General features: G+C 64.8%; 47 protein-coding genes and 4 pseudogenes. 17 read left to right on the plus strand and 34 right to left on the minus strand.

Going from position 1 to position 50709, the window contains the following annotated elements; genetic code table 11:
- Positions 1–282: 282 nt before the first annotated feature.
- Positions 283–672 (plus strand): annotated as a pseudogene (locus JSE7799_RS01065) (transposase); the annotation flags it as partial.
- 75 nt (positions 673–747) lie between these two features.
- Positions 748–1443, plus strand: coding sequence for a hypothetical protein (locus JSE7799_RS01070; protein WP_055661943.1), 696 nt, complete (start codon positions 748–750; stop codon positions 1441–1443).
- A gap of 6 nt (positions 1444–1449) precedes the next feature.
- On the opposite strand, the pseudogene JSE7799_RS01075 reads toward JSE7799_RS01070, so the two are convergent.
- The 4 genes and pseudogenes from JSE7799_RS01075 to dacB form a co-directional block, all read right to left on the minus strand.
- Positions 1450–1912 (minus strand): annotated as a pseudogene (locus tag JSE7799_RS01075) (DUF427 domain-containing protein).
- Positions 1909–2190 carry a DUF5665 domain-containing protein gene (locus JSE7799_RS01080; protein ID WP_055661944.1) on the minus strand — a complete coding sequence of 94 codons (282 nt, stop codon included), beginning with the start codon at positions 2188–2190 and terminating at the stop codon, positions 1909–1911. Before JSE7799_RS01080 ends, JSE7799_RS01075 begins: the two are co-directional and overlap by 4 nt.
- A gap of 29 nt (positions 2191–2219) precedes the next feature.
- Positions 2220–2681, minus strand: coding sequence for a tRNA (cytidine(34)-2'-O)-methyltransferase (locus JSE7799_RS01085; protein ID WP_055661945.1), 462 nt, complete (start codon positions 2679–2681; stop codon positions 2220–2222).
- On the minus strand, positions 2678–4126 hold the full coding sequence (gene dacB, locus JSE7799_RS01090) for a D-alanyl-D-alanine carboxypeptidase/D-alanyl-D-alanine endopeptidase (RefSeq protein WP_055661946.1): 1449 nt from the start codon (positions 4124–4126) through the stop codon (positions 2678–2680). The genes JSE7799_RS01085 and dacB overlap by 4 nt, the downstream gene beginning before the upstream one ends.
- 104 nt (positions 4127–4230) lie before the next feature.
- On the opposite strand from dacB, the gene JSE7799_RS01095 reads away from it, so the two are divergent.
- Complete coding sequence (locus JSE7799_RS01095; protein WP_245624742.1) at positions 4231–5076, plus strand: DMT family transporter; 846 nt, start codon at positions 4231–4233, stop codon at positions 5074–5076.
- Positions 5077–5119: 43 nt separating this feature from the next.
- Here the strand turns inward: JSE7799_RS01095 and JSE7799_RS01100 are convergent, their stop codons facing one another.
- The 10 genes from JSE7799_RS01100 to fnrL all read right to left on the minus strand — a co-directional run bounded on the left by JSE7799_RS01100 (position 5120) and on the right by fnrL (position 14477).
- Positions 5120–5329: a DUF202 domain-containing protein gene (locus JSE7799_RS01100; protein ID WP_055661947.1), complete on the minus strand. Its 210-nt coding sequence runs from the start codon at positions 5327–5329 to the stop codon at positions 5120–5122.
- A 4-nt stretch (positions 5330–5333) separates the two neighbouring features.
- Entirely contained in the window at positions 5334–5537 is a 204-nt protein-coding gene (gene ccoS / locus JSE7799_RS01105) for a cbb3-type cytochrome oxidase assembly protein CcoS (protein WP_055661948.1), read from the minus strand.
- On the minus strand, positions 5534–7645 hold the full coding sequence (locus JSE7799_RS01110; protein ID WP_055661949.1) for a heavy metal translocating P-type ATPase: 2112 nt from the start codon (positions 7643–7645) through the stop codon (positions 5534–5536). The genes ccoS and JSE7799_RS01110 overlap by 4 nt, the downstream gene beginning before the upstream one ends.
- Positions 7642–8118, minus strand: coding sequence for a FixH family protein (locus tag JSE7799_RS01115; RefSeq protein WP_083480128.1), 477 nt, complete (start codon positions 8116–8118; stop codon positions 7642–7644). Before JSE7799_RS01115 ends, JSE7799_RS01110 begins: the two co-directional genes overlap by 4 nt.
- Positions 8093–9820, minus strand: a complete 1728-nt coding sequence (gene ccoG, locus JSE7799_RS21490; RefSeq protein WP_055661951.1) for a cytochrome c oxidase accessory protein CcoG — start codon at positions 9818–9820, stop codon at positions 8093–8095. Before ccoG ends, JSE7799_RS01115 begins: the two co-directional genes overlap by 26 nt.
- 144 nt (positions 9821–9964) lie before the next feature.
- On the minus strand, positions 9965–10954 hold the full coding sequence (gene ccoP, locus JSE7799_RS01125) for a cytochrome-c oxidase, cbb3-type subunit III (RefSeq protein ID WP_083480129.1): 990 nt from the start codon (positions 10952–10954) through the stop codon (positions 9965–9967).
- Positions 10947–11198: a CcoQ/FixQ family Cbb3-type cytochrome c oxidase assembly chaperone gene (locus JSE7799_RS01130; RefSeq protein ID WP_055661952.1), complete on the minus strand. Its 252-nt coding sequence runs from the start codon at positions 11196–11198 to the stop codon at positions 10947–10949. The genes ccoP and JSE7799_RS01130 overlap by 8 nt, the downstream gene beginning before the upstream one ends.
- A gap of 10 nt (positions 11199–11208) precedes the next feature.
- Positions 11209–12039 carry a cytochrome-c oxidase, cbb3-type subunit II gene (ccoO, locus tag JSE7799_RS01135; RefSeq protein WP_083480130.1) on the minus strand — a complete coding sequence of 277 codons (831 nt, stop codon included), beginning with the start codon at positions 12037–12039 and terminating at the stop codon, positions 11209–11211.
- A gap of 5 nt (positions 12040–12044) precedes the next feature.
- Positions 12045–13658 carry a cytochrome-c oxidase, cbb3-type subunit I gene (ccoN, locus tag JSE7799_RS01140; RefSeq protein ID WP_055661953.1) on the minus strand — a complete coding sequence of 538 codons (1614 nt, stop codon included), beginning with the start codon at positions 13656–13658 and terminating at the stop codon, positions 12045–12047.
- Positions 13659–13739: 81 nt separating this feature from the next.
- Positions 13740–14477: a transcriptional regulator FnrL gene (fnrL, locus tag JSE7799_RS01145; protein ID WP_055661954.1), complete on the minus strand. Its 738-nt coding sequence runs from the start codon at positions 14475–14477 to the stop codon at positions 13740–13742.
- A gap of 70 nt (positions 14478–14547) precedes the next feature.
- On the opposite strand from fnrL, the gene hemN reads away from it, so the two are divergent.
- Positions 14548–15897: an oxygen-independent coproporphyrinogen III oxidase gene (hemN, locus tag JSE7799_RS01150; RefSeq protein ID WP_055661955.1), complete on the plus strand. Its 1350-nt coding sequence runs from the start codon at positions 14548–14550 to the stop codon at positions 15895–15897.
- Between the two features lie 371 nt (positions 15898–16268).
- Positions 16269–17048 carry a MauE/DoxX family redox-associated membrane protein gene (locus JSE7799_RS01155; RefSeq protein WP_055661956.1) on the plus strand — a complete coding sequence of 260 codons (780 nt, stop codon included), beginning with the start codon at positions 16269–16271 and terminating at the stop codon, positions 17046–17048.
- Positions 17049–17078: 30 nt separating this feature from the next.
- Here JSE7799_RS01155 and JSE7799_RS01160 read toward each other — a convergent pair whose 3' ends face one another.
- The 5 genes from JSE7799_RS01160 to JSE7799_RS01180 form a co-directional block, all read right to left on the minus strand.
- Positions 17079–18491, minus strand: coding sequence for an alpha,alpha-trehalose-phosphate synthase (UDP-forming) (locus tag JSE7799_RS01160; protein ID WP_055661957.1), 1413 nt, complete (start codon positions 18489–18491; stop codon positions 17079–17081).
- A gap of 4 nt (positions 18492–18495) precedes the next feature.
- Positions 18496–19287, minus strand: a complete 792-nt coding sequence (gene otsB / locus JSE7799_RS01165) for a trehalose-phosphatase (RefSeq protein WP_083480131.1) — start codon at positions 19285–19287, stop codon at positions 18496–18498.
- Between the two features lie 163 nt (positions 19288–19450).
- Complete coding sequence (locus tag JSE7799_RS01170; RefSeq protein WP_055661958.1) at positions 19451–20905, minus strand: UdgX family uracil-DNA binding protein; 1455 nt, start codon at positions 20903–20905, stop codon at positions 19451–19453.
- A gap of 1 nt (position 20906) precedes the next feature.
- Positions 20907–22136: a putative DNA modification/repair radical SAM protein gene (locus JSE7799_RS01175; protein WP_055661959.1), complete on the minus strand. Its 1230-nt coding sequence runs from the start codon at positions 22134–22136 to the stop codon at positions 20907–20909.
- A 121-nt stretch (positions 22137–22257) separates the two neighbouring features.
- Positions 22258–22746 carry a DUF892 family protein gene (locus JSE7799_RS01180; protein ID WP_055661960.1) on the minus strand — a complete coding sequence of 163 codons (489 nt, stop codon included), beginning with the start codon at positions 22744–22746 and terminating at the stop codon, positions 22258–22260.
- Between the two features lie 149 nt (positions 22747–22895).
- Here JSE7799_RS01180 and JSE7799_RS01185 point away from each other — a divergent pair, with 149 nt between their 5' ends.
- The 4 genes from JSE7799_RS01185 (at position 22896) to JSE7799_RS21495 (ending at position 25737) form a co-directional block, all read left to right on the plus strand.
- On the plus strand, positions 22896–23987 hold the full coding sequence (locus JSE7799_RS01185) for an SDR family oxidoreductase (protein WP_083480132.1): 1092 nt from the start codon (positions 22896–22898) through the stop codon (positions 23985–23987).
- 4 nt (positions 23988–23991) lie between these two features.
- Positions 23992–24231: a hypothetical protein gene (locus JSE7799_RS01190; protein ID WP_055661961.1), complete on the plus strand. Its 240-nt coding sequence runs from the start codon at positions 23992–23994 to the stop codon at positions 24229–24231.
- A gap of 417 nt (positions 24232–24648) precedes the next feature.
- Complete coding sequence (locus tag JSE7799_RS01195; RefSeq protein WP_245624744.1) at positions 24649–25569, plus strand: IS4 family transposase; 921 nt, start codon at positions 24649–24651, stop codon at positions 25567–25569.
- Between the two features lie 3 nt (positions 25570–25572).
- Positions 25573–25737 (plus strand): hypothetical protein, encoded by a 165-nt coding sequence (locus tag JSE7799_RS21495; RefSeq protein WP_245624749.1) that lies wholly within the window; start codon positions 25573–25575, stop codon positions 25735–25737.
- 140 nt (positions 25738–25877) lie between these two features.
- Here JSE7799_RS21495 and JSE7799_RS01200 read toward each other — a convergent pair whose 3' ends face one another.
- The 13 genes from JSE7799_RS01200 to JSE7799_RS01255 form a co-directional block, all read right to left on the minus strand.
- The gene (locus JSE7799_RS01200; protein ID WP_055661962.1) at positions 25878–26636 is read right to left on the minus strand and encodes a TIGR04290 family methyltransferase; all 759 of its coding nucleotides are present in this window, start codon (positions 26634–26636) and stop codon (positions 25878–25880) included.
- Position 26637: 1 nt separating this feature from the next.
- A complete protein-coding gene (locus JSE7799_RS01205) occupies positions 26638–27642 on the minus strand; it encodes a UDP-glucuronic acid decarboxylase family protein (protein ID WP_055661963.1) in 1005 nt (334 codons plus the stop codon).
- Positions 27643–27706: 64 nt separating this feature from the next.
- The gene (locus tag JSE7799_RS01210; RefSeq protein ID WP_055661964.1) at positions 27707–28822 is read right to left on the minus strand and encodes a CgeB family protein; all 1116 of its coding nucleotides are present in this window, start codon (positions 28820–28822) and stop codon (positions 27707–27709) included.
- The gene (locus JSE7799_RS01215) at positions 28819–29913 is read right to left on the minus strand and encodes a CgeB family protein (protein ID WP_055661965.1); all 1095 of its coding nucleotides are present in this window, start codon (positions 29911–29913) and stop codon (positions 28819–28821) included. Before JSE7799_RS01215 ends, JSE7799_RS01210 begins: the two co-directional genes overlap by 4 nt.
- Positions 29910–31028 (minus strand): CgeB family protein, encoded by a 1119-nt coding sequence (locus JSE7799_RS01220; protein ID WP_055661966.1) that lies wholly within the window; start codon positions 31026–31028, stop codon positions 29910–29912. The genes JSE7799_RS01215 and JSE7799_RS01220 overlap by 4 nt, the downstream gene beginning before the upstream one ends.
- Positions 31025–32173 (minus strand): glycosyltransferase family 4 protein, encoded by a 1149-nt coding sequence (locus tag JSE7799_RS01225; protein ID WP_055661967.1) that lies wholly within the window; start codon positions 32171–32173, stop codon positions 31025–31027. The genes JSE7799_RS01220 and JSE7799_RS01225 overlap by 4 nt, the downstream gene beginning before the upstream one ends.
- Entirely contained in the window at positions 32170–32991 is an 822-nt protein-coding gene (locus JSE7799_RS20255) for a hypothetical protein (RefSeq protein WP_144431504.1), read from the minus strand. Before JSE7799_RS20255 ends, JSE7799_RS01225 begins: the two co-directional genes overlap by 4 nt.
- The gene (locus JSE7799_RS01230) at positions 32988–35021 is read right to left on the minus strand and encodes an NAD-dependent epimerase/dehydratase family protein (RefSeq protein WP_055661968.1); all 2034 of its coding nucleotides are present in this window, start codon (positions 35019–35021) and stop codon (positions 32988–32990) included. The genes JSE7799_RS20255 and JSE7799_RS01230 overlap by 4 nt, the downstream gene beginning before the upstream one ends.
- Positions 35022–35038: 17 nt before the next feature.
- Positions 35039–36145, minus strand: a complete 1107-nt coding sequence (locus tag JSE7799_RS01235; RefSeq protein WP_055661969.1) for an NAD-dependent epimerase/dehydratase family protein — start codon at positions 36143–36145, stop codon at positions 35039–35041.
- A gap of 613 nt (positions 36146–36758) precedes the next feature.
- On the minus strand, positions 36759–37910 hold the full coding sequence (gene argE, locus JSE7799_RS01240) for an acetylornithine deacetylase (RefSeq protein ID WP_055661970.1): 1152 nt from the start codon (positions 37908–37910) through the stop codon (positions 36759–36761).
- A gap of 388 nt (positions 37911–38298) precedes the next feature.
- The gene (locus JSE7799_RS01245) at positions 38299–39672 is read right to left on the minus strand and encodes an aspartate aminotransferase family protein (protein WP_055661983.1); all 1374 of its coding nucleotides are present in this window, start codon (positions 39670–39672) and stop codon (positions 38299–38301) included.
- 22 nt (positions 39673–39694) lie between these two features.
- Positions 39695–41179: an NAD-dependent succinate-semialdehyde dehydrogenase gene (locus JSE7799_RS01250; protein ID WP_055661971.1), complete on the minus strand. Its 1485-nt coding sequence runs from the start codon at positions 41177–41179 to the stop codon at positions 39695–39697.
- A 107-nt stretch (positions 41180–41286) separates the two neighbouring features.
- Positions 41287–41781: an Lrp/AsnC family transcriptional regulator gene (locus JSE7799_RS01255; protein WP_055661972.1), complete on the minus strand. Its 495-nt coding sequence runs from the start codon at positions 41779–41781 to the stop codon at positions 41287–41289.
- 381 nt (positions 41782–42162) lie between these two features.
- Here JSE7799_RS01255 and dctP point away from each other — a divergent pair, with 381 nt between their 5' ends.
- The 8 genes from dctP to doeA all read left to right on the plus strand — a co-directional run bounded on the left by dctP (position 42163) and on the right by doeA (position 49568).
- Complete coding sequence (gene dctP, locus JSE7799_RS01260; RefSeq protein WP_055661973.1) at positions 42163–43182, plus strand: TRAP transporter substrate-binding protein DctP; 1020 nt, start codon at positions 42163–42165, stop codon at positions 43180–43182.
- Between the two features lie 64 nt (positions 43183–43246).
- Entirely contained in the window at positions 43247–43873 is a 627-nt protein-coding gene (locus JSE7799_RS01265; protein WP_245624752.1) for a TRAP transporter small permease, read from the plus strand.
- 3 nt (positions 43874–43876) lie between these two features.
- A complete protein-coding gene (locus JSE7799_RS01270) occupies positions 43877–45163 on the plus strand; it encodes a TRAP transporter large permease (protein WP_055661974.1) in 1287 nt (428 codons plus the stop codon).
- Between the two features lie 4 nt (positions 45164–45167).
- Positions 45168–45611, plus strand: a complete 444-nt coding sequence (locus JSE7799_RS01275) for a universal stress protein (RefSeq protein ID WP_306455385.1) — start codon at positions 45168–45170, stop codon at positions 45609–45611.
- 2 nt (positions 45612–45613) lie between these two features.
- Positions 45614–46390: an aspartate racemase/maleate isomerase family protein gene (locus tag JSE7799_RS01280; protein ID WP_055661975.1), complete on the plus strand. Its 777-nt coding sequence runs from the start codon at positions 45614–45616 to the stop codon at positions 46388–46390.
- Positions 46387–47379, plus strand: a complete 993-nt coding sequence (gene eutB, locus JSE7799_RS01285; RefSeq protein WP_055661976.1) for a hydroxyectoine utilization dehydratase EutB — start codon at positions 46387–46389, stop codon at positions 47377–47379. The genes JSE7799_RS01280 and eutB overlap by 4 nt, the downstream gene beginning before the upstream one ends.
- 5 nt (positions 47380–47384) lie before the next feature.
- Complete coding sequence (gene eutC, locus JSE7799_RS01290; protein ID WP_055661977.1) at positions 47385–48377, plus strand: ectoine utilization protein EutC; 993 nt, start codon at positions 47385–47387, stop codon at positions 48375–48377.
- 3 nt (positions 48378–48380) lie between these two features.
- Complete coding sequence (gene doeA / locus JSE7799_RS01295) at positions 48381–49568, plus strand: ectoine hydrolase DoeA (RefSeq protein ID WP_055661978.1); 1188 nt, start codon at positions 48381–48383, stop codon at positions 49566–49568.
- Positions 49569–49736: 168 nt separating this feature from the next.
- Here doeA and JSE7799_RS01300 read toward each other — a convergent pair.
- Both JSE7799_RS01300 and JSE7799_RS01305 read right to left on the minus strand, forming a co-directional pair.
- Positions 49737–50201 (minus strand): annotated as a pseudogene (locus JSE7799_RS01300) (transposase); the annotation flags it as partial.
- Positions 50198–50709: pseudogene (locus JSE7799_RS01305) on the minus strand (transposase); the annotation flags it as partial. The pseudogenes JSE7799_RS01300 and JSE7799_RS01305, both read right to left, overlap by 4 nt.

Raw genomic sequence — 50709 nt, forward strand, 5'->3', positions numbered from 1 at the left:
CGGCATGAGCTTCATGTCTTAGTCACCCAGCGTCGGTGCCAAGGGGAGTGTGAGAAGCCGACGACCTGAATGGGCGCAACGATCGAACAGATCTGGAATGGGGAAACCAGTAGTTGGCTCAGAGCCAAGAGCTCGTTTTGGAGATTTGGCCCCGCTCCGCAGATCACCATATCGGCCCGCGGCTTCTGGAAGTGCCGCACATCGAGGCCTTAAAGAAGTTCGCACTCGATCACACGTCAAAAGGGTCAAAAGCTACTTGCATCACGGGCGGCAACCAAAGAAGCCGTCTGCCCGGCCCGCGCGACCGGCGCCGCGCTCGTCATGCCCTACGCCAACACAGGTGCGATGAGCGACCACCTCGCCGAGATCGCCCGGCACGTTTCGCCCGGCGCGCACGCCATCCTCGTCGTTGACGGCGCCGGCTGGCACAGCTCCAGGGAGCTCGTCGTGCCGGCGAACATCACCCTACTGACGCTTCCGCCCTACAGCCCCGAGCTGAACCCGGTCGAAAACATCTGGCAATTTCTCCGCCAGAACCACCTCGCGAACCGCGTCTTCGAGAGCTACGACGCCATCGTCGGCGCCTGCTGCGAGGCGTGGAACGCGCTCATCGCAATCCCGGAGCGGGTCGCCTCGGTAACCTCCCGAGATTGGGCGAAGGTCAGCGGATGATGCCGTTGGTATTAGATGCCATCGCGCCCCCGCCCGTTAATCGCCCCTTAACCATGGTTACGCATCACTTCTGCGATGCGTCGTCTCCTGATCATTCTCCTGTCTCTACTTGCGACGACCGCCGGGGCGGGGCCGTGGCCGCGCGAGACGGGGCAAATCTACGTCTATACCGGCCATCAGGGTGCCGACGACGGTTGGAGCGGGCTTTACGTCGAATATGGGCTGGAGCGGGATCTGACCTTCGGCCTTGATCTGGGGGGGCATATCGTGGGCCTGCCCGAACTGTACTATACCGGTCTGTCGGAACATCCCGTCGATGGGCGCGCCCGCGCTTTCATCCGCGCACCGATTCCCATCCCCGATGCGGCCCCGGCCTGGGTGGAACCCTGGCTGGCTTCGGTCGAGGCGGGGGTTGGGCGCGACTACCTCGACAACGGCGGTCAGATCAATCGCCTCGGTATCGGCGCAAGCATCGGGCGGGGGTTCGGCAGTCGCATCGGCGATGGCTGGTTCACCCTCGACATGCGCATGGCTTTCGCCGCCGAGGCGGAAACGCGCAGCAATCTTGGCGCCGTTGCCGGTATCAAGCCGCATTCGCGTGTCGCGATCGAGTTTGGCGCTTTTGTCGAGCATGAGGAAACATCCGACTGGCAAGCCGGTCCGACCTTGCAGGTCTCGGCCGGTCGGGCCGGCGACCTGCGGCTCGGTGTGGTTCACCTCTCCGGGGAAGAGCGCGTGGAGATCGTCGCCGGGTGGAGCCTGACCTTCTGATCCCAGCTACCAGCCCTGGGTTCCGGACCCGCCCTTGACCGTGCCGCGCAGGTTCGGCGTGGTCCAGCCTCCGTAGAAATCGCCCGGCTGCGGCACCACGATTTCTCCGCCGACGCGACATTCGTCCATTGCATGCGCATAGATGGCCAGATGATCCCGCAACGCCTCGAACTCGTGGGTCGGTTTCGGATAGCTCCAGGCGCAGCGCTTGGCCACGACGCCCCCGGCCGACAGGGTCCAAAAGCGCGCCGCGCCCTTCCATACGCAAAGGCTCGTCCCCGGTGCGGGGTCGATCCGTGCCGCGCGGGATGTAGTATGTCGGCGCGTGATGCGTCTCCGACACACGCAACGCATTGGTCGTCGACACGATCTCTGTCCCGCCAAGGAAGATTTGCACCCGCTGCAGAACGGGCTCCAGCGCCGGAGGGCGCGGGTAATCCTGACCGTTCTCGACGGGCAGGCCGCTCATTCGAGATCTTCGAAATTCGGCTGGATGATCCGGATCACCTGCGTGGCCCAGTCTCCGATGATCGGGATGAAGTTGATCTGGCTCAGAGACCAGATGAGCACCGACAGCACCACAGTCGCGCCGAGAACCGTGCCCAGACCGAAGGCGAGCCCGCGATAGAGTTGGAACAGGATCAGCTTGGGCATCGAATTGTGGACCTGCAGCCAGCGATGCCGGTTCAGCCGCGCAACCTCGCGGCGCAGGCCGGCGACTTCCTCCTGAAGAGCGTTCCGATCCATGCCGCGGACCTTAGCATCCCGAGCGTCCCTCACAAGGCACCGCGAAGCGCGAGATAGGCCGCGGCGGTCGCCGCATTGGCGAGGTTGAGCGACCGGATATGCGGAGAGCGCATCGGCAGCCGCACGATTCCGCCACTCCGACCCTCGAGGACCTCTGGACCCAAGCCCACGGTTTCGCGCCCGAAGACGAGATGGAAATCGGGGGGAAATGCGACGTCATAGGCGCTCTGGCTTCCGTATTCCTCGAACGGGAAAAGCGCCTCGGGCCGGGGTGCCCGGCGCGTCAGGAAATCTGCCCAATCGTCGTATTCATGAAGCCGGACGTGCTTCCAGTAATCCAGCCCCGCACGCCGCACGTTCCGGTCAGTGATCTCGAAGCCGTAGGGCCGGACGAGGCACAGATCGAGGTCAAGCGCGACGCAGGTTCGCCCGACGGAGCCCGTATTCCCCGCGATCTCCGGCTGAACAAGAACGATGGCGGGTCGGGTCACGTGTGGACCATCGACCACCGCTCGATCAGGTCGAACTGGAGCGATCGCGACCGCTGCGCCCAAGCCCGGCCGCCGCGCGGGCGTTCGCGCTCCGCCACGCCAAGCGCGTTGCGGCGCTCGGTGTCGGCGGTGAAGGTTGCGAAGGCCAGCGTGCGGCCGGAGGGTGCGTCGAAATACCCCGCCAGACCCGACACGAAGTTCAGCGTGCCTGTCTTTGCCTGAATGACCTGCGCCGGCGGCCCTTCGAGCGTCATGTCCCGAAGCAAGGGGCGCAGGCGTGGCATCGCGCCGGGCGTGGTCAGCAATCCGACCATGTCGGCCGCGCTGATCCTCGTGGAGCCGTTGAGCCCCGAATGATCATCGAAATCCGGCCTGCGCGCGCGCGTCTGATCTGCGATCCAGCGCGACATCGCGTCCGCGGACGCACCGAGGGAGCTTGGGCGGCCGAACCGCTTCGTCGTCGCTGTCAGCCCGATCACCTCAGCCACGAGGTTCGTCGAGTAACGCAACATCGACGCCACAATCCGGTCGAGCGGCGCGCTCTGCGACGTGGCGATCGTCGTGCCACGTCCCGTCCCCGGCCGCGCGGGCGTGACCGTGATCCCGTTGGAACGCAGCATGGTATGCAGGACGTCGCCGGCATAAAGGTCCGGGCGGCGTACCGGGAGCCACCGGGATCCGGCATTTCCCAGTTGCCCTCGCGCGACGGTCCAGCTGTCGACGTCGCCCTCGCGTTCGTAGGTATAGACCGGCAGGGACCGGTCGGCGACGCGGATCCGGGCGCTCGACACGCCGGGGCGGAACCGCTCGGTCCGGGCCTGCATCGTGGTCTGGTAGCCGCTGCCCGACCGCTGCCACCCGAAGTGGACGCGGTTGAAGTTGAGGTTCAAGGCGCCGATGGCAGGGTTATAGCCAACATGGTCGGGCTGCGTCCTGTCGATCCGCTCGATCACCGGCAGGGCAAGGGCGTCCACCAGAAGGCGGCCTTTCACCTCCCGCAGGCCAGCGGCCTTCGCCTGACCCGCGAGGTCATGAAGCCCATCCGTATCGAGCGCCGGGTCTCCGCCGCCGACAAGCACGAGATCGCCGTCGAGCCGTCCGTTCACGATCGGCCCCGTGGCGACGAGCCGCGTGACGAACCGGAACCCCGCGCCCAGCGTCTCCAACGCGTAAAGCGCCGTCACCGCCTTGGCCACGGACGCGGGCGGAAGGGGGAGGAGGGGATTGTGGGCTTCGAGGATCTGCCCCGTTTCCACGTCGGCGACGGCAAAGCCGACCCGCCCGCCAAGTCCGGCCCTGGCGATTATCCCGTCGGCTGCTGCCGCGCCACGGGACATCGCGTCGCCTGGTTTCAGGACCGGCCGCGCCGAGGTTTGCGGCGCATTGGCACAGGCGGGCAGAGCTGCCACGCCCGCCGCTCCGGCCAGGAACAGTCTTCGCTTCATCAACGTGCCTCCCTACCCCCGATCCTAGATGAAGCCTCGTTTCCAGGATGTGAAGCCCGCGCATCTCTCTGGGCCACGGCTGCGGGCGGTGTTACCGATCCGCCATGACACGCGAAATGCTCGGGTCCGTGACGCTGATGTTCGCCGCCATGTCGCTGATCCCGCTCGGGGACACGGCGGGAAAGCTGCTGACCGGGACGCATGGGCTGACACCCTTCTTCGTCGCCTTTAGCCGGTTTGCCGTGGGGGCGGTTCTGGTTGTGCTGATCCTGGGCGGCCGCGTCCTTTGGCCGCTGTTTCGCGACTGGCGGGTGTGGCTGCGGGCGGCGTTAATCGCGGCGGGTATTGCATCGATCATGACCGCCCTGCGCACGGAGGATATCGCGACCGTGTTCGGGGCCTTCTTCGTGGGCCCGCTGGTGAGCTACGTCCTCTCCATCAGGTTTCTCGGGGAGCGTGTGAGCCGTGGGCAATCCGTCCTGCTGGCGTTGGGTTTCTGCGGCGTGCTTCTGGTGGTGCGACCGGGCTTCGGCATGACGCCGGGTCTCGGGTTCGCATTACTCGCCGGCGTCTTCTACGGCGCGTTCCTGACGACGTCGCGCTGGCTGTCGGATATCGCGCCGCCACGGCAGTTGATGCTGACGCAGGTGGTTCTGGGAATGGTGCTGCTGGCGCCGATGGGGCTGATGGACGTGCCGGCCTTCGACGGTCCGATCACGGGACTTCTGCTACTGTCGGGCGGGGCGTCGGCACTCGGCAACCTGCTCCTGATTCTCGCCTATCGGCGGACGGGGGCGACGGTGCTGGCGCCCTTCGTCTATTTCCAACTGGTTTCGGCGACGTTGCTCGGCTGGACCGTCTTTGGCACGTTTCCCGATCCGCTCGCACTCGTCGGGCTGGCCCTTCTCGTGGGGGCGGGAATTGGGACGCTCGCCTTGCGCCGGGCCTGACGACGAGGCGAAACGCGATGTGGGGCCACGCGAAACCGACGGCTTAGGCCGGCGGCTTGCGATGCGTCCGGCGCCATCGGATCCAGCCGACGAACAGCAGGGCGGAACCGATCAGCGCCACGAAGTAGCCCACCGGCACCGTCCAGATCGGCAATCCCGTGGTGGTCGCGACGAATGTCAGCACAAGGCCTCCCACGACCATGGCGAGACTTATCCACGCCAGTCGGGATCGGGTCAGATAATTCGGGGCCATGACGTCATCCTTCGTTCTTGCTGGTGGTCTCGGGTTCTTCAGTGTCGCGGGAATCGTCCGGTGGCGCGTCGTCATCGGTCAAAAGGATGCGGACGGCGTCGCCCTCGAGATCCTCGTATTGATCGGCGCGCAGGGTCCAGATGCAGGCGACCAGCCCCACGAACCCGAGTAGAACCGATACCGGGATGAGCACCACGAGGACGTTCATCGCCGCACCGCATTCAGCACGACGCTCACCGACGAGGACGACATGGCCAGTGCCGCGACCAGCGGCGACGCCAACCCCGCCAGCGCCACGGGGATCGCCACGGCGTTGTATCCGCCCGCCACCCAGAGGTTCTGGCGAATGCGTCGCAACGCCCGCCGCGAGGCCGCCAGCGTGCGGGGAACGGCCCGCAGGTCGGAGGCAAGGATCACCGCGTCCGACGCGACGCGCGCCACGTCGAGCGCGGAGGCCGGAGCCATCGAGACGTGGGCCTGGCTCAGGGCGGCCGCGTCGTTGATCCCGTCGCCCACCATCAGGATCCGCCGCCCCTCGGCTGTCATCCGCGCAACCAGCTCCGCCTTGCCCTCGGGGCGAAGTCCTGAATGCACGTGCGCAATTCCCAACTCATCTGCGAGGCGCGTGGCGCGGTGGATATTGTCGCCCGTCACCATGTGCACGTCATAGCCGTCGCGGACTAGGTCCGCGACCATTCCGGCCGCACCGGGGCGCAGCCTTTCCGACAGAGGCAGGGCGATCACACGCTCCGCCACGTGCAGGACGGTTCCCTCCTCTCCCCGACCGAGGAAGACCGCCAAGCCTCTCCACCGCCCGTGGATGCCCTCTCCGGGCACTTCCCGGATGTCGGCGACATCCGCCGATGCATCTCCCGCCAGCGCGCCCGCGACCCCGCGCGCAACTGGGTGATCGGAGGCCAGCGCGAGCGCGCGCGCGATCCCGGCCGTCTGCGCATCCAGATCGGGCAGCGCCGCAACCCCCTCCGTCAGCGTGCCGGTCTTGTCGAGGAGGACGCAATCGACCTCCGCGAACCGCTCCAGCGCCGAGCCGGACTTGAGCAGCACGCCCTCGCGGAACAGCCGTCCCGTCACGCTCGCCGTCACTGCGGGCACGGCGAGGCCAAGCGCACAAGGGCAGGTGATGATGAGAACGGCAATCGCGATGCCGATCGCCAGGTGCAGGTTTCCGGTCGCCGCGAACCACCCCGCGAAGGCGAGTGCGGCCAAGCCGTGGACCAATGGCGCGTAGAGGCGTGCGACCCTCTCGGCGATGCCCGCGTAACGGTGCCGCCCGGTCTCCGCCACCTCGATCAGGGCGGCGATGCGGCGCAGGGTGCTGTCCTCGGCGCGGGCGGTCGCCCGGACGACGAGGGGGGCACCGATTACCGTTTCGCCGGCGCAAACCGCCGCACCCGGCTCGAGAGCGACCGGTTCTGCCTCGCCGGTCAGGGCCGAGCGGTCGATCATGGCTGCGCCCTCTGCGGTGCCGTCCACGGGGATGCGGGCGCCCGACGAAAGCGCCAAACGGTCGCCCGGCCGGATGTCGCCTACCGCGATCGTGCGCCGTTCGTCACCGTCGAGAATTGTCGCCCGCGGGATTTCCAGCGCGGTCAACTCCGCCGCGGCGGATCGCGCGGCGGCGCGGGCGCGGTGGTCGAGATACCGCCCCGCAAGCAGGAAGAAGGTCAGCGACAGCGCGGCTTCGAACCAGACATCCGCACCCGCGCCGAACATCGTCTCGTGCAGCGAGGCGGCGGAGGCCAGCACGATGGCGATCGCAATCGGCGTATCCATGTTCACCCGCCCGGCCCGCAGCGCGGCCCAGGCCGAGGCGAAGAACGGCACGGCGGCAAAGGCCAGCGCAGGCAGCGCGATCGCGGCGGACACCCAGTGGAACAGCGCCTCGGTCGCGGCGGACGCGCCCGACCAGACGGCAACCGACAGCGCCATGACGTTCATCATCGCAAAGCCCGCCACGGCCACGCGCGCCAGAAGCGTGCGCCCCGTCTCATCTGTCCCTGCGGCGATGGTGGTTTCGTCAAGTTCATGCGCCTCAAACCCGGCCGCCTGCAGCGCGGCACAGGCCGGAGCCGCGCCGAGGCCCGGTGCGGTCACCACACGCACCCGGCGGCGGCCCAGATTGACCCGTGCGGCCCGTACGCCCGGCAAGCGCGTCAGAACGCCCTCCACTCCCGCGATACAGCCCGCGCAGTGGATGCCCGGCAGGGACAGGTGCACGACCTCTCCCGCCGCGTCGCGCACGCCCGCGGCTTCCGGCGCTACGGCGCAGGCCGGACAGGCGGCGAGCGCCGTCACTGCGCGACCCTCAGGGGAATACGCCGGCGGAAGGTTGTGCCGTCATCGGCCAGGAGCTCGATGCGCAGGTTCCAGTTCCCGGGTGCGAGCGTGGCCGGCGCGGCGAAGGCCGTTCCGGTCCAGGCGAATGCCGGCTCGGAATCGGCGGCGACATGCGTGGCGCGGCCGAGCGTTGCCGCGACGATTTCGGGGCGGACGGGACGGTCATCCGCCCCCGTCACGGCAAGTTCCAAGCGGCCGTCCGTATGTCGCAGCGCCACGTCCCAGCCCAGCGCGTCCTGCGCGGCGCGATCCACATTGAAGCTCTGCGACGCGACGTAGGAACTTTCGGTCTCCAGCCCGGGAAAGGTCCGGACGGCGTTCACCGCGAGGATCAGGTTCACCGTGATGATCACGCCGAAGCCGCCGACGAACATCGCCAGCACGTGGCCTCCCTTCAGGGTGCGATCAGCCCGCATTTCCAGTCCGCTCATCGAAGCTCTCCCGTCCGTTGAAGATGGTATCGCGCCAGGCCCGCTCACCGGAAACCGTGTCCTCCACCCAGATACGGAACGGCGTACGCTCCGTCTGGGCCGCCGGATCTTCGGGAGGGGCGGTCACATAGACGCGCTGAAGCCAGGTGTTGTCGGGCGGGACGATCACACTCTGGTCGCCCTCTCCCTCAAGGTCGACGCGCAGGGCACCGGGCGCGGTCAACGACAGCTCAAACTCCCGCGCCTCGCCGTGCTTGTTGCGCAGCCGCACGTCGTAGGCGTTGCGGATCGAGCCGTCCGAGAGCGTCACGAAGGTCGGATTGCGGACCGGAGACACCGTCAGGTCGATTTCCGGCCGCACGAAAAGCGCGACGACAAGGGCGATGCCGATCGCTGCCCATGCGATCGTGTAGAGGATCGTGCGCGGCCGGAAGACGTGCTTCCAGATCGGCTTCGGCCGCCACTCCTCGCCGTGCTCGGTGATGAACGGCCTCGCGGCGGCCAGAGGCGCGGTCGCGGTCCGGCCTTCGACGCCGATGGCCCCATTGGTGGTGGCGTCGTCCACATCCGGGCGCGCGGCGGCCGTGGGGGCGGGCACACCCGTCTCGGCACCTTGCGTGGCGTCCGTGCCCATCGGGCGGACCGGCGCGTGTTCGCCCGGCAGCACGGGCGGGTTGTCGTCCAGAGCGAGGTAGTCGATCAGCCCGCGCGGCCGGCCCAGTTTCGCCATGACGTCGTCACAGGCGTCGATGCAGAGCGCGCAGGTGATGCACTCCATCTGCTGGCCCTCGCGGATGTCGATGCCCATCGGGCACACGTTCACGCAGGCCATGCAGTCGATGCAATCCCCGAGGGTCTCGCCGGTGCGCGACTGACGCGGCGCGGCGACGTCCTTGTCGACTCCCGCGCCGTAGCGGACGCGTGCATCCTGTGCGCCCGTCTCCTCGGCCACGGCCTTGCGCTTGGCGCTCCCCCTCCCGCGCGGTTCGCCCCGCCAGTCACGGTAGCCGACGGTCAGGGTACCGGGATCCATCATGGCACCCTGGATGCGCGGCCAAGGGCACATGTAGATGCAGACCTGCTCGCGCAGGAAGCCGCCCAGCACGAAGGTCGTGGCCGTCAGAATCCCGATGGTGGCATAGGCGACCATCGGCGCCTCGAAGGCCGCGAGTTGCCGCGCCAGCGTCGGCGCGTCGGCGAAGTAGAACACCCATGCCCCGCCCGTGGCGACCGAGATCAGCAGCCAGGCCGCCCATTTCGTCACACGCAGCCGCCATTTTCGCGCGTCCCACGGCGCCTTCCACAACCGGATGCGCGCGTTTCGGTCGCCTTCGATCCGGCGTTCCACGAGCAAGAAGAGGTCGGTCCAGACCGTCTGCGGACAGGTATAGCCGCACCAGACGCGGCCGAGTGCGGAGGTGAACAGAAACAGGCCTAGACCCGCCATGATCAGCAGGCCCGCGACGAAATAGAATTCGTGCGGCCAGATCTCGATCCAGAAAAAGTAGAACCGCCGGTTCGCCAGATCGACCAGAACCGCCTGATCGGGCAGGTTCGGGCCCCGGTCCCAGCGTATCCAGGGGGTCAGATAGTAGATTCCCAGCGTGATTCCCATGATCCACCATTTCAGACGGCGGAAAAACCCGCCCACCCGCTTGGGAAAGATCGGTTCGCGTGGGGCGAAAAGGGGGGTGTCGGTCATGGAATGACAGCCTGCCGGGGAGGTATTTGCCGCGTTCTCGCACAAACGCGGTGGTCGTCGCATTGACGTGGATCAACCGCCGCGCCCGGCCGTGGGGGCGCGGCGGAGGGACCGGTTTCCTCCCGCCCGGTCAGGTCCCCCGGATCACTCCGTGGGAACGGGGCGGACGGGCGGCTCACCCGCCTCCTTCGGGGTTTCCTCGGCACTCGCGGGATACGTCGCCTCCGGCACCTCGACCGGCGCGGCGTCCGCGGGATCGGCCACCGGCCGCTCACCGCCGCCGAGCCCGTGGACATAGGCAGAAACGGCGCGGATTTCGGCCTCGTCCAGACGCTCGCCCCAAGGCGGCATCACGCCGAAACGCGAGTAGCGGATCGTGTGCTCCACCTCCTCGGGCGTTCCGCCATAGAGCCAGATCGCATCCGTCAGGTTGGGGGCGCCGATCTCGCGGTTTCCGATGCCGTTGTCGCCGTGGCAGGCGGCGCAATTATCCGCGAACAGGGCCGCGCCCGCCGGATCCGGCTCCGCCTCAAGGCCTCCCATCCACCGCACCTGGTTCACCAGCGCGGTGATCTCCGCATCATCGAGCATGTCGTCGAAAGCCGGCATCTGCGACCAATGCGCGTCCGGGTCGGCCTCGTTGCGAATCCCGTGGCGCACGGTGAGGGCGATCTCCTCGATCTGTCCGCCCCAGAGCCAGTCGTCGTCGAGCAGGTTCGGGTAGCCCGCCGCCTGCACGCCCGCCGCACCCGCGCCGTGGCATTGCGAGCAGTTGTTGCGGAAGACCGATGCCCCGGCGGCGACGGCAAACCGGTGCAGCACCTCGTTCTCCTCCAGCACGGCGAGGTCGATACGCTCGAGGCTCTGGGTCAGTTCGGCATTCGAAAGGGCCACGCGGTCAATCTCGGCCGCGACCTCGCCACGGGTGGAATACCCGAAGATGCCGGGGGTCGCGCCCGATACGAGCGGCCAGGCCGGGTACAGGATCACATAGATCACGCCCCAGACGCAGGTGGCGTAGAAGGTCCAGAGCCACCAGCGCGGCAGGGGCGTGTTCAACTCCTCGATGCCGTCCCAGTTGTGGCCCGTGGTTTCGGTGCCCGTTTCGGCATCGATGCGCTTTTTATCAGCCATCGGCCTTTTCCCTTTCCTTGTCGGTCGCCGCGCCGGACTTGCCATCGCGGGTATCGGTGCCGTCAGTCGGGCGCGCCGCGTCGGGTTTCTTTTCGTCGTGGCGGAACGGCACCTCGGCCGCATCGTCGTGTACCCGTCGCGATCCCGGGCGGAAGGCCCAGAAGATCACCCCCAGAAAGATCAGCGTCAGGATCAGCAGGACCCAGCTGTCGGCGAGATGGCGCAGGAAGGTGTACGTCTCCATATCGCTCTCCTCAGCGGCTCGCGTCGGGGGTGAAGGTCGAGAAGTCGACGAGAGTTCCGAGCATTTGCAGATACGCGATCAGCGCATCCATCTCGGTAAGTTGAGGCTGCCCATCGAAGTTGCGGACCTGTGCACCGGGATAACGCTCCAGCAGGCCGTCGTAATCGCCCATCGGGTCGGTCTGGACCACGAAATCGGCGCGCGCCTCGGCGATCATCTCGTCGGTATAGGGCACGCCGACCATCTGATGGGCTTCCATTAGCTCGGTCACATACGTGCCGTCGATGCGGGCCTCGGCGAGGAAGGCGTATTTCGGCATGACGCTTTCGGGCACGACGCTCTGCGGGTCGCGGAAGTGATCGACATGCCATTCGTCCGAGTAACGCCCGCCCACGCGTGCAAGGTCCGGGCCGGTCCGTTTCGAGCCCCACTGGAAGGGGTGGTCGTACATGGACTCCGCCGCCAGCGAGTAGTGGCCATAACGCTCGACCTCGTCGCGCATCGGGCGGATCATCTGGCTGTGGCAGACATAGCACCCTTCGCGGACGTAGATCTCCCGCCCCGCCAGCTCCAGCGGCGAATAGGGCCGCATCCCCTCCACCTCCTCGATCGTGTTCTCGAGCCAGAAGAGCGGCGCGATCTCGACGATGCCCCCCACCGACACCACGAGAAAGCTCGCGATCAGCAGGAGCGTCGCGTTGCGCTCCAACCGCTGGTGGAAGGTGATCGTCTTTGTTTCCGGCGGCAACTCGTTGGGCAGGTCGTCGGGCATGTCCTTCCCCGTCGAAACCTTTGGGTCGTCGGCCGGATCGTAGTTCGGGTCCTGTGGGTCCTTGGTCATTTCTTTCACTCCGCAGGGGTGGCGGCGGTCATTTCGGCGGCTTTGCGGGGGGCACGGATGGTCATCCACATGTTCCAGACCATCACGAGCGACCCGGCGAGGAAGAGCACGCCGCCCAGTCCGCGCACCACGTACATCGGGAACTTGGCATCGACCGTGTCGGCGAAGGCGTTGACGAGGAAGCCGTTCTCATCCACCTCGCGCCACATCAGGCCCTCCATGATGCCCGACACCCACATCGACGCCGCGTAGAGGACGATCCCCACCGTCGCGAGCCAGAAGTGCAGGTTGATCGCGGGGACCGAGTACATCTCGCGCCGGTTCCACAGCTTCGGCGTCAGGAAGTAGAGCGCGCCGAAGGTGATCAGCCCGTTCCATCCGAGCGCGCCGGAATGGACGTGTCCGATGGTCCAGTCGGTGTAGTGCGACAGCGAGTTCACCGCCCGGATCGACATCATCGGGCCCTCGAAGGTCGACATGCCGTAGAAGGCCAGCGACGCCACAAACATCCGGATGATCGGATCGGTGCGGATCTTGTCCCACGCCCCTTGCAGGGTCATCAGGCCGTTGATCATGCCACCCCAGGACGGCATCCAGAGAATGATCGAGAACACCATCCCCAGCGTCGCCGCCCAGTCGGGCAGGGCGGTATAGTGCAGGTGGTGCGGTCCCGCCCAGATATACAGGAAGATCAGGGCCCAGAAGTGGATGATGCTGAGCTTGTAGGAATAGATCGGGCGGTTCGCCTGCTTGGGGACGAAGTAGTACATCATCCCCAGGAATCCGGCGGTCAGGAAGAAGCCCACGGCGTTGTGGCCGTACCACCACTGGACCATCGCATCCTGCACGCCCGCGAAGACCTGCACCGACTTGGAGCCGAGGATCGAAACCGGAACCGCCAGATTATTGACCACATGCAGCATCGCCACGGTCACGATGAAGGCGAGGAAGAACCAGTTGGCGACGTAGATGTGCCGTTCCTTGCGGTTCAGGATCGTTCCCATGAACACGGCGAGGTAGACGACCCAGACGATGGTCAGCCAGATGTCGATGTACCATTCCGGCTCGGCGTATTCCTTCGACTGCGTCGCGCCCAGCAGGTAGCCCGTCGCGGCCAGCACGATGAACAGGTTGTAGCCCCAGAACACGAACCACGCAGCCTTGCCGCCCCAGAGCCGCGCGCCGCAGGTCCGCTGCACGACATAGAAGGACGTGGCGATCAGAGCGTTGCCCCCGAAGGCGAAGATGACCGCCGACGTATGCAGCGGCCGCAGACGTCCGAAATTGGCGAAGGGTTGCGCCCATTCGATGTTGAGCACCGGAAAGGCGAGCTGAAAGGCGATGTAGGTTCCCACGAGGAATCCCGCGACGCCCCAGAACGCCGTGGCGATCACGCCGTAGCGGATCGGGCCGTCCATGTAGCCTTCGGCCGCCTGCATCGGGGCATCGGGCGCCGCCGGCCCTTCCATCCCGCGCAGCGTCCACAGGAACGCTCCGCCTGCGAGCACCATGATGAGGGCCGCATGAAACATATAGGCGGCGTCGCGCGCCCAATCCGCCGCAATCGCCGCGAGCAGGGCGATCAGCGCGAAGGCGATGAGTTTGAAATAATCGGACATCTGCCGTCCCTTGCCGGTCTTGTTCGCAAGGGGGATGGCAGGGCGGCACAGGCCGCGCCTTGATTCAGGTCAAGGAGCGGATCAGGCGATCGTTGCACCGTCGCTGTCTTCGCCCGCCGCGAGGGCCAGAGCCTCAAGGTCCGGTGCGCTCACCTTGCGCAGCCCCTCCAGCGTGATCACGCCGTCGGCGCGCAGGCGGGACATCTGCCGGCTGACCGTCTCGATGGTCAGACCCAGATAGGACGCCATCGCCTCGCGCGTGATCGGCAGGTCCGCACGCGCAACCCCCGAGATCGGCAGCGAGGATCGCCGCAGCACCAGAAGCAGCAGCGTTGCGACCTTTTCCCGCGCCGTCTTGCGGCCCAGAAGCACCATCCACTCACGCGCCGCGTCGAGTTCATCAAGTGACATCTCCAGCAGCCGGTCGCGGATATGCGGCACCTCGACGAGCAATTTCTCGAACGGGGCGCGGCGGAACATGCACAGGGTCAGATCCGTGGCCGCCGACACCTCGTAAGGCGCAGTACTGCGGCCCGGCCTGCCAAGAAAATCCGAGGGCATCAGCAGACCGACCATCTGCGACCTTCCGTCCTCAAGCCTGCGCGTCAACATTGCGCAGCCCGTCACGACGGAGCCGACGAAATCCATCGGATCGCCGTCGAACAGGATTGTCTCGCCGGCCTTCCAAGAGCGGTAGATCTTGATCTTCTCGAGCTGCGCCAACTCGTCGGCCTCGCAGCGTGCGCAGACCGCCCGGTGGCGGATCGGGCATGCGGCGCAATCCGGCCGCGCCATGAGGTTCGGTGAGAAAGCCGTCATCGTCCACCTATTGTATAAATCTTGACCTGTATCAAGGCCGGCTCCTTGGCGACATGCGACGCTGGAAACCATGGAACGCATCGACATTCTTGCCCGCCACGGGCTCTTCGACGCGCGGGCGCCGCGCTACACGAGCTATCCGGCCGCGCCGCATTTCGTGCCGTCGGTCGGGCCTGCGACCCATGCAGATTGGCTCGGCGCAATTCCCGAAGGCGGCGGCGTTTCGCTTTACGTCCACATTCCGTTCTGTCGTCGACTATGTTGGTTCTGCGCCTGCCGCACACAAGGCACGCGGACCGACGCGCCCCTGCAGCCCTATCTCGATGCGCTCAAAACCGAGATTGCGACGGTGGCTGCCCACATGCCGCAAGTCAGCGTCCGCAGGTTGCATCTCGGCGGGGGAACGCCGACGATCCTGTCTGCGGACATGCTGCGCGAACTCGGCGCGGCGCTGACCGATGAATTTACCTTCGCGCCCGATGCCGAGGTCGCGGTGGAGATCGATCCCACGATGATCGACGACGACCGGCTCGACGCGCTGGTCCAGCTCGGTCTGACGCGCGCCAGCATCGGAATCCAGGATTTTGCTCCCGGCGTGCAGGCCGCGATCGGACGCGAGCAGAGCTATGAGCAGACCCGGATCGCGGTGGAGGGGCTGCGTGCGCGCGACGTGACTGGTTTGAATCTCGACCTGCTCTACGGCCTGCCGTTCCAGACGATCTCGACGATCGAAAGGACCATCGATCAGGCGCTGTCGCTCGGTCCTGACCGGATCGCGCTCTTCGGCTATGCCCACGTGCCCTGGATGGCGCGGCGGCAGGTGATGATCCCGGCCGACGCTCTTCCGGATGCCCGCGCCCGCTTCGCCCTCGCCGAGAGCGCCACGTCGCGGCTTCGGGACGCCGGTCTGACCGCCATCGGGATCGACCATTTCGCGCGGCCCGAGGATCCACTCGCCCGCGCGCAGGCTGCGGGAAAGCTGCGGCGCAACTTCCAAGGCTATGTCGATGACGATACGGACGTTCTGATCGGGCTCGGTGCGTCGGCGATATCGCGCTTCCCGCAGGGCTATGCCCAGAATGATCCGGCCACCTCAACGTGGAAGGCGACGGCCCGTGACGGGCGACTCGCGACCATCCGTGGCCATGCGTTCGACGATGACGACCGGCTGCGCGGCACGATGATCGAGCGGCTGCTATGCGATTTCCGCATCGATCCGGCCGATATCGCGCACCGGGCCGGCGTGCCGGAGGCGCAGGTCCGTGTGTTGACCGACGATCTCGCCCTTCGGTGGCCGGAGGCGATCCGGCAGGGGTCGGCAGGAGAGATAGAGATCGCTCTCCCCGCGCTCGCCCGACTCGTGGCGCGCGACCTGGACGCCTACGCCGCGCCGCCGGAACGGCACAGCCTCGCCGTCTGAGGCCGCGCCGCACCTTCAGGCGCCGCCGTGATGCTGCCACTTCCCGAGCCTCGGGAAGAAAGGCCGGCACATTCACGCATGGGGTGCTCCCTCAACGCCTCATGTCCCTCCGGGTTGGGGGGCGGCGGGACTTGTAACCTCCCCCTCCGTCACCCAATTCGGGACCCAAGCGTCGGGTCGTGTGTTCTCGTTCCGGCGATACGAGGTATGATGCGGTTTGGGCCCTTCTTCCCGCTCCGGGATTGCCGCACATCGCGGCGGCGGCCACTTCCGGGTCGACGTGCCATATCGAAATACGCGAGACGTAGGAATCCGCTCCAAAGCGACGCGGACGCACCGGGTGTCAATCGCCGAACGACAGGAGGCATCTCATGCCCAAGGATACCAGAACCGATCCCGCTCAAGAGGCGGGTGGAAAGACGGCCATCCTCTACCGGATGGTTATGGAAAAACACCTCTGCCCCTATGGCCGCAAGTCGAAGTGGCTGCTGGAGCGGCAGGGTTACGATGTCGACGATCGCTGGCTGACCAGTCGCGACGAGGTCGATGCGTTGAAAGCCGAGCATGGGGTGAAGACCACGCCCCAGACATGGATCGAGGGGTCGCGGATCGGCGGCTACGAGGATCTTCAGATCCATTTCGGCCAGAAGGATCCGGACGATGACGGCACGTCCTACAAGCCGGTGATCGCGATCTTTGGAACCGGCCTCGGCCTCGCACTCGCCTTCGCGTGGTTCGCGGGTGTGCCGTTCATCTCGTGGCAGGTTCTGGGGTGGTTCATCTCGATCAACATGGTGCTGCTGGGCCTGCAGAAGCTGCGCGATCTCGAGGCCTTCTCGACCATGTTCCTGAACTACGATCTGCTCGCGCAGCGCTGGGTGCCTTACGGATACGTCTATGCGTTTGTCGAAACGGGCGCGGGATTGTTGATGACGGCGATGGCGCTGACTTGGCTCGCTGCGCCGGCCGCGCTGTTCATCTCGACGATCGGGGCGATCAGCGTGTTCAAGGCGGTCTACATCGACAAGCGCGAACTTAAATGCGCCTGCGTCGGCGGCAATTCGAACGTGCCGCTGGGTTTCGTGTCGCTGACCGAAAACCTTGCCATGTTGGGGATGAGCGTCGTGATGCTCGGGCTCCTGTTCACCTGACAGAAGCCGCAGAGCCATCCGTGACGCCCGTCAGTCCCGCGGCCGGTCTTCCTGATAGGCCGGAACGCGGGACAGACGGTTCAGATAGGTCCGCGTCCACCACGCGATGTCCTGCTTGAACACATTTTCGCGCAAGCTCGCATGCCGGTCCTGCCGTTCGGCCAGAGACATATGCAACGCTCGGTCGATGGCATGGGCAAAGTTGCCGTGGTCGAACGGATTGACCATCAGGGCGGCCTGCATCTGCTCCGCTGCGCCGGCGAAATGCGACAGGATCAGAACGCCGGGATCATCCGGATTCTGAGCGGCGACGAATTCCTTGGCGACGAGGTTCATGCCATCCGCCAGCGGCGTGACCAGTGCGACATTCGCCCGGCGGAACAGCGCGGCAAGCCGCTCGCGCGCGACATGGCGGCGGACATAGCGGATCGGCGTCCAGTCGAGATCCGCGTAAGCCCCGTTGATCGAGCCGGCGGCGCGCTCCAGTTCCTCCCGGATGTCCTGATAGGCGCTGACATCTTCGCGGCTGACGGGCGCGATCTGCAGGAATGTCGGGCGCGTCCCGTGCTGGGAGCGCTGTTCAAGGTAGGCGCCGAAGCCGCGGAACCGATGAACGAGCCCCTTCGAGTAATCCAGACGATCGACGCCAAGCAGAAGCGGCGCATCGGGAGAGAGCTGAAGCTCCGGAACCGGCGACTCTGCGGCCTTGCGGGCGAATTCCTCGGCATCGATCCCGATTGGAAAGCTCAGAACCGCGAATTCCCGCCCCCGGAACAGCCAGTTACCATTGCCCATGGCCTCGCAATCCGGATCGCGCCGCAACGTCTCGCGCGCGGCGGCGACATCGCGCTGCGTCTGCAGCCCGACAAGGTCATGCGCCGCCAGCCAGTTCGCAATCTGCGGCCCCTGCGGCAGCGCGAGGATATCGGAGGCGTTGGGAAAGGGAATGTGCAGGAACAGGCCAATCCGGTTCTTGAGGCCGAGATCCCGCATCTCCCGGGCAAGCATCAAGAAATGATAATCTTGGATCCAGATCATGTCATCTGGACGGGCGATTTCCGCGACGGCGCGGGCAACGCGTCGGTTCACCTCCCGATAGGCTTCGAAATCACGCTCATAGACAGAGAGAAGATCCGCCCGGTGGTGAAAGAGCGGCCACAGGACCGAATTCGAGTACCCGAGATAGTAGCGATCGTATTCCGTCCGGGACAGCGAGAACGTCGCCTTGTCGTAGGCCTCCGATTTGACTTCGGTCAGCCCCTCCTGCGCCTCGTCGCTGGGGGTGCCCGCACCGATCCATAAACCGCCGATATCGTTCAACGCCTCGTGGATTGCGTAGACGAGGCCGCCCGCCGGCACCTCGTCGGTGGGGATCCTGTTCGAGATGACGATCAGGCGTCCGGGCTTCTCTTGCGCTTCTGCGTCCGCTTCCGCTTGTCTCATTCTGTCAGCCGAGCCACGCAGTCAGGCGTTCGATCAGGGCCTTTGGTCCAGGCAGGCGGTGATCCGCCCGCGTCTCCGCCAAGCCGATCTTGATCGCGGTGCCGCCGCGCTTCTGCGCGAGATCCAGCGCAGGCTCGTCAGTCAGATCGTCGCCCGCATAGACGGGCGTCTTTCCAGCGAAGGGCGGTTCGGAAAGCAGCCGTTCCAGCGCGATGTCCTTGCCGACCGTCTCGGGCTTGATCTCGTAAGCCATGAGGGCAGATTGCAGGCGGAAGCCGTCGGCCGCATGCGCGAGACTGTCCATGAAGTTGAGGGCGAGCGCGCCGTAAACCTCGGCCTGACGGTAATGCAGGACGACGCCGGAAGGTTTGTGCTCCACCAGAAATTCCGGGCGCAGGACCGCGAAATCGTCGACGAGGCGGGTCAGGTGGGCGACCATGTCGTGGTCGAACTCGATCCGCTCGACCTCCGCACCCTTCGCACGCCGGAACTCCGCACCGTGGGTGCCGATCAGCGGCCCTTCGAAATCGGGCAGGAATTTTTCGAGGTCGGCGATCGTGCGGCCCGAGACGAGAGCGACGCGCCCGTCCAGCTTCTCATAGGCGCGGTGCAGGACATCGCGGCAGGCATCCGTCACCTCGATGGCATCGGGCCGCTCGGCGATCTCGACCAATGTTCCGTCGAAATCCAGCAGCAGGGCCACCTCGTCATGCGGCGGCAGGACAAGACCATCGCAATTGTCCGTGGTCTCATCGTTTTCGATGCCCATAAAGCCCGTCATCTGATAGTAGAGCATGTTCCCCTCCTGACGGGCAAATTGACATACATTGCCAAAATATCCCAGATACTGCCCGCTTGTATCAACCTGTCGGCAGGGGGGCAGGTTCCCTGTACGATCCGCAATTGGAGCGTCGCCGGGATGGGCAGGGGCGTCAAGCGATCTCGAGCAAAAACGCTCCCTATGCGGCGCGTTCCTCAAGTAATTCCTGCACGCGGGACAGGTCGTCGCGGAACCGCGCGGTCTCGGATTCGCGCAGGTCTTCGTCGGGCAGACGCAGCAGGTAGCTCGGGTGGACCGTCACGAACAGATCGCGCCCGTCGCGCGTCTGCTCCAACGCGCTGCGCCGCTTGAGGATGCCTGCGCCATTGCCCGTCAGCGCGTGCAGCGCGGTCGCTCCCATGGCTAGCACGAGGTCCGGGTTCACCGAGGACAGTTCCTGCTCCAGCCACCAGCGGCAGGCCGATATTTCCGATGCGGCGGGCTTCTGGTGAATGCGCCGCTTGCCACGCTGAACGTATTTGAAATGCTTCACGGCATTGGTGACGTAGGCCTGCTCGCGGTCGAGACCGGCCTGCGCGGCGACTTCGTTGAAAAGCTGCCCGGCGGGGCCGACGAAGGGCCGACCGGAAATGTCCTCCCGGTCGCCTGGCTGTTCGCCCACCACCATCAGGGGCGCATTGGCCGGCCCCTCGCCGAACACGACCTGCGTCGCGGGTTCGTAAAGCGGGCAACGGGTGCAGGCGGAGGCGTCGCGGGCAAGCTGCGGAAGGGTGGGCGCGGCGTCGTCGAGCGGCAGGCCCGGCTCTTCGTCTGAGGCTCGTGGCATGGCATGTTCCTTCCGTCTGAGGGTGGCGGGGGCGGGCATGGACGGCCCGGCCTCCTGCATCCGTGTGACACGCGCGCGTGCATCGGCGATCAGAGAGGGAATCGCGCGGGTCTCGGGAAGGTTCCGCCAGTATTTGCGCGGCATCTCGGCCCGCATCGCGTCCGGCTTGAGCCGTGCGGGGTTGAAGATGTTGCTGTAATAGGTGGTCCAGAGCTCCTCCAGCGGATCGCCTGCCGCGGGCCGGACGCCGCCTCTGGCCTCGAGACGCAGGGCGCCGCCGGCATGGGTGATCGTCACTTCGGGTGTCTCGATCCGCCAATCCATGTCGCCGAAACGATTGGCGAAAAATTCCGCCACCTCCTCCTCGATGCGGTGGTCGGGCTCGAACCAGGCGGCGAAGGCGCGGCGGCCCGTGGGGCCGTCGACCTCGCGGAAACGGACGAAGGCGTGCATCTTGTGGATGTCGCGGCGAATGGCCTTGGCCAGTTCCCGCGCGCGGGCAACGTTCGGGTCTGCTTCACGCGACAGAAGGCCACGCTCCTTTTGCAGCCGTGTCAGTAGGGCGTAACCCAGTGCCATTCCTTCGCCGGAGCGGACGGGGATCAGGTTGCGCGCGAGCGGGGCAAACTGGGCGGGGACTTTGATCTCTCCCCGCGCTTCGGGCAGGGGCGCGTCGAAGAGCGCTTCGTCTTCGCCGGCAATGCCCCAATCGACCTCGTGCACGGGCACATTGGCCAGGGTCAGCCGCCGCGCAGTGTCGCGCCATGCCTCGAACGTGCCGATCCGCGGCAGGCGCGGGGCGAACATCTCAGAACAGCTCCATCTGCTTCGGCTTGACGAAACGGGCCCGCAGGCCGTCGGCGTCGAGCAGGTGGCCCGGCCGATGATCCTTCGTCACGATGAAGGGCCGGGCCGCCTTCACCCGGCCGCCCATGCGGCGGATGTCCTCAAGCCCAACAGCACCATTGCGCCGCGCCGCGAGGATGCGGTCCACGATCTTCGTGCCAAAGCCCGGCACGCGCAGCAACATCGCCTTTTCGGCCCGGTTCACGTCGACCGGAAAGCGGTCGCGATTGGCCAGAGCCCAAGCCATTTTGGGGTCGACATCGAGATCGAGCATTCCGTCACCGTTGCGCGTGACGATCTCGTCGAGGCCGAAATCGTAGTACCGCAGCAACCAATCCGCCTGATAAAGCCGATGCTCCCGCATCAGGGGCGGATCGACCAGAGGCAGAACGGCGGAAGCGTCGGGAATGGGCGAGAAAGCGGAGTAATAGACGCGTTTGAGCCCGTAGGCCCCATAAAGTTTCGATGCGTTGCCGAGGACGGTCGCGTCATTGGCATCGTCGGCGCCGACAATCATCTGCGTCGATTGCCCGGCGGGGGCGAATTTGCCCCGCTTTCGGCCCTTGTAGGAGGTCTCGGCGTAATCCTCACCCGTCAGGCGAACCTTGCCCATGGCGCCGCGGATTTGCACCGGGTCCTTTTCGGGAGCGTAGGCCTTCACACTCGCGTCGGTGGGCAACTCGATGTTGATCGAGAGGCGATCGGCGGCGAGGCCCGCCCGCTCGATGAGTTCCGCCGAGGCATCGGGGATCGTCTTGAGGTGGATGTAGCCGCGAAATCCCTGCGCACGCAGCGTTTCGGCAATCAGGACCATCTGCTCCATCGTGTAATCGGACGATTTCAGGATGCCTGACGACAGGAACAATCCCTCGATGTAATTGCGCCGGTAGAACTCGGTGGTCAGCCAGACGACTTCGTCGACGGTGAACCGCGCGCGGGGCACGTTCGACGACACCCGGTTCACGCAATAGGCGCAGTCGTAGATGCAGTAATTCGTCATCAGGATCTTGAGGAGCGAGATGCACCGCCCATCCGGCGCATAGGCGTGGCAGATGCCCGACCCCGTGGTCGACCCGAGCCCCTTGCCGTCGCGCGAATCCCGCTTGGATGTGCCTGACGACGCGCAGGACGCATCGTATTTGGCGGCATCCGAGAGGAGCGCGAGCTTGTCCTGAATTGTCATCCGAGCCATGGGTTCACCATATGTTCACAAACGCGCCGTGCAAAGAGGCTGCGACGATTCGCGCGCGTCTGAATGGCCGGAGACGAAGAAAGAAGGGCGACCCGAAGGCCGCCCCGTACACAGCCTAGATTCAGGCCGCGTCCTTGTTGATCCCGCTGGTCGCGATCTCGGTCATCGTCTCGTCGCCGTGATACGTGTGCGCGAGATGCTCGCTGATCTTCGACGCCTCGTCCTCAAGGCCCAGACGCGTGGCAAACGCCTTAACGCAGCCGTAGCCCGCGATCGCGTAGTGGGCCATGCGCTGATACTGCGTGATGATCATCGCATCGCGCACGGAATCGTCGGAGAAGGTCTCGTCCAGGGCGTGGGCGCGGGCTTCCTGCACCAAGCCTTCCATGCCCTTGCAATGCTCGCCAGTCGGGCTGGCGCCGTGCCCTTCAATGATGCCCTTGAAGGCTTCCATTCCTTTGGAGATGCCCTCTTGGCCAGCCCTGAGCGCATCCTTCAGATTCTGGTCGGTCGCGGCGTTCTCGAGTTCGCCGGTGACTTCGTGCGACTGCTTGCAGGCTGAGTAGAGGTCCTGAAGCTGATCGATGTAGAGGTCTTTGAGGTTGTCCATATCGGTCCTCCGATGGCTGATTGCGTTTCGCCGTTCAACGCGGCCCGGGCCCTCGGCGTTCCGTCGCCCGGCGATGCGGCGCGCCGGAACCCGGCCGATCCGTCGGCGTTTGGCACGCGGTATCAAATCTTGCCGTGGAGAGAGCCGTCATGCCTGACCGAACCCATTCCCCCGTCGCCGTGGTTGCGGGGGGCTCGGCCGGCGTCGGGCGTGCCTGCGTCGAAATGTTGCTGACACGCGGATTGAAGGTTGCCGTACTCGCCCGCGGGCAGGGGCGTCTTGACGAGATGCATCAGGAATTCGGCGACCGGGTCTGGACGCGCTCGGTCGACGTCTCCGACGCTCTGGCCGTGAACAAGGCGGCGCACGACATCGCGGAGGATTTCGGGACGCCGGAAATCTGGATCAACTCCGCTATGCTGACAAGCTTTTCGCCCTTCGAGCAGGTCGATGACGAAGAGTTCCGCCGCATTACTGATACGACCTATCTGGGCACCGTCAACGGCTGCCGCGCCGCCTTGTCGATCATGGCGCGGGGCAATATCGTCAATGTCGGCTCCGGCCTGGCCTATGCGTCGGTGCCGTTCCAAGCAGCCTATTGCGGCGCGAAGCACGCGATCGAGGGCTTCACCCAAGCGCTCCGGATCGAACTTGCGCGTGCGGAGCGCCCGATCACCCTCTCGATGGTGCAGCTTCCGGCGGTCAACACTCCGCAATTCGACTGGGCCCGCAATCGTATGGACCAAAAGCCGCAGCCCGCACCGCCGGTCTTCGCCCCCGAAGTGGCCGCCAAGGGAATCCTGCATGCCATCGACACCGATGCGCGCGAAGTCTTGGTGGGACGCTCGATGCTGCAGCTCATCGCCGGAAACATGGTCCTGCCGGACTTGATGGAAAAGCAACTCGCGAAGATCGGGGTGCATGTGCAGAAATCGAAGCGGTCGCCCGAGATACTGGAGGACAATCTCGACGAGCCGCTCGAATCCTACCCCTCCAAGGCCGAAGGATCCTACGGCCACATTGCCGAGACAAGCGGGCTGGTGGTCGATGGCGATATGGCGCGAAAGGCGTTGGCATTCGGCGGCGGGGCAGCGCTTCTCGCCATCGGGGTCCTTCTGGGCCGCGTGACGGGACCATCCGGCGATACTCCTGCGCGGGCATCGTCGCGGCGCACGAAGCGTGGGCCGAATTGGATGGACGCGCCGCCGGACTACCAGCGCCCGGCCGAATACCGACGCTGATCGCGTGGACATCATCGAAATCGTTCGGTGGGTCGCGGCGATCTGTGTCATCATGGCGGCGCTGATGGTGGCTTGGGGCCAGCCGGTGCGGTTGGTGGCGTGGGGCTTCGTGATTTTCTCGCTCGCCTCGATCCTGTGGATCGCCGCCGCCGGGATTGGGGGGAAATGGGCGCTTCTCATCCAGAACGTTGTGCTTCTGGGCGTGAATCTTTGGGGTGTCTGGCGCTGGTTCAGGCGTCTTTAGCTTCGCAGCCAGATGGCCCCGTCCGTGTCGACAGGCCGCCCCTCATCTCCGGCTTTAAAAAATCCGGCGCGCCGGCGTCGCAGGCGACGGCATTTTCTCTGAAACGGAGGCATACGACGGCATGTGCGTGGTTCGATTCGATCATGTCTCCGTCGGGCCCCTTCAGATCGAAATCGGCCAGATGCTCCTGCTGGAAGGCGATGGCCGCCCGGTAGAACCGTAGGATATCGCAGTTGGCGGTATGCCGGACGGAGGCAGAAATGCCTACGACCAAGTCATCGGCAGGTAAGCCTATTAGCCCGGATAATTCACGAGAAGGCGGCGGAGCAGACTACACGACACAGCCGTTTTTGGGGTGGCCGAGACCGGCAAGAGAGATTCTTCTGGTGGACTCGACCTCGCCAAAGGAACGGTCCCTTGAATATCCGTGCTCTCGCCGATCTCCAGAAAACGCTAACTCCGCATGTGCCGTTGGGCAAGTCACGGCTCGAGACGCTCTGCATGATCCTGCTTGGCATGATCAGCGCCCGAACGGTGAACCTGACGCATATCGCGAGCGAGCGGCCAAGTCGCGCCATGGTTGCATCGACCTATCGCCGTCTGCAACGCTTCTTCCAACACGTGTGCCTGCCCGAGGATTGGAGCGTGGGCATTGTCATCTCGCTGCTCGGCAATCCTCGCCCTTGGCATCTCTGTCTCGACCGCACCAACTGGAAGATCGGCAAGACCGACGTTAACGTCCTCGTGTTGGCCGTTGTCACGGTCAAGTTCCGCGTCCCGCTGATGTGGACCATGCTCCCGCATTCCGGCAACAGCACGACCGCTCAGCGCATCGCGCTGATGAAGCGGTATCTCGCGTATTTTGACGCCTCAACCGTTCGGGTGCTGCTGGCGGATCGTGAGTTCATCGGTCAGGAATGGTTCACTTTTCTCGTCGAGCAGGAGATCCCCTTCGCGATCCGCATGAAGGAGGGCCAGATAGTCCGTACCAACGGCCGCGAGCTGAACCTGCGCTCCCTGCTGTCACGGTGCAGGGGTGTGCGGGGCTTCACGGCCGTCCTGCCTGGCAAAGCGAGTCCCCCCGACCTCAAGCTCCACTTCGGTGCGCGCCGTATCAAGGGCAGCGAGCTTCTCGTGGTGGCTTCGCCCTATCCAGCCACTGGCGCGCACATCCTGCGGCAGTACAAGAAGCGCTGGCTCATCGAGTGCCTGTTCGCCGACAGCAAGACGCGGGGGCTGAACCTGGAGGACACCCGCCTGACGCTCGCGTCCAAGTTGTCTCTGCTCATCGCCATAACCGCTATTGCCATCGCCCTCATCTGCCGTGCTGCAGCCTAGCTCATGGGACACAAATACCCCGCCCGGAAGAAGCACGGATACTGCTCGAAATCCTGGTTCCGGACCGGCTTCGATGAGGTCCGACGATGGATGCGCTCCAGTCCCGAAACGCCTCTCGTCGCCCAAAATTTCGTCGTCCCGAGACGGCTGCGGGTGGGAGTCGTGTAGTCTGAAGAGAGATGCCAGGGGCACTCCAAGGCACTGATCGCTTTGGTGCAAATTCAGTGAAGCGCGAGATTATAAGGCGCTCAAGGGACGTCAAAGGACGCCGTCCTTTGACGTAGCGCCCCCTTCTGCCCCTCCCACCTTCAGCGGCGCAAAACGGGAGGCAGTTCCGCGCCCCAAGGCCGATCGGCGCAGCGACAGAGATAGACCTCTGCCTCCGGGTGCTCTTTGATGGCAAAACCAGAGGATCGCAGCATCCCCTCCACCGCCGCCCGGTTCGGAGCCCACCAGTTGGTCGGATCACCGGCAAAGTTGTGCTCGATGAAGTGCAGACACGGGCCGCTCGGATCCTCGAAAAGCGACGGATCGTCGAAATCGTAATCCCGCTCGGGCTCCATGGTGGTGGACGCGCCCCGCTGCATCGACTGGAACAGAAGCAGGTCCCGCGCCGCATATTCCCGGATCAGGTCGAGCGCGAGCAGCGGGTGACGCAGGTGGTAGAGCACGCCCATGAAGATCACGAGGTCGAACTGCTCCTTCAGTTCTGCCACGTCATAGACGGACATCTCGCGCAACTCGAGCGGCAGGTCCCGCACACGAGAGGCAAGTTCCGCCTGTGCAAGGTAACGAGGATCGGAATCGATCGCGACGACCCGGTCGGCCCCTCGCCGCTTCATCTCAAGCGCATAGAACCCCGCGTTGCAGCCGATGTCGAGCACGGTTCGTCCGCTAAGATCCTCCGGCACGACGCGCTCGAACCCCTTCCACTTGAACGACGGGTAATCGCCCAGGAAATGCTCGGGCGCCGTCTCTACACCCTCCAGCTGCATGTTGTGAAACCAAGGGCCAAGCTCCTCGATACGCTGCCGCAAATCCTGCTCGTTTTCGTGCACGTCCTGCATGTCAGCCCCCCACCGCTGCCTGAACGACCGGACCTTCGGCCGGTTGCTGCGCCGCAAACCATTCAATGGTCGGGGCTAGTCCTTCTTTCAGGTCCACCAGAGGCCGCCACCCCAAAATCTCTCGCGCCCGGCTCACATCCGGCTTCCGGCGCCGCGGATCGTCTGTGGGCAATGGCCGGTAGGACAGCGTAGATGCGGAGCCGGTCATCTCCAGAACCTTGCTTGCCAATTCCCCGACCGAAAACTCACCGGGATTTCCAAGATTGATCGGGGTATCGGGCGCCTCCGGCACGTTCATCAGCGCCTCGAGTCCGGCGACCATGTCGGATACGTAGCAGAACGACCGCGTCTGGCGCCCATCGCCGTAGACGGTGATCGGCTCGCCCGAAAGCGCCTGTGTGACGAAATTGGAGACGATACGCCCGTCATCGGCGCGCATCCGCGGCCCATAGGTGTTGAAGATACGCGCGACACGAACGTCCGTTTCCGCGCGCCGAAAGTCGTAACAGAGCGCCTCGGCCGCTCGCTTGCCCTCGTCGTAGCAGGCCCGCGGACCCGTCGTGTTGACGTTGCCGCAATAATCCTCGCGCTGCGGATGCTGCTCTGGGTCGCCGTAGATCTCGGAGGTCGATGCCTGCACGTATCTGGCTTGGCACAGCCGCGCCCGCTCCAGCAGCTTGTGTGCCCCGAGCACCGACGTCAGCATCGTGTGCACCGGATCCGCCTGGTAATGCGGCGGAGAGGCGGGACAAGCGAGGTTATAGATTTCATCCGCTTTCAGGGCCGGCGGAATCGGCCGCGTGACGTCCGAGACGATGAGGTCAAAGTTCGGCTCCCGGTCGAACTGGCGCAGGTTTTCCTCACTTCCGGTCAGCAGACTGTCGATGCAAATGACGCGCCGGCCCGACGCGATAAGGCTGTCGCAGAGGTGGGAGCCGAGGAAGCCCGCACCGCCGGCCACCATGGCTGTCCGGGGTTTCTTCTTGATGCCATTTATTTTCGCCATGTTCGTTCCTTCTCCGCATCCTGCGACGGGTCTCGGGCGCCGCCGTTCCCAGTTGCCTCTGTTTTCAGTTCGCCCGTGCCGGCTCCGCTCCGGCGACCGCATCCCTAGGTACTGAACGTGCTAGGTCGGCAAGAAGATCCAGAAGCTGGCCGGCGCGCGCGTGTCCGGTGTGGTTTTCGAGGATCCGGCGCCGTGCCTCCTGCGCCAGCCGGTCACGCTGCACGTCATCGGGCACCTCCAGCGCGTTCACGACATCCTCGGCGGAATGGGCAACGAGAATGGCGTCGCCGTCCGGCAGAAGTTCGGTCAGCCCCGGCCAATCGTCCGAGATTACCGGCGTTCCGCAGGCGCCTGCCTCGAACAGCCGGACGGATGGCGACCAACCCGCCGCGATCATGTCCGCCCGCGTGACGTTCAGCGTGTATCGCTGCGCCGCATAAAATGCGGGGTGCTCGGACGGGGGCAGATGCTCGATCCGGTCCACGTTGGCGGGCCAGTCGATATCGGCCGGATACTGCGGCCCGGCGACGACGAAGCGCCGGTGCGGCAGACGCCGTGCAGGCTCCAGCAGCAAGCGGTCGAGCGTCGGCTGGCGGTCCGGCGAATACGTGCCGAGATATCCCAGATCCCATCGCCGTTCCGCATCCACGGGTCGATAATGGCTCTCGTCCGCGCAGCAGTGAAAGGCGACGGCGCACCGGGCGCCGTATTTCTCCGTGAGGCGCTCCAACGCCGGGCCGCCGCTGAAGGAAAGGTACGCGGAAAGATTCGGGATCTGGCGAGGATGGATATACGCCTCCTCCCCTCGCGACAGCGTCGCCAATGTCACCGGCGTATCGATGTCGTAAAACAGCACCGGCCCATGCGCCCGGGCCAATACGAGGTCCAGCGCCTCCACCCCCTCGGGCACATAGGAGCCGACGATGACCGCAGGCGCGTTTGCGATCGTCTCGCCCCAGCGGCCGTCCAGTTCATCCAGATCCTGATAGAATTCGAGGTCGCAAAAATCCGGCTCGGGCAAATCGCGGTGATCGGCGTACCAAGGAACGTCGCGCTCCAGAAACAGAACGCGCTTTCCGTGCGCCGCCACGCCTTTGAGGAGCGAACGCCAAGTCGTCGCGTGGCCGTTCCCCCAGGAGGAGGAAAGCGACAGGCCGAGAATGACGATATCGTAGCTCATGCGGCGGTCTCCCTCAGATGCGCAAGCCGCTCCACCAGCACGGCATCGAGCTCCAGCGCGCGTTTTTCGTACGTATGCTCCGCGAGGACGCGGGAGAGGGCACGTTGCCCGATCTCCGCCGCCCGCGGGCGCGTCAGGCCCGAGAGGATCTCCTCCATGTCGCGGCCGTCGCGCGCGACGAGGATCTCCTTGCCGGTCTCAAGGAACATGTCGATGCCCGGCCATGCGTCGGTGATCAGACAGGCGCCGGCGCCCGCCGCCTCGAAGATGCGGGTGGCCGGCGACCAGCCAGTCTGCGCCATGCTTGCGCGATTGACGTTCAGCACCGCGAGCGCCGTGCAATTCAGCGCATTGTGGTCCCGCGTCGGCACATGTCCCAGAAGGCGAACATTATCGGCGACGGCCTTGTCGTCCCAGCCAGCGCCACCCAGCAGGAAACGTCGGTCAGGCAGCCGCTCGGCGACACTGAGGAAGAAGTCGTCGATCCGCGCTTCCCGGTCCGGCAGGCGGTTCGCCAGAAGCGCAAGATCGGCATCGAATCGTGGATCGGGCGCAACCGGGTGATGGGTTGCGGGATCGACAGCGTTGTAGATCGGGACGCATGGCGCGGGGCCAAGCCGTTCGTAAGCCTGCGTCACCGGCGGCCCACCGCCATAGGTCAGCACGAGGTCGACATCGCGCTGCAGCGCCCGGCGGATCGGGTGGTCCGGCTGCGGCTCAATCTCCGACAGAGTGGCGGGCGCATCCACATCCCACCAGATACGCAGCGCCCCGGGCGAGGCCGCGGCGAACACCGCCTCCAGCAGCGTATCGTCCATGAAGCCGACGCCGGAGGTCTTGACCACCACGTCCGCCTCCGCGACCTCGGCGGCAGCGCGGCGCAGCGCCGCCTCCGTCCCGTCATAGACCACGCTGCGACACCAGTCGGGCGGGTCGATGTCCCGGTTCTTCTGGCGATCGAGCACATCGGGCTCGTAGAAGGTGACCTCATGCCCAAGCTTCGCCAATGCGCCTAGAATGCCCCGATAGTACGTCGCGGCCCCGTTCCAGTAGGACGACACCAGACTCGACCCGTAGAATGCGATCTTCATACCATCTCTCCCGTGCGTGGCGCGGCCGCGTCTGTGCGAAGGATATCCAGCAGTTCCTGCACCCGGTGCGCGCAGGTGTGACGACTTCGGATGCGGTCCAGCCCAGAGGCGGCAAGCGCCGCGGCCATTTCCGGATCCTCCAGAACGCGCCGCATCTGCGTCTTCATCTCGTCGCCGTCGCGGGCAACCAGGTAGTCTTCGCCCGGTCGGAACAGGCCTTCCGCATCCTCCCACGGGGCGCAGATCAGAGGAATGCCGCAGGCCAGCGCCTCGAAGACGCGAATGGTGGGAATGCCCGGCAGGCTTTCCACATAGGGCCGGCGGGGCACGTGGAGCGTCATGCGGTGGCGCGCGAAGACCTCCGGCGCTTCGACATTCGGAAGCCAGCCATTGTACTCCAGTCCGGCACCCGAAAGGCGCTCCAATGCCTCATCGGGATAGCGGACGCCGTGGACCGTGCCGGTGAGGTTCAGCGCTTTGACAGGTTCGATGAGGAACTCTGTCAGTTCCTCCGCCCGCTCGTCGTCACCCCAATTCCCAATCCATACCAGATCGCGGCTTCGCTCCGCCTCCGGGAAAGGGCGGAACAGACGCGTATCGGCCGCCTCGTGCCATGTGAACACGTTGCGACCCCAGCCCCGAGCCAGATAGCGGTCGGTCACCGTCTGGCCGAAGCACAGGACCAGATCGTAATCTTCGAGGATCAGCGCCGCGATATCCGCATCGGCCGAGGCGGCGCGGTGATGGGTGTCGTGGAAGGCGAGTGTAAACCCTCCACCGGCCTGCCGGATGCGGCCGATGCGCGCCACAAGCTCCGGGTCCGTCCATTCATGCACGATAACCACGTCCGCCCCGTCCAGCGCGGCCTCGTGGTCGAAGTCCGCACCATAGGTTCGCGGCACATCCGCAAGTTCGGGGAAGTCACGCGCGAACCGTGTCAGCGCGGCCTCGCCCTGCCCCGCCATCAGATTTATCCGGCTCCACCCGTCCTGTGGCTCAAGCGCAAGAACGTCGTGGCCCAGCGCGATCAACTCCCGCATCACGCCGCGCTGAAAATGTGCGTTGCCGTGGTTCCAGCAGGAAACGAGGGAGTGCGTGTAGAAGACGAATTTCATGTCACCTCATGCGTGGCTGAGTAGGTGGGAATGGCGGGCGCGGCGGGACTCTCCCCATGCGCGATCATGGCTCGGCCCCATGCCGAGAGCAGCTCCCGCGCCTGGCGGTCGAGCGACAGCTTCTGTGCTTTCCGACGGGCAGCGAGACCGAGATTCTGGCGCAAAGCTTCATCCGCCAGAAGTCGGTTCACAGCCACTGCAAAACCATCCGGGTGATGCGGGTCGCAGAACAGCGCCGCCCCCTGCCATAACTCACGGTAGATCGGGATGTCGGAGAGGACGAGCGCCGTGCCCGAGCCCGCAGCTTCCAGTGTCGACAGGCCAAAAGGCTCATAGATCGACGGGCTGACGAAAACTGCGGCGGACGACATGCGCCTGCGCACCTCATCGGCCGGCATCGGCCCCGCGGCCTGCGCGTGTTTCGCATCGAAGCGTGCGCCGGCGGGACTTTCCAGTGCACCGGCCATAACCACGGGCGCATTGATCCGGGCCGCGGCGGCGTCGAGCGTCGCACCGTTCTTGGCGTCATCCCACCAGCGCGCGGCGGCCAGCACCTGCCGGTCGCGCCGCTCCCCTTCCGCAACCGGCGTCGAGGCGTTGAGAACCGTCGCGACGGGCGTGGCGACGGGATAGGCCTCCCGAAGTGCCGTGGCATGCGCGGCGCTCGGCGTCAGGACCAGATTGGCCGTCTCCATTCCACGAAGGTTCCGGTCGAACTGCCATTGCCACTCCGCAGGCAAGGGTTCGTCCCGCATGGCGCGCCACCAGGTCACGACGCAGGAATGGGAAGCCGCGACCACCGGCAGACCCGTTGACAAATCGGCAGCCTGAGCCGGTGCATTCACGTGGATCAGGTCCACCTCCCGCTCGCGCGCAAGGGTGGCCAACGCTTCGGGCAATCCGCACATGGCCGCGTCCCCGGAGGCAAGCCACTCCAGAGGCTGCTCCAGCCAAACCAGTTCCGCGTTCGGAATCGCCGCGATCTCCGCCGCCTGCGCTTCCGATGGCTCTGGGCCGAGCCCGACTATCACGCAGGAGGCACCATGCGGCGCAAGCGCCCGCGCTGCATCGACCGTCCAGCGCCAGACTCCCCCGACGGCGTCCACAGTGATCAGCACCCTCTCGAGCATCGGAACAGAGGTCATACGGCCACTCCGCAGTTTCTCTTCTCCAGCACCTCAAGGAGGATTACCGGCTGATCCTGAAAATCTGAGAGATACGAGGAGGGCGAGGGACAACAGTTGTGCGCCCAGGCGCAAACCCGCGGCGCCTCAAAAATCTGCCACTGAAGACGTGCACCAGAACTAGGATGAAGCGGATTTGGCCCGCTGGCCCTGCCCCGCTTCGCGTGAAAACGAGCAGACCGTTCGGCGACCGGCGCGAGGCCAGTCTGCTCCACCCGAAGCGGTCTCGCCTGCGTGGATGAATTGCGTCGGTGCGCCCTGAGCATCAGCCTCGTGTTCTTCCCGTCGAGATTACAATGCTTCGGAAGCGCCTCGCGGGTCTCATGAGAAAGATGCTTTTTCACGTCCTCTGCTGAAATACCATCCTGTAGGTTCAGGCGAGCCTTGCCGCCGAACTGCACGTCCCGCTCTCGCGACACCTCAAGCATTGGACTGCACGGCAGAACTTTATCTTCAGAATGAACAGGTCCGGCATCTCGAGAGGCCTCCGCCTCTATTTCCGATGCACCGCCGCAATGCCTGAAGTGGATCCGGCGGTGGCGACTGCTCCCAACCTTGCGGTCAAGCCAGTTCAGTGCAGCGTGTTCGCCGGCCCATGAAGCCGCCGAAGCGCCGCGCATATGCGCAGCACCGCTCGCGACAAGAGCTTTGCCGAACGTTGAAGCTGCGTTCCCGATTATCTTCCGCGCAGAACGAACACGTGCGCCCCCCAGCGGCGGGCGGGTAACAATAACGCCGCCCCCCTTGCTCTCGCGAAGGTCCATCGAAGTGGTCGTCATGCAGTCAGTCTCTTCGGGTTCTGCGTATCCCCGGCTGTCAGCGTCTCCAGCCAAGCGGCAAGATCCTTCATACCTTCTTGCCAGCCAATCTGCGCGCGCCAGCCAACAGTCTCCTGCAGGCGCCGCGTGTCGGCGGCAAAATACAGTTGGTCCCCCGTCCGCCAATCTTCCGTCCGCAGCACGGGTTGAACGCCCGTCAGGCGACGGATCTCGTCGAGCACCGTCATCAAGCTGACCGCATTCGCGGGGCCGCCGCCGAGGTTCAGAGGCCGCCCCTTCAGACGGTTCAGGTTCCCCATTACCGTCCGGTAGGCCGCGACCGCATCCGAGACATGCAGCACATCGCGCACTTGCCGGCCGTCGCCGTAGATGGTGATCGGGTCTCCCCGCAACGCGGCCAGAAGGAAATGCGCGACCCAGCCCTGATCCTCTGTCCCGAACTGGCGGGGGCCGTAGATGCAGCTCATGCGCAGCACGGCGGTCGGCAGGTCGTAGGTCTTCGCGTAATCCAGCACGTACTGATCCGCGACACCCTTGGAGCAGCCATAAGGCGTGCTGAAGTCGAGCGGCCGGGTTTCCCCGATGCCGAAGCGGCGGGTATCCTCGTCCACCGGCAGCCAACGGTCTCCCATCTGCTGCACGGCGAGGTCCTGAAGCTGCCCGTAGACCTTGTTCGTCGATGCGAACACGAGCGGGATCTGACGGTCCGTGCCCCGGATCGCCTCCAGCACGTTGAGCGTGCCTTGGGCGTTGATTGCGAAGTCCTCGACCGGGTCCTCGATGCTGGTGGTGACGGCCACTTGGGCCGCAAGGTGGTAAATTCCGGCCGCGTCGCCGACCACGTCGCGCAGGGCAGTTTCGTCGCGCAAATCCGCAAGTATCGGATGCAGCCGGTCCGATTGCCGCTGCTGCAGCCAACTCAGGTTGGTCTCGACTCCGTCGCGGCCGAGGTTGTCGAAGACGATCACCTCTTCGCCGTCCTGCAAGAGCGCATCGGCGAGGTTGGAGCCGATGAAGCCCGCCCCACCGAGAACCACCCAAGGCTTCGCCCCGGTCGTCAGTCTCGGCGCCGCAACCTCGCGCGCGAAGGCCACCGCCTTCGGGCCGCCCGCGTTCAGCAGTCGCCGCAGAACCTTCGGTCGCCCGCGAACATCCGTGACGCCGAGATGGTAGTGCCGGGGGTCGAAGTAGAGCCCCTCCTGCACGGCGATATGCTTCGGGATGTCCTGCCAGCCATACCAGTAGAGCCGGTCCGCCTTCGTGCGCAGCGCGTCGAGGAACCGGTCCGCCTGCTTCGCCTCGTCATGACGCCAGGTGGAGTAGCCGCCTTCGGTGATCCAGACTTCCGCCTTGGGATTGTGACCCTTCAGGACGCTTCGCGCCTCATCCACCACGGCGTTCCAGCCGTTCCACGCGCCGATGTCGCTGTCCCAAGTGCCTGGAAATCCGTGGCAGCCGACGGCGTCGACATGCTCCAGCACCCCGCGCTTGCCCATCAGGTCCAGCCAGTAGGCGTCAAAAGGCGCAGGTCCGCCGAGGACGACTTTCCAGCCCCGGTGCTTGGCCCAGTAGGCCGCCGCCCCGATCATTTCGCAGAACATCTGCCAGTCGTGGTCGAGCCGCCAATCCCAATCAAGCAGGTTATTCGGCTCGTTCCACAATTCGATATGCGTGAAATGCTCGCCATAGCGAGTCAGGATCTCATCCACGAAGTCCGCATAATCCCGTAGCCGCTTTGGCGGGCCGGAAGAGAGCCCCGTCCGCGACAGCGACGGCGGCGTGTAGTGCAGGCAGGGAAGAAGATCGATCCGCTGGCCGAGTTTCGGGATCAGCCAGTCGTACCATTCCCGCCCGCCGGGCTGGTGGTATTCCGCCCAGGAAAGCTGCGTGCGCAGGTGGGAGGCTCCGCAGGCGAGCATCCCATCGAGAGCTTCCTCGACACGCGCGCGTTCGCCCAGCCGGAACCATTCGACGAATCCGAACGCGCGGTCCTCGGGGTCCTGCAAATCCGAGTTTGGGGTGTGAGGCATCGAGTCGTCTGTATGGCTCATGCCACGAGCCCGCGCGTCTCGAGCTGGGCGCGCATGGCTTCGCCTCCATCCGTCGCCTCCGACGAAGCGATCCACTGCGCCATTTCGCCCATCCGGTCTTCAAGAAGATAGCGCGGCTCGAAGCCCAGCAGATGCCGCGCCTTTGAGATGTCGGCGTAACAATGCCTGATATCGCCGGCGCGCGCCTTGCCAAGGATCTGGGGCTGGAGGTCCACGCCCATCGCATCGGCCAACATCGTCGCCACGTCCGCAATCCGGTACGCGTGCCCGGAGCCGATGTTGACAACCTCACCGGCCGCGTCGGGCGCCTCCATCGCCAGACGGAAGGCGCGGGCAACATCGTCGACATGCACGAAATCGCGCTGCTGGTTTCCGTCCTCGAACACCATCGGCGGCTGGCCGTTCATCAACCGCGAGCCGAAATTTGCCAGCACACCCGTGTAGGGGTTGGACAGCGCCTGCCCCGGCCCGAACACGTTGAATAGCCGGAGCGCCACGACCTCCACCGGATAAGCCTGCCCGATGATCAGGCATGCCTTCTCCTGCGCGTATTTGGTCAGCGCATAGATCGAGGCAAGATCCACCGGCTTGCTCTCGTCCGTCGGCGCCGGGGATAGCCGCTCCCCGTCCGACGCCATCGGATCCCACCTGCCTTCGCGGATGCTGGCCGGATCGCGCCGCACGGCGTTCATCGGCTGCCCATCTGCGGTGCGGTACAGGCCCTCACCATAGACGGACATGGAGGAGGCAAGCACCAGCCGCTTCACCGGACGCTCGATCACCGCCTCCAGCAACACCGCCGTCCCAAGATCGTTACCGCCGACATAGCGGGCGATTTCGTACATGCTCTGGCCGACACCAACCTCGGCGGCGAGATGGAACACTTGGTCCACTCCATCAAGCGCCCGGGCCACGACCTCGGGATCGCGAACGTCGCCGCGAACGAACTCGACCTCCTCAGGCGGCTGCGCGGGCGCCTCCCCGTGCACCTGCTCGACGAAATCGTCGAGCACGCGGACGGCACAGCCTTCGGCCAGCAACTCCGCACACAGGCGACGACCAATAAAGCCGGCGCCGCCGGTCACGAGGCAAAGGTTCGACATCTGTAAAAAGCTCCTGAGACTGCATGCGGTCAATTTGTACGCAGTTTAACAACCGGAAGCGGCTGTTGTTCCAGAAGCTGAAGCTGTTTCCCTCTCGTCAGGCTTGCGGCGGGGCAAATAAAGACGCCGCCCCTGCTCCGGCGCGAAGGATGCCTCTAGGGCGGAGCCTGGATCGCTTGGCGCATCGAAGCTTTTGGCGGGGCTTCGACTTCTTTCTGAACCGCACATTCGCTTGCTGCAAATGTTCTCCTCGGGCAAAGCCATACCCGCGCCAGCTTCCAACGCCGATGCCATGACCACAACCGCCGCTGATTACCGGCGCAAGTAACCTCGGCTTGTGAATGACTGCCGTAGATTGCACGCATGCAGGTCCCTTGGATTTAGCGGGATCGCGAACGGGGGACGAAGACGGTTGCGCACCCTTCGTCCTCTCCCCCTGTCGCAGAGCATTTGCTTCGGAGAGAGACGGAGGTGTTGGCTGGAAGCCGAGCTGTAGCCTCGGATCGCAAGACCCCGAGCGGCTCGGCTCTCGTACAACCATTAATTCTAACTGACGAGGTTGGAGTAACGCCTCAAACACCCCCTGCCGGAGCCAAGGAAGCTTTCTGCCCAATCAAGCCGGGCGGCGCGCGATCCCCGTCAGAAGGTCGAGACAGGCCTCGAGCTGGCCGATTTCGACGTATTCGTTGGCCTTGTGCGCCTGCGCGATATCACCGGGTCCGCAGACAACCGCGTCACAGCCGAGGGACTGAAACAATCCCGCCTCGGTGCCGAAGGATACGACATCGGCCCCGTTCGCACCCGTCAGGCTGGCGACGAGGGCCGCCGCCTCATTGTCATCGACAGGCTCGAGGCCCTGAACCTCGCCGATGGTTTCGGTGACGATACTTGCGTCCGGATGGACCGTGCGCATCGCGGGCAAAAGCACATCGTTGCAATAGTCGCGTGCGGTACGCGTCGCCCGAATCTGGTCATCCTTCGATACCGGCCTGAGTTCCCAGTCGACGCGGGCGAGCCCGGCGATGACGTTATGGGCCACACCGCCCTCGATTCGACCGATCTGGAGGGTGGTCCACGGCGGGTCGAAACGGCTGTTGGCGGGGGCGCGGCCGCGCAAATCCCCGCGCAGTTCCAGGAGGCGCGAGGCGAACCGGGCGGCATATTCGACGGCCGAGACACCCCGGTCCGGCTGCGAGCCGTGACCTTCAAGACCATGGAAATGCGTGGAGTATTCGCAGCACCCCTTGTGTCCCTCCACGATCCGCATCGATGTCGGCTCTCCGATCAAGGCGAGCCGCGGGCGCAGCCCTTCCGCACGCAGAACCTCGACAAGCTGCTGACCGCCGAGGCAGCCCACTTCCTCATCATAGGTGGCGGCTATGTGCATCGGGCGCGTCGCCTCGGCGAGATCGGGCAGACAGGCCATGATGCAGGCGAGGAACCCCTTCATGTCGCAGGTTCCGCGCCCGTAGAGACGTCCGTCTTCTTCACGCAGGACGAACGGATCGGACGTCCAGTCGGTCTCTTCGGCAGGCACCACGTCGGAATGCCCCGACATCACCACGCCGCCGTCGCCTTCCGGACCGAATGTGGCGAAGAGATTGGCCTTTGTGCCGTCATCACTTGCAATTACGCGCACTCGCCCGCCCGCAGCCCCAATCCGGTCCGCCATCCACAGGATCAGGTCGAGATTGCTGTCGGAGGATACGGTGGGAAAAGCCACAAGATCGCTCAGGGTCGAGATTGTGGTCTCAAGCCGGTTCATAGCCTGACCGCCGATCTGTGGGTGCGGTCGTCGGATAATCCCGACGCCGGACATACGCTTAGAACTGTCTTCTCGGTGATCCGAACGATCGGGTCGTTCGCTCGTGATCCAGCCACTAATCTCCACGTCATCCGACATTCTCCCAGTGGCTGACCAGTCACGGCAATGATGGCCGGAACCGGTAAGGTGATCAACTCCTTCGAGAGGTGATCGTGCTGATCCACCTCTAAGCGCGTCCAACCTCGGACGGAAGCCGCCGCCGAACCGACAGCCCTCGCGATGCAGGCAAATATTACCTTCGCTGTCCGGCTGCGGCGGTCGGAGCACAAACTACGATCCTTGATGCTCAGAGGGGGCAGATCGCCCTGCCCCCTCCTGTGCAGACCTGTCAGTCGCCAAGCACTTCGTGGACCGCGGCAGTCGTCACTTCAACGACACGATCGGCTTCTTCGCGGCTGAGGCACAGTGGCGGTGCGAAGCCGAGGATGTCACCTTGCGGCATCGCGCGCGCGATCACACCCTTCTCGACCATCTTGCCGACCACTGCGCCCGCGATCTTGCCCGGATGCTCGTAGAAGCGGCGGGCCTCGCGATCCTCGACCAACTCAACAGCACAGAGCATCCCCTCGCCCCGCACGTCGCCCACATGCGGATGCTGCGCGAGGGCGTCGCGCATCTGCGTGTTGAGGTAAGCCCCAACATCACCGGCATTGGTGACGAGGCCGAGCTTGTCGACCAGCTCGAGATTGGCGACCCCCGCCGCCGCGCCGATCGGGTGGGCCGAATAGGTCCAGCCATGACCGATCGGGCCGTTCTCGTCGGTGCCCTGCTCCAGAACTTTCCACATCCGCTCGCCGACGACCGAACCCGAGAGCGGCGCGTAGGCCGAAGTCAGACCCTTGGCGAGAGTGATGAGATCCGGCTCCAGCCCATAATGCTCGGACCCGGTGATCGAGCCGAGCCGCCCGAAGCCGGTGACAACCTCGTCGGCGATCAGCAGGATATCGTGCTTCCTGAGCACCTCCTGAATTGCGGCCCAGTATCCTTCCGGCGGCGGCACGATCCCGCCCGTTCCCAGAACCGGCTCACCGATGAAGGCCGCGATCGTGTCCGCACCCTCCCGCTCGATCAGCGCCTCGAGTTCGGCCACGCAATGAGCGGTGAACTGCGCCTCTGTCATGTCCGCCTCAGGGCGACGGAAGTAATAAGGCGCCTCGGTATGGATCACCTGCGAAAGCGGCAGGTCGAATTTCTTGTGGAAAAGCCCGAGACCCGTCAGCGAGCCGGTCATCAGGCCCGAGCCATGATAGCCGCGCCAGCGCGAGATGATCTTCTTCTTTTCGGGACGGCCGAGGATGTTGTTGTAGTACCAGACGAGCTTGATGTTCGTCTCGTTCGCGTCCGAACCCGACATGCCGAAATAGACCTTCGACATGTTCTTGGGCATCCGCTCGAGCACCATGTGCGCAAGCGTGATCGACGCCTCCGTGCCGTGGCCCACATAGGCATGGTAATACGCCAGCTCGTGCGCCTGCTTAGCGATCGCCTCGGCGATCTCGGTACGGCCGTAGCCCACGTTGACGCAGTAGAGCCCGGCAAACGCATCGAGAAGGCGCTTGCCGTCACGGTCCTCGATGAAGACGCCTTCGCCGCCGGTCACGATCCGCTGCGGGGCCTCGCCGCGGGCGAATTGCGCGAGATGGGTCGAGGGATGGAAGAAGCTCTCCCGGTCCCACTGCGCAAGTTGGTCGTTTGTCAGCATCTTGTTCATGTCGGTCTCCTTGTCATGCCCAGTCGCGGCAGACGTATTTGATGTCGGTGAAGGCCTCGAGCCCATAACGGGCTCCCTCTCGGGCGAGGCCGGATTGCTTCATGCCGCCGAACGGGATCGGCGCGCCGGTGACCTTGGTGCGGTTCACCGCAACCATCCCGAATTGCAGCGCCCGGCTGGCACGGTAGATGCGTCGCGGGTCCTGCGTGTGCAGGTAGGCCACAAGTCCGTATTCCGTCGCGTTGGCCCGGTCGAGCGCCTCCGCCTCGGTGTCGAAGGCGGTGATGGCAGCGACGGGGCCGAAGGTCTCCTCGTGCATGATCTTTGCGTCGGCTGCGACATCGGCCAGAACGGTCGGCTGGTAGAAGAGCGGCCCCTGCTCGTCGCGCGCACCCCCGCAATGGAGCTTGGCGCCGCGCTCCAGCGCATCTGAAACGTGCTCTTCCTGCTTGGCCACAGCACGCTCGTTCATCAGGGGACCGAGATCGGGATCGTCGCAGCCAGGCCCCAGCGTCAGCGCCCGGGTCGCCTCCGCGAACCGTTCGCAGAAGGTGTCGTAGACCGAGCGCTCGACGAAGAACCGGTTGGCGCCCAGACAGTCCTGCCCGGTGGTTGCAAACTTCGCCTTCACCGCCTCTGCGATCGCCCGATCCATGTCGGCGTCTGCGAAGACCAGGAACGGGGCGTGTCCACCAAGCTCCAGCACCAGACGCTTCACGGTGTCCGCGGATTGGCGGTAAAGCAGGCGGCCGATTTCGGTGGACCCCGTGAAGGAGAGCGCCCGGACCCGTTCATCCGACGTCCAGGCGCCGACGATCTCGGGCGCGGCACCGGTCACGACGTTGAAGACACCGTCCGGCAAGCCAACCCGCCGGGCGAGTTCGGCCAGAGCCAGCGCGGAGAGCGGCGTCTCGGCCGACGGATGCACAACCGTCGTACAACCGGCCGCGATGGCGGCGGCGGCCTTCCGGGTGATCATTGCGGACGGGAAGTTCCACGGTGTCACCAGCGCCGCAACGCCTACCGGCTCACGCCAGAGTTCGACCTCCGCATCCTTCAGGTGCGATGTGACGCCTTCGATGTTCGGCCGGCGCGCCTCCTCCGCGTAGAACTCCAGAAAGGACGCGGCGTAGTCAATCTCGCCGCGCGCCTCGGAAATCGGTTTGCCCTGCTCTGCGGTCATGATCCGCGCGAGATCCTCGCGGTGTTCCAGCATCCCGCGATACCAGGCGTGCAACAGCCGGGCGCGCTCTTGCGGAAGCGAGACCGACCAGTCCTCGAACGCCTCCTGGGCCACATCCACCGCCCGGCTCGCATCCTTCGCCGTCAGCTTCGCAACCTGCGCAACCTCCTCCCCGGTCGCCGGATCGGTCACCGCGAACTGCCCCTCGCCGTCTACCCAGTCGCCGCCGATGCGGCTCCGGGTCTGGAGAAGGCCGGGATCGGCAAGAAACGCCGCAAGATTGGTGTGCTCGTGTGCGTGCGCGACGTTTCCCATCAAATCCTCCGTTTGCGTATGACTGGACTATAGACACTCCGCCCCGAGGCTTTCTCTTTTGGGAAGCCTAAAGCGGAGAAATCCTCCAAATTACCGGCGGGAACCGATCAATCTCTCGCCGCCGCCGCATGCAGAAGATCGAAGGGCGGCACGGTGCTCTTCACCTCCTTCGTCACGATGTAGGTGAAATAGCGTGCGAGCCCGATCCGCGCCGTCAGCATCGCATCCACCAGTGCCTGATAGCTTGCCACGTCGCGGGTCACGACCTGCATCAGGTAGTCATAGCCGCCACCGATGGCCCAGCACGCCACCACCTCTTCGTATTCCGCCACGGCGCGCTCGAAGGCCTGAAAGCTTTCCGCTCGGTGGCTCTCCAACTCGACAGTGACAAAGACGGTCACGTGGGGCCCCAGCTGCGTCAGCGAGACATCCGCCCGATAGCCGCGGATCAGACCCGCGCGTTCCAGCTTTCGCAGCCGCTCCCAGCAGGGCGTGGGCGACAGATTCACCCGCTCCGCTAACGCGGTCTTGGTGATACGCCCCTCGCGCGAAAGAACCGACAGGATGGCGATATCCCGGTCGTCGAGGGAAAGCCTGCTCATGCGGCGCAGCGTTGGGAGGCGGCGGCGGAATTGTCAATCACGCGCCGTCCGGTACGGCCGACGATGGCTGATGGAGATGTTCCCGCCCGGCGTGCAGCCGCCGCAGCGGCTCCCCCGCATGTGGCCGAAGAGATGGCAGCCTGCACAACATCTGGTCACAGCACCGCGTCGAATCGCACGATCTTCCACAGAGGTGATGCAACTGAATTAAGGAATTGACGGCGTGTGGTCTGCACAACACAGTATGACAGGTGACACTTCAGGGTCCATCATGGACTTCGACTGGCTGGATCCGCCGCAGCGGATTCCGGCCGTACCGTCGCCGTAACCGGTCATCAGATCGGAGCGGCCACGGCGTACAGACAGGAAGGATGATCAACCATGAGTACTTCTAAAATCTTCACGGGAACGGCTCTCGCGATTTGCCTCGCGGCCACGGCGTCAAGCGCCGATACCTGGCGTTACGCCTTCGAGGAGGCGCTCGAGGAGGTGCAGGGCAAATTCGCCCAGAAGTTCAAGGAAGAGATCGAGGCCAACAGCGACCACGAGGTTCAGCTGTTCCCGTTCGGCACCTTGGGCGAGAGCGCCGACACCATGGAGCAGGCGCAAGCCGGCATCCTGCAATTCGTCGACCAGTCGCCCGGCTTCACCGGCGCGCTGATTCCTGAGGCGCAGGTCTTCTTCGTTCCCTACCTGCTGCCGCAGGACGAGGAGACGCTGCAGGAGTTCTTCCGCACCTCAACCGCAATCAACGAGATGTTCCCCGAGCTCTATGCCGAGCAGGGACTGGAACTGCTGACCATGTTCCCCGAGGGCGAAGTCTGCATGTCCACCCAGGAGCCGGTGCACAGCCCCGCAGACCTCAACGAGGTCAAGTTCCGGGTCATGACGAACCCGCTGCTGGTCGAATCCTATCAGGCGTTCGGCGCCACGCCGACGCCGCTGCCATGGGGTGAGGTTTACGGCGCGCTGCAGACCGGCATCATCCAGGGGCAGGAAAATCCCGGCTTCTTCCTCGAATCGACAAAGATGTACGAGGTGACGGATGTCATCACCTGCATCGGCCACAACAACTTCACGACCGCCGTGATGGCCAACAAGCAGTTCTACGACGGCCTGCCGGAGGAGGACCAGCTGCTGATCCAGAGCGCCACGGACGCGGCGTTCGACTACATCCTCGACTACCAGGCCGGGCTTCAGGAAGAGAGCTTGCAGAACATCCGGGAAGCCAAACCCGAAATGCAGGTCAACATCCTCTCCGAAGAGGAGCGGAAGCCCTTCATGGACACCGCCGTTCAGGTGGAAGAGGCGTTCATCGACATGACCGGCGAACGCGGCAAGGCGATCCTCGACCAGATGAAGGAAGATCTGGAACAGGCCAGCCAAGCGACTTCGGGCTGAACCCATGACACCGTCGGGCGGGGGCAAGGCCCCGGCCCGACGGACCCCTGCAGGAGCGACTGACTTGAGCAACGATCTGGACGCGGCGTCGGATGCGACGCAGACGACGGCCACCGATCATTCGGACACCCGGGACGACATCTCGGCTTTGCCCGGAGTGCTCGGCACAATCGACCTCGCGGTCGCCCGACTGGAAGCCGTGCTTCTCGCCGCCGGCGTCCTGCTGATGGCGGCGAACACGATCGCCAACGTGATCGGGCGCTATCTGCTGGGAAGCAGCATCTTCTTCTCCGAAGAACTCAACCGCATCCTGATCATCCTGATCACGTTCGCCGGGATCAGTTACGCCGCACGGCATGGCCGCCACATCCGTATGTCGGCGATCTACGATGCGCTGCCGCCGAAGGGTCGCAGGTGGATGATGGTCCTGATCGCGGCGGTCACGGCGATCTGCATGTTCGCCCTTGCCTGGTACTCGTTCGGGTTCATCAAGACGTCGGCCGGCCAAGGTCGCCTGCTCCCGTCGCTCCAGGTGCCGGTCTGGTGGACCCTCGTATGGGTGCCGCTCGGCTTCACGCTGACCGGCATCCAGTATGTCCTCACCGCGTACAAGAACGTCGTCGAGGACGACATCTACCTGTCGACGAACGTGCTCGAGGGCTACGGTCGCGATGACGAGCGGGAGGTCTGAGCCGTGGCGACAACCATTTTTTCGATCATGATCGTGCTGCTCCTGCTGGGCTTTCCGATGATGATCCCGCTCATTATCGGCGCCTTCGTCGGGTTCTACAGCCTCTTCGGGGGCTTCGGCCAAATGGAGACGATGGTTCAGCAGCTGGTCGCGGGAATCCGGCCTGCCTCGCTGATTGCCGTACCGATGTTCATCTTCGCGGCCGACATCATGACCCGGGGCCAATCAGCCGGCCGGTTGATCGACATGGTGATGTCCTTTGTCGGACACGTACGCGGCGGTCTGGCCGTATCGACGGCAGCGGCTTGCACCATGTTCGGCGCCGTCTCCGGCTCGACTCAGGCCACGGTGGTCGCGGTCGGCTCTCCCCTGCGTCCGCGCATGTTGAAGGCCGGCTACAACGACAGCTTCGTGCTGGCGCTGATCATCAACTCCGCCGACATCGCGTTCCTCATCCCCCCCTCGATCGGGATGATCATTTATGGCGTCGTCTCCGGCACCTCGATCGCCGAGCTCTTCATCGCGGGCATCGGGCCCGGCCTTCTGATCCTGGTGCTGTTCTCGATCTACAGCATGATCTACGCCCGGCGGAACAATGTCCCGACCGAACCGAAAGCGAGCTGGGGCGACCGCGGCCGTGCGGTGCGCGGCGCGCTGTGGCCGCTTGGTTTCCCGGCAATCATCATCGGCGGCATCTACGGCGGTATCTTTTCTCCGACCGAGGCCGCAGCAGCTTGCGTGCTCTACGCGCTCATCCTCGAAGTGATCGTGTTCCGGGAGCTTGACCTGAAGGGCGTGTACGAGACCGCCAAGTCTACCGGTCTGATCACCGCTGTCGTGTTCATCCTCGTGGCAGCCGGCGCAGCTTTCTCTTGGGTAATTTCGTTCGCGCAAATCCCGCAGACAATCCTCGGCGGTATCGGCATCTCCGAAATGGGCCCGATCGGGGTACTCTTCGTCATCTCCATCGCCTTCTTCATCGGCTGCATGTTCGTCGATCCGATCGTGGTCATCCTGATCCTCGTGCCGATCTTCGCCCCTGTCGTTCAGAGCACCGGCCTCGACCCGGTCCTGGTCGGCACGATCATCACGCTGCAGGTGGCGATCGGCTCCGCCACACCGCCCTTCGGATGCGATATCTTTACGGCGGTCGCGGTCTTCAAACGCCCGTATATCGAGGTCATTCGCGGCACCCCGCCATTCATCGTCATCCTGCTCGGCGTTGCCGTCGCGCTCATCTACTTCCCGCAAATCGCGCTCTTCCTGCGTGACTTGGCCTTCAAGGGTTAATGGGATGAGCATTTTCTCCAACATCCTCGTGGGTTACGACGGCTCAAAAAACGCTGCACGCGCCGTCGAAAAAGCTGCGCAGATCGCAGGTGCCTGCGACGCAAAGCTGACGGTTCTGACGGTGTACCGCCATCACAGCCTCCTCGAGGCTTCGCTGTCGATGGTCCGACCCGGCGATCCGGGCTCTATCGACAACGCGTTGCGCGGCTACGCCACGGAGGCGGCAGAGTATGGCAAGACGGTCGCGCGGGCGAACGGAGCCCCCAGCGCGCGCGCCTTCGTAAAATCCGGCCACCCTGCCCGCTCGATGGTCGAGTTCGCCCAGAAACACGACGTCGACCTCATCGTGATCGGCAGCCGCGGCCTCGGCTCGGTCGAAAATTACTTACTCGGCAGCGTCTCGCACAAGGTCTCGGGCCTTGCGCGGTGCCCCGTTCTGGTCGTGTGACAATGGCGGGAATCATCGAGACCCTCGGCAATGTGCATCTCGACCCGCCCGACGGCGTCAGGCGCCTCGGCCTTGTCGCGCTCTCTACCGACCTGACCTTCGAGCGGGATGCGGCGCGGCTGCTGCCTCCGGATGACGTAGCGCTCCATGTCGCCCGCTTGGCCTTTCAAAATCCGACGACCCCGGCCAATCTGCGCGCGATGTTGCCCGGGCTGAGCCATGCCGCCGATCTCCTGGTGCCGGGCGTGGATCTTGCGGCCATCTGCTTCGGCTGCACCTCCGCCTCGATCACGCTCGGGGATGCGGCGGTCGACGCCGCGATCGGTCGCGTCCGCCCGACCGTTCCCGTCATCACACCGGCCCGCGCCGCCGCGAAAGCCTTCACCGCCCTCGGGATCCGCCGAATTGCGTTGCTGACACCTTATGTGGTCGAGACAACTGGCCCGGTCGCGGTATATTTCACCGATATGGGGTTCGACGTGGTGCGAACCTGCTGTCTCGACCTTGCCGACGACCGCGACATCGCGCGCCTCTCGTCCGAAACAGTCGTCTCCGCGGCCGAGGCCGCCGACACGGCCGCGGCAGAGGCGATCTTCGTCTCCTGCACTTCGACGCCCGCTCTCGGCCTAATTGCCGAAATCGAGGCGCGGCTTGGCAAGCCCGTGATCACGTCGAATCAGGCGAGCCTTTGGCAAATGCTCGACATCGCGGGGGTCCCGATGCCCAAAGGCTATGGCCGGCTCTTCGACGCCAAACGTGAACTGGATGGCGCAGCATGAGCCAAGTCAGCATCGAAGACATCGAAGCCGCGCGCCACCGGATCGAGCGCCACATCCGCCGGACGCCCTGCGAACCCTCCGCCTCGCTGCGCGGGCTTGCAGGGCAGCCTGTGCACCTGAAGTTCGAACACCACCAGTTCACCGGCAGCTTCAAGATGCGGGGCGCTACCAACGCGGTGGAGCAGCTGTCGCAGGCCGAGCGTGCCCGTGGCGTAATTGGGGCCTCGACCGGAAATCACGGCCGCGCATTGGCCTTTGCCGCGCGGCGCGCCGGTGTGCACTGCGTTATCTGCATGTCGGCTCTGGTGCCGAAGAACAAGGTCGAGGCCATTGCCGCCGAGGGCGCCGAGATTCGCATCGTCGGCCGCAGTCAGGACGACGCGCAGGAAGAGGTCGACCGTCTGGTCAAGGAGGAGGGCATGGTCATGGTCCCGCCCTTCGACGATGCGCGTGTCATTGCCGGCCAAGGGACGCTGGGACTGGAGCTTCTCGAAGACGTGCCGGACCTTGCGGTGGCGCTGGTGCAGCTTTCGGGCGGCGGGCTGATTTCCGGCGTTGCCGCAGCGTTGAAAGCCAGGAAGCCTGACATCCGCGTGGTCGGCATCACGATGGCCCGGGGCGCAGCGATGCACGCAAGCCTCGCCGCCGGAAAGCCGGTTTCGGTTGAGGAGTTGCCGACGCTTGCCGACTCGCTCGGCGGCGGGATCGGCCTCGGCAATCGCCACACGTTTTCAATGGTCCGCGACCTCGTCGATGATGTCGTGCTCCTCAGCGAGGAAGAAATCGCGGACGGCGTTCGCCATGCCTATTGGCGCGAACGGCAGGTGGTGGAGGGCGGCGGCGTGGTGGGCATCTCGGCGCTCCTGCACGGATACATTCGCCCGGAAGGGCCTGTGGCCGCGATCCTCACCGGCGCCAGCATTGACATGAACGTCCATCATCGCCTCATCTCTGGCGAGAACGTGGATCTGATGCAGGAGGCCTTCTGAACCTGATGCCGAAGATAACGTTGCTTTCGGAGTCGGATCTGCGAGGCCTCGTGGCCCTCGACACCGAAGCCGTCAACGTGGTCGAGGACGCATTTCGCACGCTCGCGACCGGAGAGGTGGTGATGCCGCCGATCCTGTCGATGGAAATCGCACCCGCCAATGGCGAAGTCGACGTGAAGACCGCCTACGTCCCCGGCCTGCCAAGCTTTGCCATCAAGGTCTCTCCCGGCTTTTTCGACAACCCCAAGATCGGCCTGCCATCAACCTCCGGCCTGATGATGCTGCTTTCGGCGCGGACGGGACAGGTCGAGGCGTTGCTGCTCGACAACGGCTACCTTACCGATATCCGGACCGCGGCTGCGGGAGCCGTCGCCGCGCGCCACCTTGCCCGCCCCGATGCACAGAATGCGGCAATTCTCGGCGCCGGCATGCAGGCGCGCTTGCAACTGATAGCCCTCTGCCTCGTTCGCCCGATACGTCGCGCAACGATCTGGGCACGCGATCTCGCCAAAGCCGAAGCCGCCGCGCGGGAGCTGTCGGAAATCCTCGGGATCACCGTCAGCGCATCCGGGAGTGCCGATGCGGCCGTCGAAGCAGCCGACGTGATTGTGACGACCACGCCCGCCACCACCCCCATTGTTATGGCCGATTGGCTCCGTCCGGGGCAGCACGTCACCGCCATGGGCTCCGACCAGCACGAGAAGTGCGAGCTTGAACCGGCCTGCCTTTCCCGCGCCGATCTCTACGTGCCAGATCGGCTGTCGCAGACGCGCGATCTCGGCGAACTTCGTGCCGCCATTGTGGCAGGCGCGATGTCCGTCGACCAAGAATATCCCGAGCTCGGTCAGGTCGTGGCCGGCAATTCACCGGGCCGCGACACGGACGGCCAGATCACCATCGCCGACCTGACCGGGACCGGCGTTCAGGACACCGCAATCGCCAACCATGCATTTCGCCGTGCCCGCGACGCTGGGATCGGCACCCTTTACGAAAGCTAAAACATGGCCATCATCGACACCTTCCGATTCACCGACGCAGAATATGAAAGCCGCTTGGCGCGAACGCGCGAAGCAATGGAGAAGGCCGGGGTCGACGTTCTCATCACGTCGGACCCGTCGAACATGGCATGGCTGACCGGCTATGACGGCTGGTCCTTTTACGTCCATCAGGCGGTGATCATCGGACCGACCGGCGAACCGGTATGGTTCGGGCGCGAGCAGGATGCACAGGGCGCGCTAAGGACCACGTACATGGCCGAAGCCGACATCATCTGCTATCCGGACTACTTCGTTCAGTCCAACGAACGGCACCCGATGGACTACCTCGCCGCCAAGCTCACGGAACGGGCGTGGCATACCGGCAGGATCGGCGTCGAGATGGACAATTACTGGTTCTCGGCGCGCGGTTACCGGGCTCTTTCGGACGGTCTGGCGAATGAGCTGGTCGACATTACCGGCCTCGTCAATTGGCTGCGGGGGATCAAGTCGCCGGCCGAACTCGACCGGATGCGCAAGGCCGCCCGGATCGTGGAACGGATGCATGCCCGCATCGCCGACAAGGTCGAGCCGGGAATGCGGAAGTGCGACCTTGTCGCCGACATCTACGATGCCGCCCTGCGCTACGATGAGGAGTGGGGCTATGGTGGCGATTATCCAGCCATCGTGCCGCTTCTGCCTTCCGGGACCGACGCCGCCGCCCCGCACCTGACGTGGGACGACAAGCCGATGAAAACCGGCGAAGGCACGTTCTTCGAGATCGCCGGGTGTTTCCGCCGTTACCATTGCCCGCTGTCGCGGACGATCTTCCTTGGCAAGCCGACGCAGCAGTTCCTCGATGCAGAGAAGGCCGTACTTGAGGGCATGGAAATGGGGCTGGAGGCGGCCCGCGCCGGCAATACCTGCGAGGATATTGCCAACGCGTTCTTCGACGTCTTGCGCAAATGGGGCATCACCAAGAACAACCGCACCGGCTATCCCATCGGTCTCAGCTATCCGCCCGATTGGGGCGAACGGACCTGCTCGCTCCGGCCCGGCGACACGACGGTGCTTCAGCCCGGTATGACCTTCCACTTCATGACCGGACTGTGGCTTGACGATTTCGGCTTTGAAATCACCGAAAGCATCGCGATCACCGACGGGGCTCCGGAATGTCTCGCCGACGTTCCACGAAAGTTGATCGTCAAGGATTGACCCTTGCTTGAGCACATCTGTCGGTTCCGACGTGACGACGGGATCGGCAGATGTTCTTATCGAGGGTGGCCATCAAGCGGGCGCAGGTATCTTCCGAGCTTAATCTGAAGGGATAGTGCCCCATTGCGTGGTGTAGGAGCGCCGACCTTCGGAGAGGTCCGAAGCTGATCAGGTGGCCACGGTGGGCAATCTGACGTCTGCATTGTCGGTGACGCGCGCGAGGCTTTCAGGCGACATGTACCGCCGGGCGACTGTCCATTCGTCGTTTGTCTCGAGCATCAGAGCGCCGACCAGGCGAACAATGGCTTCGTCGATTGGAAAGATCCCGATGACATCGGCGCGCCGCTTGATCTCGCGGTTTACTCGCTCGATTGGGTTCGTGGATGCGATCTGGGTCCAATGCTCGCGCGGGAAGTCCATGTAGGCCAGGACGTCGTCGCGGGAGGCGTCCATGAACACGCCAAGCTTTTCCTGCTTCTCGCGAAGCGCATCCGCGACCACTTCCCACTGGGCTTCGGCCTCGGCCTTTGTCTCCTGCGCAAAGATCGTCTTCAGCATCGCCGCCACCGCCGTACGCTGCTTGGCCGGGGCATGGGCAAGCGCATTGCGCATCCAGTGAACGCGGCAGCGCTGGTGACGGTGGGCAATCTGACGTCTGCATTGTCGGTGACGCGCGCGAGGCTTTCAGGCGACATGTACCGCCGGGCGACTGTCCATTCGTCGTTTGTCTCGAGCATCAGAGCGCCGACCAGGCGAACAATGGCTTCGTCGATTGGAAAGATCCCGATGACATCGGCGCGCCGCTTGATCTCGCGGTTTACTCGCTCGATTGGGTTCGTGGATGCGATCTGGGTCCAATGCTCGCGCGGGAAGTCCATGTAGGCCAGGACGTCGTCGCGGGAGGCGTCCATGAACACGCCAAGCTTTTCCTGCTTCTCGCGAAGCGCATCCGCGACCACTTCCCACTGGGCTTCGGCCTCGGCCTTTGTCTCCTGCGCAAAGATCGTCTTCAGCATCGCCGCCACCGCCGTACGCTGCTTGGCCGGGGCATGGGCAAGCGCATTGCGCATCCAGTGAACGCGGCAGCGCTGGTGGGTCGCGTCGAACACCCGACGCGCAGCCGCCCGCAGCCCCTTGTGAT

The sequence above is a fragment of the Jannaschia seosinensis genome (assembly GCF_001408515.1).
GTDB lineage: Bacteria > Pseudomonadota > Alphaproteobacteria > Rhodobacterales > Rhodobacteraceae > Jannaschia > Jannaschia seosinensis.

Excerpts from the sequence above, each read along its gene's own strand:
- JSE7799_RS01070 (WP_055661943.1), top strand. The coding sequence starts at position 748 with ATGCGTCGTCTCCTGATCATTCTCCTGTCTCTACTTGCGACGACCGCC.
- JSE7799_RS01080 (WP_055661944.1), bottom strand. The coding sequence starts at position 2,190 with ATGGATCGGAACGCTCTTCAGGAGGAAGTCGCCGGCCTGCGCCGCGAG.
- dacB (WP_055661946.1), bottom strand. The coding sequence starts at position 4,126 with ATGAAGCGAAGACTGTTCCTGGCCGGAGCGGCGGGCGTGGCAGCTCTG.
- JSE7799_RS01095 (WP_245624742.1), top strand. The coding sequence starts at position 4,231 with ATGACACGCGAAATGCTCGGGTCCGTGACGCTGATGTTCGCCGCCATG.
- JSE7799_RS01100 (WP_055661947.1), bottom strand. The coding sequence starts at position 5,329 with ATGGCCCCGAATTATCTGACCCGATCCCGACTGGCGTGGATAAGTCTC.
- ccoS (WP_055661948.1), bottom strand. The coding sequence starts at position 5,537 with ATGAACGTCCTCGTGGTGCTCATCCCGGTATCGGTTCTACTCGGGTTC.
- JSE7799_RS01115 (WP_083480128.1), bottom strand. The coding sequence starts at position 8,118 with ATGAGCGGACTGGAAATGCGGGCTGATCGCACCCTGAAGGGAGGCCAC.
- ccoG (WP_055661951.1), bottom strand. The coding sequence starts at position 9,820 with ATGACCGACACCCCCCTTTTCGCCCCACGCGAACCGATCTTTCCCAAG.
- ccoP (WP_083480129.1), bottom strand. The coding sequence starts at position 10,954 with ATGGCTGATAAAAAGCGCATCGATGCCGAAACGGGCACCGAAACCACG.
- JSE7799_RS01130 (WP_055661952.1), bottom strand. The coding sequence starts at position 11,198 with ATGGAGACGTACACCTTCCTGCGCCATCTCGCCGACAGCTGGGTCCTG.
- ccoO (WP_083480130.1), bottom strand. The coding sequence starts at position 12,039 with ATGACCAAGGACCCACAGGACCCGAACTACGATCCGGCCGACGACCCA.
- ccoN (WP_055661953.1), bottom strand. The coding sequence starts at position 13,658 with ATGTCCGATTATTTCAAACTCATCGCCTTCGCGCTGATCGCCCTGCTC.
- fnrL (WP_055661954.1), bottom strand. The coding sequence starts at position 14,477 with ATGACGGCTTTCTCACCGAACCTCATGGCGCGGCCGGATTGCGCCGCA.
- hemN (WP_055661955.1), top strand. The coding sequence starts at position 14,548 with ATGGAACGCATCGACATTCTTGCCCGCCACGGGCTCTTCGACGCGCGG.
- JSE7799_RS01155 (WP_055661956.1), top strand. The coding sequence starts at position 16,269 with ATGCCCAAGGATACCAGAACCGATCCCGCTCAAGAGGCGGGTGGAAAG.
- JSE7799_RS01160 (WP_055661957.1), bottom strand. The coding sequence starts at position 18,491 with ATGAGACAAGCGGAAGCGGACGCAGAAGCGCAAGAGAAGCCCGGACGC.
- otsB (WP_083480131.1), bottom strand. The coding sequence starts at position 19,287 with ATGCTCTACTATCAGATGACGGGCTTTATGGGCATCGAAAACGATGAG.
- JSE7799_RS01170 (WP_055661958.1), bottom strand. The coding sequence starts at position 20,905 with ATGTTCGCCCCGCGCCTGCCGCGGATCGGCACGTTCGAGGCATGGCGC.
- JSE7799_RS01175 (WP_055661959.1), bottom strand. The coding sequence starts at position 22,136 with ATGGCTCGGATGACAATTCAGGACAAGCTCGCGCTCCTCTCGGATGCC.
- JSE7799_RS01180 (WP_055661960.1), bottom strand. The coding sequence starts at position 22,746 with ATGGACAACCTCAAAGACCTCTACATCGATCAGCTTCAGGACCTCTAC.
- JSE7799_RS01185 (WP_083480132.1), top strand. The coding sequence starts at position 22,896 with ATGCCTGACCGAACCCATTCCCCCGTCGCCGTGGTTGCGGGGGGCTCG.
- JSE7799_RS21495 (WP_245624749.1), top strand. The coding sequence starts at position 25,573 with ATGGGACACAAATACCCCGCCCGGAAGAAGCACGGATACTGCTCGAAA.
- JSE7799_RS01200 (WP_055661962.1), bottom strand. The coding sequence starts at position 26,636 with ATGCAGGACGTGCACGAAAACGAGCAGGATTTGCGGCAGCGTATCGAG.
- JSE7799_RS01205 (WP_055661963.1), bottom strand. The coding sequence starts at position 27,642 with ATGGCGAAAATAAATGGCATCAAGAAGAAACCCCGGACAGCCATGGTG.
- JSE7799_RS01210 (WP_055661964.1), bottom strand. The coding sequence starts at position 28,822 with ATGAGCTACGATATCGTCATTCTCGGCCTGTCGCTTTCCTCCTCCTGG.
- JSE7799_RS01215 (WP_055661965.1), bottom strand. The coding sequence starts at position 29,913 with ATGAAGATCGCATTCTACGGGTCGAGTCTGGTGTCGTCCTACTGGAAC.
- JSE7799_RS01220 (WP_055661966.1), bottom strand. The coding sequence starts at position 31,028 with ATGAAATTCGTCTTCTACACGCACTCCCTCGTTTCCTGCTGGAACCAC.
- JSE7799_RS01225 (WP_055661967.1), bottom strand. The coding sequence starts at position 32,173 with ATGACCTCTGTTCCGATGCTCGAGAGGGTGCTGATCACTGTGGACGCC.
- JSE7799_RS20255 (WP_144431504.1), bottom strand. The coding sequence starts at position 32,991 with ATGACGACCACTTCGATGGACCTTCGCGAGAGCAAGGGGGGCGGCGTT.
- JSE7799_RS01230 (WP_055661968.1), bottom strand. The coding sequence starts at position 35,021 with ATGCCTCACACCCCAAACTCGGATTTGCAGGACCCCGAGGACCGCGCG.
- JSE7799_RS01235 (WP_055661969.1), bottom strand. The coding sequence starts at position 36,145 with ATGTCGAACCTTTGCCTCGTGACCGGCGGCGCCGGCTTTATTGGTCGT.
- argE (WP_055661970.1), bottom strand. The coding sequence starts at position 37,910 with ATGAACCGGCTTGAGACCACAATCTCGACCCTGAGCGATCTTGTGGCT.
- JSE7799_RS01245 (WP_055661983.1), bottom strand. The coding sequence starts at position 39,672 with ATGCTGACAAACGACCAACTTGCGCAGTGGGACCGGGAGAGCTTCTTC.
- JSE7799_RS01250 (WP_055661971.1), bottom strand. The coding sequence starts at position 41,179 with ATGGGAAACGTCGCGCACGCACACGAGCACACCAATCTTGCGGCGTTT.
- JSE7799_RS01255 (WP_055661972.1), bottom strand. The coding sequence starts at position 41,781 with ATGAGCAGGCTTTCCCTCGACGACCGGGATATCGCCATCCTGTCGGTT.
- dctP (WP_055661973.1), top strand. The coding sequence starts at position 42,163 with ATGAGTACTTCTAAAATCTTCACGGGAACGGCTCTCGCGATTTGCCTC.
- JSE7799_RS01275 (WP_306455385.1), top strand. The coding sequence starts at position 45,168 with ATGAGCATTTTCTCCAACATCCTCGTGGGTTACGACGGCTCAAAAAAC.
- JSE7799_RS01280 (WP_055661975.1), top strand. The coding sequence starts at position 45,614 with ATGGCGGGAATCATCGAGACCCTCGGCAATGTGCATCTCGACCCGCCC.
- eutB (WP_055661976.1), top strand. The coding sequence starts at position 46,387 with ATGAGCCAAGTCAGCATCGAAGACATCGAAGCCGCGCGCCACCGGATC.
- eutC (WP_055661977.1), top strand. The coding sequence starts at position 47,385 with ATGCCGAAGATAACGTTGCTTTCGGAGTCGGATCTGCGAGGCCTCGTG.
- doeA (WP_055661978.1), top strand. The coding sequence starts at position 48,381 with ATGGCCATCATCGACACCTTCCGATTCACCGACGCAGAATATGAAAGC.